This is a genomic window from Rhodococcus sp. ARC_M12, from assembly GCF_022810385.1.
GTDB lineage: Bacteria > Actinomycetota > Actinomycetes > Mycobacteriales > Mycobacteriaceae > Rhodococcoides > Rhodococcoides navarretei.
Genome location: NZ_JALGQI010000024.1, coordinates 1 through 56,840, shown reverse-complemented (window position 1 = coordinate 56,840; position 56,840 = coordinate 1). Strand labels below are relative to the sequence as shown.

Below are 56,840 nucleotides of genomic sequence, written 5' to 3'. Positions count from 1 at the left end.
CAGGAGAAACGGTGCGGAAGAGTTCGATTGTTGCGTTCATAACGGCTCTCGGTCTGCTACTTGCGGCATGTGATCCACCGGGATCGGGATCGGCAGGGGGTAGTTCTGACCCGTCTTCGCCCTCAATTCCAACCGCGGGCCCTCCTCCAACAACGATTTCGCCGGCACCGAGCACCCCCGCGGAACCTCTAGAGCCCGCTGGTGCGGAATGGGAGTCGCCGGTTGTTCGATGGGAAGTAGCTGAAGGCACGACGAAAACCGAAGACTTGGTCTTCACGCCAGCGGGACGCCCAACGGATTTTCGAGTCCAGGTTGATGGTGATCTATCGGCGGTCATCGAGGCTCAGCCGCAGAACCTTGGCAGCGCAGAGGGCGGGCGCCTGGCGGTACCCGTGAACATTATGCTGCCCGCGCTTTCAAATCCGGCCTATTTTGGCACAGTCACATTGTACGACGGTGCGGATGCAATCAGTGAAGCTCTAAGCGTCGAGCTATTTACGCGATTTGCTGACGACTATGTGATCCCCGATCAAGCCTCCTCGGCTAGCGAGGAGCGCGTCCATTCCAATCCAGGAAATGGAAGTTGGATTTCAGACGAGGTACTTGTGTCCATTACGGATAGTGTCGTCGATAAAGATGGCAAAATACGGGAAATCGCGGCTCAGACAGGCGCAGTCATTACCGACTCGGCACCTTTGATATCGACATACAAGTTGAGATATCGTGGTTCACGAAGCGAAGATTTAGAGACTATTCTGTCGGAGTTGAAGAGTGAGCCAACAGTGTCGTCGGCAACCAGGGTCTACGTAGCCGAGACGGCACGGACGGCCAATGATCCCGAGCAGAGCTCGGACGCATTCGCTCGAAGTAAATTGTACGAAGCATGGGACACAACGACTGGCCGTGGGGTGAAAACGGCCGTAATCGATGTCGGTTTTGACCGCAACCACGACGATCTCAAAAATAACGTGTCGACCTACAACGGACTCGACCAGCAACCGCCAGGTGAAGACCATGGTACCGGCGTAGCGAGTATTCTCTGTGGTGAAGGAGACAATAATACAGGTGTAACGGGCGTTGCCTGGGATTGTGAAATGGATCTGAGAGGACTTTCGGACACAACAGTACTGACTATAGTTCAGCAGATGGAGGCAGCGGCGGAAGCTGGAGCAAAAGTAGTAAATATCAGTATGAGTTGGAAGCTTTGGAAAGATGAAACGCCTACGGATCACAGTCGGATTTGCTCGACAGAGCAACAGCGAGTGCTCGACGAAGCGGTAACGCGACCTTTTAACAGCGCTATCCGTGAGATCGCCAAAACGCACGACGTGCTCTGGGTGATCGCATCTGGGAATGAGGCGGTAGATGCGCGTTGCGGTGCACCGTCCAATGCCGCGCTCGTCGACCCGACAATTAAAAACACTATAAGCGTCGCTGCTCTAGATACGGCGACAAATGAGTTCAACAGCGACTCGAATTACGGCACCAGTGTGGACATTGTTGCTCCTGGTTCTGGCATCAAACATGCTGCTGCGTGGCGGTGCAGTCAGTGGCGTTTATGGGAGGAATGCGGTTACAAATATGACGAAAGTAGTGGGACATCGAATGCCGCACCGTTTGTCGCGGGCGTGGCGGCATTGGCCTTAAGCCTCAATGGAGCTTTGCCGGCTGCCGATTTAAAGAGTTGCTTTTCAGTAGGCGAGGAAGATTTAGTACGAGATCCAGGAGGTGCTCTTAGGCCCGCCTTGAATGCGGTTCGTGTTCTGGAGTGCGCGGAAAAAGCCGTCAGTCCACCTGTGGGCCCAACTCCAACCACCACGCCGGGACCGTCTGAACCACCGACGCCGCCCACGCCCATCCTTGGAGGGCTTACCGCTATTTCCGAGTGCTGCGCACATGTAGATTTTGACGATTTCAGGAATAACTTCGCGGCATCAATCAGCGGTGATGGTAGTCGAGTCGCGTGGCAGACCTCCCAGTTGAGTTGGGACGATTCTGATGTAAGTCCTGATTATGGGTTGCGTAGCGATCGGATTGTCGTCGCCGACACTCGGACACGTGACGTAACTACAGTCTCAGTTGCTCCGAACGGTGAAGTTCCCGACAATGCAAGCAGAAATGCCAAGATTAGCAGAGACGGAAATTACGTGGCATTTGAGTCTGTTGCGTCAAACCTCGTTGAGAATGCAGAGGCTATTGGTAATGCAGTTTATATCGCGAATTTGAACAATGGGTCGATCAGGCTGGTGTCTGCTGATACGGCGGGTATTGCAGCGAACGGTGGAAGTTCAAACCCAAGCATTAGCGAGGATGGGAAATTTGTTGCATTTGAGTCAACCGGAACCAATCTGGGGGGAAGTAGTGAGGGCACTTCGCAAGTCTATGTAAAGGACCTAGTGAGTGGCGCTGTGCGATGGGTCAGCAAGGACCTGGCAGGGTTGGGACTCCCAGACACAGGGGGGAATGACGCGGAGATTAGCAGCGATGGTAGTCGTGTTGCGTTCGTCGCTGGCTCGCCATCCCAGGTAGTTCTGGTTGACCTCGAAACCGGCGGCGCGAGTCGTGCGAGTATCCCAACCGTGGGAGACGATCTGCCCAACGGGGGATCATTTACGCCCTCTGTAAGTAGGGATGGCAGATATGTAGCGTTTTCGTCCCTGGCGGATAATCTTGTTGCAGGCGACACAAACGGTCGCTCGGATATTTTCATCTTTGACAGCGTTGAGAGGATAACGACGATGGCGACTAGGGAAATAAACGGTCAACAAGCAAATAACAGATCCGTCAGCCCGTCGATAAGTGCCAATGGCCGCTTCGTGTCATATCAAAGCAGCGCCACGAACCTGACTTCGGTACAGTTCGATCCGAATCAAGACCACAGTAATATCTTTATTTTCGATTCTGTCGACTCGCAAATCGATTTGCTTACGCCAGCCTACGATGGGTCAGCTGTCTCCTACGGCTATAGCAGTGGTCCGAGTATTTCGGCGGACGGCTCGGTGGTCGCGTTCGATTCGTCTGGTGTTGATCTGTTTTCGATCGAGAGGGATGCAGTCTACGACATTTTTGTTACTCCCAACCCACAAAGATGAATATCTCTACTCGACCCGTTGGGTAGTGCAAGTGGGGCGCTTCCGCAAATGCAGTGCGGGTGAGCTTTGAGGTTCACCCCGGATGGTGGACACCAAGATAGCGGGACCGATGGCTTCGCTAGAAGGATGTCCTCATGTCCCGCAAAGCGCAGGTCGTCCACGACCGAGTACAAGGTTGAGGCCGCCCGTCGGGTGATCGGTTCCGGCCGCGCCATCGCCGAGGTTGCCCGCGAACTCTGCCCTCGCGCGGAGCTCTCCTGCGTGAGGTGCCGGCATTCAGTTTTCAGAAGCGCCAAGTATGCAGTTTGACAACCAGATTGGATCAACTCCGGCAATGAAGTGCCGATCTGGACACCGTGCTATTGCGATCGACCAGGAGTCGAAAGGCGTCTACAGGGCACCGCTCATCACCACCGAACTTCGTGATCGGGAGTGATGAGCACCGACAGACCGTTGGAAAGAACATCCGCTCGCTCGGTAGAGTTTGAAGCCAGTCAATGTACCTTCAGGATACGCACGGCCGTCGTCCATCCGTTCGATTGGTTCCCCGGTGACCTGGTGCAGCGCCGGTTCGATCAGGATCGCCTCCACGCGGTGCGGGCCTCCGAGATCACGTACCTGACCTGCGGCGGCGGCGATAAGGACGTATGCGCGATCAAGGACGAACATCGGAGAAGGCACTCGAGTGGGCTCGGGCTGACCGGATGCGACCCAAGCTGGTCCTCGCGGCTCTAATTTCGGCGGTCGCTGAACGCGGCAGTTATGTAGCGGGCACAATCATGCATTTGGGCAGAGGAACTCAATGCGCTGCTGGGATCGTGAAGCAGGCGTGCGACCGGTACGGGTTGCGCCGTTCGATGGTCGCAACCGGCATATGATGGGACGACACCGGTGCCGAGAGCTTGTGGTCGACGTTTAAGCAAAAGTACTACTGCCGCCACGTTTTCGTTGTCAACACTGCTTTAGTTGCTGCAGTTAATAACTGGATGGACTTCCACACCACTCCCCGTAGGCACTCCACGCTTGGGATGCTTAGCCCCCAAAGTTGCGAACAGTCACTGAACGCGCACTGCATGCGTAACTGTTGTCGACTTGTCGGAATGCACATTGTACGCACCCGTACCAAGGCTGGCGTCTCGATCGGCGGCGCGGTGATATTGGCAGGTGCTGGCCCAACTGGTTCGGGAGACGGCTTGGCGCAGATACGTCGAGATGGTCCTGATGCTCCGAGGGTCCCGCCCGAGAACTGGTACATAACATCAGCAATCGTGAACCTATCGGCGCGCGGTATCGAGCCCGCCGCCGATAGATATTTCATTCGACCGAATGACCATGAGTCGGTGACCGCGTTCCCGAGCGATCAGCACTGCGGAACGTCGATGCTCACTGTGGGCTCATCCACCAGAGGCTGCACAGGCACCGTCGCCTCACCCGGAGCGGAAGGCTCTTCCAGTTCCCACGTGACTGTCTGCGATTCACCTGGAGGAACGGTGAGGTACGCAGCCTGCACCGGTCGGCCCAGCTCGGTGCCGGCCTGAATGGAGAATCCCGTGATGCCGTTGACCTTCATCGACGTGATCTTCGCGCCCTGAGTGCCGTACAGGTAGACGATCGATTCGTTGGTGCCGTACTCCACCGTCGGCTGGAATGTGCTCGCCACGTACGACGTCAGACCCGCCGGATCCACGTTGTTGGTCAGGGTGGCCGTCACGGTCGACTTGCGCGTACCTGAGGTGCAGGACTCCGCCGAATACGTGATCTCGCGAGAGAGGTAGTAATCGAGCTTGTTGCCACCGGCGTTGTTGACCACCACGTTGGCGTACGGGGCCGGGCTGTCCGGCAACACGTGACCCACCTTGGTACCGGCCAGAATTGCCTGCTCGGCCGGGTCTGCACTCCATATCGAGATGCGGCCTTCGCTGCCGGCGCGGCCCACTGCGTCGAGCAAAGGTCTGGTGGGTGCCGCTCCCGTGGTCATCTTCTGCACCACGGCAGCGGCGATCTCCTGCAGATACGCCTTGCGGGCCAACTGGTCGTCGCCGAACCTGGAATAGGCAGTACTGAGCGTGATCTCGACGACGTTGTCAGCAGTGATCTGCTCGCCGTCGGCCAACGTGACCGGGCCGGTGGCACCGAGGATGTAGCTCAACGCAATCGGGTCGGTGGCGATGGCACCGTTGAGCGCCTCCCCGGTCTGTTCCGTCCACATGGACGACCAGATCTGGCCGGCATACGGAAAGTGCGGGCTCGCGTTCGAGTTGCGGAAGTCGGTGGTGGTGTTCCGGGGAGCCCACAGTGCGTTGTACTCGGGCCCCAGATCGATGGGCTGCTCCGCGAACTCGAGTTCGTTGTTGGCACCGAGAGTGTCGACGCGGGCCGTGCCGTTCTCGGCTCGAATGATGCCGTAGCCGCCGAGCAACCCGCCGGTGCCACGAGCTTCCGCATTGGTCTGGAACGCGAGGAAGTAACTGCGCGGGCCGTTGTCGCCGAGCATCGACGGCAGCAGTTCGCTGGCGATGCGGGTGTTGGTGAGCAGAGTCGCGAGATCGTGCGTCTGATCGATCAGCGACGTCCGGGCCTCGTCCACCACGCCGAGGAAGGCGGGCTCGTCCACCTGCTGGGCGCGCTCACTGAGCTCGTCGGCTGCTGCGGAGGTCTGCTGCAGTACCGGTTGCGCATCCCGTAGGGCCGCGGTGTCCACCTTGCCACCGCCCTCGACGAGGCTGCTCGGATTCAGGCTGGCACCCGCGGCCGACGCGGGGGCGAGTACGTCGACGGCCAATCCCTGCACCACATCGCTGATCTGCGCTACCGATTTCAGGGGACTACCGAGATAGGGAACCGCTTTGGCGATGGAGAACGGAATGGACGTCGTCGCCGAGACCGCATCGTCCGCGGATTCGGAGGCGCGCGCCGCGGCTGCCTCGGCTCCGGCCGAATCGCCGTCGAGCAAGGCGTCCTTGGCCTGCGTGGCCGAATCGCGAGTGGCCGTCAGACTCGACTGCGCGGAATAGGATTCGTAACCAAGCCAGACCACAAAAGCGATGACAATGACCAGAAATACCCCCACCGTGATGAGAATCGGCCGCTTTCTGCCCGATTTCCGACCACGGGTATCGGTGGAACTGGTTGCCATCGTCGGTGGCCTCTCGGTCGAGGAAATGTATTCGAGTGCACAGCCTAAGGGGGAGTAGTCGATCTGGCGTACCTGTAGTGCGATCCAGGTAGAGCATTCACCCCGTGTCGACTAGTTTGTAATGGGCGATGAAAGATCTACGTCGATGGTGGCGCGCCGGCCGAATCGAAGCCGTCAGGGCGCGTGCGTTGAGGAGGTCGGGGAGTGTCGCCAGAGGCGGATGAGCGGTTCGAGGATGGCCGCTTCCCTCTGTCGGCTGCTCAGATGAATATCTACCTCGCTCAGCAGCTGGCCCCGGATGTGCCGTTCACCATCGCTCAATACGTCGAGATCCACGGCGATATCGATCCGGCCGTGCTGATTCGTGCGACGGACATCGCCTGCCGACGGCTCGAATCGCCCGCAGTGCGAATCGGTGTGGACGACGGTCACCCGTACCAGTGGTCGGACCTCCGGGTGCCCTACGCGATGATCTACCGTGACTTCACCGACCGCGAGCATCCCATCGAGGATGCTCAGCGATACATGGACGAGCAGTACCGGCAACCCGTCGACCTGGTTCGCGATCAACTGATCGCCTCCGAGATCATCCAGGTGGGCCCGTGCCACTACTACTGGTACAGCCGGGCGCACCACATCGTCATGGACGGACTCGGCGCAATCTCGGTGCAGGAGCGCACCGCTGCGGTGTACACCGCGTTGATCTCGGGCACCGAGATCCCGAAGACCCGCGCGATCGGAGTGCGGGAGATCTACGACTACGAGGCCGCATACCCCGATTCCTCCCGCTACGAGACCGATCGCCAGTACTGGCTCGGTCGACTCGACGGCCACCTGGAGGCTCCCCGGCTGGCCGGTAGCCCGAGTGAACCAGCCGCTCCCAGCGGAGTGACGGTGAGTGTCGGTGCGGTGCTCGACGCAGACCTCACCGAAGCCGTTGCCGCAGTGGCACATCGGTACAACTCCTCCGACGTCCCCGTCGTGCTCGCCACGTTCGCGCTCTACCTCGCGCGCATGACCGACACCGAAGACGTCATGCTCAGCTTGCCGGTGTCGGGCCGAGCGACTACGAAACTGCGCGAATCGTCCGGCATGATGTCCAACGTCGTTCCGCTGCGCATCGGCGTCGAGCCGGGAGTCACCGTCGAGGAACTTCTTCGACGGATTCAGGTGGAACTCACCGGCGCACTTCGCCATCAGCGCTTCCGTGTCGAGGACATGCAGCGGGCGACCGGCGACGGTACCGGCAGTGCTGCCGCGGGCCGGGGAGTATTTGGCCCCACGGTGAATATCATGATGTACAACAGCACAATTCGGCTCGGTGACGTCATCGGCGAATACCGCGTGCTCTCCAGCGGCCCCATCGACGACATGATGGTCAACGTCTACCCCGGTGTCGCCGGCACCAGCACCCGCGTCGACTTCCTCGGTAACCCGGCCCTCTACAGCACCGACGAGCTCGCAGCCCACCATCGACGCTTCCTGGCACTCCTGCGCGAGATGGTCCATGCACCCGAGGGGCTCGCCGTGTCCGAGCTGGAGGTGCTCGACGTCGACGAGAAGGAAGCGTTGCTGAGCGCACGTCCCACGGCGACCGAGATCCCCGTACCGCTGCCCTCGCTCCTGAGAACCGGCACCGTGGTGCGTGCCACCGGAGTCGATCAGTCCAGTGAAGACTTCCTCCTGGTCGTCGAACACATTGCTGCGCAGCTTCTCTCACTGGGCGCGGCGAACGAGACGCGCATCGCCGTTGCCATCGAACGCTCCTACGAGTCCGTGCTCGCATCATGGTCTGTCTCCACTGCTGGCTCGTCGTTCGTTCCTCTGGACCCCACCGAACCCGCCGAGCGGCTGGCCGCAGTACTCGCCGACGCGAACGTCGCTTTCGGTGTCACCACCAGCGATGTGCTGGAACAGCTTCCGAGCACGATCGAATGGTTCGACATCGAAGACCTACTCGACGCGGACGCACGGCCGTTCACGCCGCCGACCGTGAGCGTGGACAACGAGGCCTACCTGATCCACACCTCGGGGTCGACCGGGAAACCCAAGGCCGTCAGCGTCACTCACCGCGGACTCGCACAACTCGCGGCCAACGTCGTCGAACGGTATGCCGTCACCCCCGACTCGCGCGTGCTGCACGCGGCCTCACCGGTGTTCGACGCGTCCCTCCAGGAAATTCTTGCCGCATTCGCTGCGGGTGCCACCCTGGTGATCGCCCCGGCCGACGTCTACGCAGGCCCTGCCTTCGCCCATGTGTTGGACAGCGAGAAGATCACGCATCTGATCACCTCGCCGACGGTGCTGGCCACCCTCGACCCCGACGACCTCGGCTCCATCGAGGTCTTCGACGTCGGGGGAGAGGAGTGCCCGCCCGCATTGCGTGACCGGTTCGTCTCCGCCGATGCGGCGATGCGCAACGCGTACGGGCCGACCGAGGCGACGGTGTTGGCCACGTTGTCCGACCCGATGCAGGCCGGCGAACGGGTGACCATCGGCGCTGCGCTGCCGGGCGTCCGCGCCCTGGTGCTCGACGCGCACCTGCGGCCTACGCCGTGCGGCGGCGTCGGCGAGCTCTATCTCGGCGGCGACGGACTCGCCCGCGGGTACAGCGGCCAGCCGGGCGTGACATCGACGCGCTTCGTCGCCGACCCCGGGGTTTCCGGAGCTCGGGTGTACCGCACCGGAGACATCGTCCGCCGGTCGTTCGACGGCTCCTCGCTCGAATACCTCGGCCGCAGCGATCAGCAGATCCAGCTGCACGGGCGTCGTCTCGAACTGGGCGAAGTGGAGTCCGCGGCCACGACCTGTGGGGGAGTGACTGCCGCAGTGGCCGTCGTTCGCGATGACCGACTCGTCCTGTATGTCACCGGAGAATCGGCGGCGCTGGACGATCATCTCCGAAACCGCTTGCCCGCTTGGATGGTTCCCAGTGCCGTCGTGGTTCTCGACGCCCTGCCGATGACGGTGAGCGGCAAGGTCGACCGTCGTGCGCTGCCAGCCCCCGTTGCGCTCGTCACCACCGAATACGTTGCGCCGCAGACCGATGCCGAACGTACCGTGGCGAAGGCATTCGCCGACGTCCTCGGCGTCGAGAAGGTGGGGCGCGAGCACTCGTTCTTCGAGCTCGGCGGTGACTCGCTCAGCGCTACCCGAGTTCTCGCACGCCTCGGTTCCTCGATCTCGTTGACCGTGTTGTTCGCCGACCCCACAGTCCGCGCAGTCGCCGCGGCCGTCGACGCATCCTCGGCGCGGGAGGTCTCGCTCGAGCTAGTCGATACCGTTCTGCCGTCACGTGTCCCGTTGTCCTACGCGCAGCAGCGGCTGTGGTTCCTCAACCAGTTCGATCCCGCATCGCCCGCGTACAACATGCCCGTGGTAATCCGAGCACGCGTCGGAGCCGGTGACGACCACTCGTTGGTTCTGACCGCTCTGCGCGACGTCATCGAGCGACACGAGGCCTTGCGTACGTACTACCCGGCCGACGACGACGGCCCGCGGCAGGTAGTGCGGCCCACCGATACCGTCCTCGTCGAGGTGCCCGAACGCACTGTCTCCGAGCGCGATCTGGACTCCGCTGTCGCAGCCGCCGCGGCCCAGGGATTCGATGTGACGGCCGAAGTACCCATCCGCGCAACGCTTCTACGAGTGGAAGAATCCGGCGACACCGTCGTCGTGGTCGTGGTGCACCACATCTCGATGGACGGATGGTCGGTCGACCCACTCGTACGCGACTTCGCGTTCGCCCACGCCTCACGTGGCGCAGGTCACGCACCCACCTGGCCACGCCTACGCGCGCAGTACGGCCAGTACGCGGCGTGGAACCGCGCAGTGGTGGATTCGGTTGCCGACGAACAACTCTCGTTCTGGGCTTCAGTTCTGGGTGATGCGGACACCGCGTCGGCGGAGCTGCCCGCGGACTTCCCCAGGCCCACCGTGCAATCGATGATCACGGACGCAGTGCCCTTCGAGATCGGGTCGACGCTGCACACGGGTATTCGTGAGCTGGCCCGATCGACGAACTCGACGACGTTCATGGTCGTCCATGCCGCCGTGGCTGCGGCCCTGAGTCGCTTCGGTACGTCGAACCGGGTGGTGGTCGGGTCTCCGACTGCAGGGCGAGGTCACGAAGCGCTCGACGAGATGGTGGGCATGTTCGTCGGAACCCTGCCTCTCGCAGTCACTGTGGACCCGTCGGAGAGTTTCGCGTTGTTGCTCGCTGCAGTCCGCACCGCAGACCTCGACGCCTTCTCGCATTCGGATGTCCCGTTCGAGCGCATCGTCGACGCCCTGGCGACCGACCGATCCCTGGACCGGCATCCGCTGTTCCAGGTGATGCTGGCCTTCGACAATGCGCCGCACCGATCGATCGAGGATCTGCCCGTCTCGGTGCTGGAGATACCCACCCGCACCTCCGAGTTCGATCTCACTCTTGTGCTGGCGGAAGAACCGGGTGATGCGGCGGTCATCACCGGCCAGATCGAGTACTCGATCGACCTGTACCAGCGGGCGACTGTCGAACAGTTCGCCTCGGTGATCCTGGCCTTCCTGAACGCGGCGGTCGCCGAGCCCGCTGTTGTCATCGGTGACCTGGCGCTGGCGGAGACTCCCGCACTGCCGTCCGCCATGTCCGGCGGCACGCTACTCGACGTGTTGGCCAGTGGCACAGCAACTTCCGGTGATGCTGTCGCCATCGACGGCCTGGACTCGGTGACGTACGCCGCGCTCGATTCTCGCTCGAACCGAATCGGGCGGCTGCTCGTCGCACACGGCGTCGGACCGGAAACTCTCGTCGCTCTGTCCCTCGAACGCTCGGCCGACTACATCGTGGCGTTGTGGGCCGTGGTGAAGGCAGGCGGCGCATTCGTCCCCGTGGACCCGCGCTACCCGGCCGTTCGCCGGGAACAGATGCTCGAGCACATCGAGATCGGCCTCGGCGGCGTAGAGCCGACGGTGACCTGGCTCGATGAGCATCAGGCCCAGCACTTCAGCGACCTGCCCCTGACCGACGCGGACCGCCTGGGATCGCTCACCCCTGCGCACCCCGCCTACGTGATCCACACGTCGGGGTCGACGGGAACACCCAAGCCCGTCGTGGCGACGCATCAGGGTGTCTATTCGCTTGCGCAGCAGGTAGTTCAGCGGTACGACGTGACATCGAGTTCGCGCGTGCTACATGGATATTCGGTGAACTTCGATGCCGCGGTACTCGAACTCGTGCTTGCGTTCGGGGCCGGGGCGACCATGGTGATCGCGCCACCCGACCTACTGGGTGGGGACGAGATGGCAGCCTTTCTCACTGCGCACCGCGTCACCCACTACCTGTCCACGCCCGCGGTGCTCGCCACCGTGCCGCCGACCCCCGGGGTCGAGACCGTCGCCGTCGGCGGAGACGTGTTGGGCCAGGGCGTCGTCGACGACTGGTCGGCGGGACGGTCGATGCTGAACGCCTACGGTCCCAGTGAGGCGACGGTGGTGGCCACGCTGGCCGAGTCGCTTCGCGCCGGAGAGCCGGTCACCATCGGTCGACCGTTGCCGCATGTGGGAGCGCTCGTGCTCGACGACCGGTTGCGGCCGGTGCCACTCGGGGGCATCGGAGAGCTTTACCTCGCAGGGTCGGGTGTGGCTCGCGGCTACCGCGCGGACCCGTCGTCGACCGCTGCGCGCTTCGTCGCGGCACCCGGCGGCACACGGATGTATCGGACCGGCGACCTCGTCCGGCAGCAGCTGTCGGGTGTACTCGACTACCGCGGTCGCCGGGACGACCAGGTGCAGATCAACGGTGTGCGGATCGAACTGGGCGAGATCGAGAGTGCCCTGACGGCGCACCCGGACGTCACTGCTGCAGTGGCGACGATGCGCGAGAACAGAATTCACGCGTGGGTGGTGGGACTCGACGCGCAGGACGCAGCCACGTGGCTTCTGGACAGGCTGCCGTTGTCGACGCAGCCGGCCGCAATCACCCGGATCGACGGTATTCCGCTGACCGGTAATGGCAAGGTGGATCTCGCAGCCCTGCCGTCCGAGACGCTGCCGGACGGCGATCCGGCGGCGGTACGCACCTTGGCGCAGGAGGTCGTTCTCGGAATCTTCGCCAACCTGCTGGGAATCGACAATCCTGCCGTCGACGACAATTTCTTCGTCCTCGGCGGGGACTCTCTCGTCGCGACGCGTGCTGCGACTCGCATCAGCGCGGCGCTCGGCACCCACGTTCCGGTTCGGACCATCTTCGAATCGCCCACCGCGGCACAGCTCGCGGCCTCGATCGAGTTGCTGTCCGAGAACTACACCCCACTACCCGCTCTGGTCCACAATCCGGACTCACGCTCCTACCCCGGTCTTGCCCCGGCCGAGCGACGAATCTGGCTGCAGAATCGCTACGACCCGACATCGGCCGCCTACAACATCGCCGTCGAGGTGCCGCTCCCGGCGGATCTCGATCTAGACGTTCTGCGCGCCGCGATAGTGGATGTGCTGGAACGGCATACACCGCTCCGCACGGTGTACCCGTCGGCCGGCGATGGTCCCGTCACCGTGGTTCTCGACCCGCAGATCGTGCTGTCGACGCTGGACGATGCCCATGCCGCCCATGACATTCCGGCTCTGCACGGCTTCGACCTGACCCTCGAGGCACCGCTGCGTCTGGCCCTGGTGAACCGAGGCGGCGAGCGGGTGCTGTCTGCCGTTGCACACCACATCGCGATCGACGGCCTCTCGCTCCGTCCACTGGCCCGAGACATCGAGATCGCTCTGCTGGCCCGACTGTCCGGATCCACACCGGAATTCGGACCGCTGGCCGTCGACTACTCGGACTACCGAGTGTGGCAGCGCGACGTTCTCGACGCGGTGGCGTCGGATCAGCTCGAATTCTGGCGTCGTACTTTGGCCGGCGTACCGGAGTTTCTCGACTTGCCGACCGGGACTCCCGACGCGTCGGTCGATGCGAGTCCGGTGGAGTTCGCCGTGGACTCGGAGACCCTCACTCGTCTGCGCACGCTCGCCCATGGGCTGGGCGCGACGGTGTTCGTCGTGGTCCACGCAGCGCTGGCCGCCGTGCTCTCCGAAGCCAGTGGCACCCAGGACATCGCCATCGGCACCCCGGTGGCGGGCCGCTCCGACCCGGCGCTGGACCACCTCGTCGGCATGTTCGTCGGTACCGTCGTCCTCAGGACGCAGGTCGATCCGTCGATGACGTTCGCGGACTTCGTGACCGCCGTGCGCGACCGCGATCTTGACGCATTTGCGAACTCGGACGTGCCGTTCGAGTGGGTGGTGGACGCCGTGCAACCCACTCGCGCGGTCGATACCCATCCGCTGTTCCAGGTGCTCCTGGCCTTCGGGGATATGGCAACTCCGACAATCGAACTCGGGTCTTCGCAGATCGCCCCGCGTCGCGTGGACATCACGGCCACGCAGTTCGACCTCGAGGTGGTGGTCGAGGAGTCCGAGTCCGGACTGCTCGGCCATCTCGGGTACTCGCCCGCCCGGTTCTCGCGCTCGGTGATTCTCGGACTCGCCGAGCGTCTGACCGAGGTGTTGACCCTGGTCGGGGCGCAGCCGAACACCCGGCTCGGCAGCGCGGACTTCGCGCACGCCCCGTCGGCCGTCGCCTCCAGCCGCGACAGCGCACCCGAACGCTGCACCCTGGCGGCGGTGTTCGAGCAGGCAGTGACGAGCTGGCCGGACAATGCCGCCGTGATCGACGACTCACGATCGTTGACCTACCGCGAGGTGGACCGACAATCGAATGCCCTGGCAGACAGTCTGATACGTGCAGGAGCTGGCCCCGGTGCGCTGGTGGCGATCGCCTACCCTCGCTCCGTCGAGTACCTCATCGCGATCTGGGCGGTGGCCAAGACCGGTGCCGGCTTCCTGTCCATCGACCCGTCTCAACCCGTGGCTCGGGTGCAGGAGATTCTCGATCGGGCAGCGCCGATCATGGGAGTTGCTGCTGCAGAATTTCATTCGATCGGCAGCGACTGGGTGAGCGTCACCGGCGACGAACTCGACCGCGTCGACGTGCGGGGCGCACCGTTGGACAGCGTGGCCTACGTCGTCTACACCTCCGGTTCGACCGGGGCACCCAAAGGTGTGCGGGTGACGCACCGCGGCATCGCGAATCTGGTGCAGAGCCAGCGAGACTTGTTCGACGTCGAGCCGGGATCGCGGGTGCTGCAGTTCGCATCCCCGAGCTTCGACGCGTCGATCTTCGAGACCCTGATGGCCGTCGGCGCGGGAGCCGCCGTGGTGATCGTTCCGTCCGAGGTGCACGGAGGACGCGAACTCGAAGCGCTCATCGATCGACATCAGGTGACCCACGCCTGCCTCACCCCGACCGTGCTGCAGGTGACCGACGCGGAGGCCGTGCCGTCGCTTCGGGTGATCGTGATGGCGGGTGAAGCCGCCAATTCTGCTCTGCTGCAGCGATGGTCCCGTGATCGTTCGGTGTTCAACGCCTACGGCCCCACCGAGGGGACCGTCATGAGTACCTGCACCAGTGACCAGCGTGAGTGGGGCCCGGCAAGCCCGGTGACCATCGGCGGACCGGTTCGCGGCTTCGACGCCGTGGTCCTCGACGCCCGGTTGCGCCCGGTGGCGAACAACGTCGTCGGGGAGCTCTACCTCGGCGGGGCCGGTCTTGCGGAAGGATACGTGGGGCAGAGCGGAACGACGGCGAGTAGCTTCGTTGCCGATCCCTTCGGCGACGGACGGCTCTACCGCACAGGTGATCTCGTGCGCTGGGTGGTGCGGGGCAGTGATCGCGAACTCGAGTATCTGGGCCGAGTGGATTCACAGGTGAAGATTCGCGGCCATCGCGTCGAGCTGTCCGAGGTGGAAGCAGCGTTGCTGCGTCACCGAAATGTGCGTCAGGCCAGCGTGATCGGTCGTGCGCACTCTCTGGCTGCCTACGTGGTGGGTGGCGTCGAACCGCGGGAGGCTCGCGAGTTCCTGGCGCGGACGCTCCCGGCGTACATGGTGCCCAGTACCGTGACCGTCGTCGAGGCACTGCCGATGACGTTGTCCGGCAAGGTCGATGCGAGCAGGCTGCCCGAGCCCTCGGTGATGTCGACCGAACGACGCGCCCCGGTCTCCGCTCACGAGGTGGTGGTGCACGCGGTGTTCTCCGACGTACTGCAGGTAGCAGGCGAGGACATCGGTGTGGACGACAACTTCTTCGATCTGGGCGGGCACTCCCTCTCGGTGGTGCAGGTGATGGATGCGCTGGGGGACCGGCTGGGCCGTCGGCTGCCCATCAGCCTGCTGCTGGTGCATCCGACGATCTCGGCCCTGGCCGCGCAACTCGATGCGGGCGAGCAGGGTGCGGACAGTGCTTTCGAGGTGGTGCTTCCGCTGCGGACCGAGGGCGTGGGCGCACCGCTGTTCTGTGTGCACCCGGCTATCGGAATCGCGTGGAGTTACTTCTCGCTGCTCGGGGAGACCGAACGTCCGCTGTACGGGTTGCAGGTGCCCGGTATCGCCGACGGTGACGCCGCACCGACCTCGATCGAGGAGTTCGCCGAGAGGTACGTGCGCGAGATCCGAGGCGTTCAGCCGCACGGCCCCTATCACCTGGTCGGGTGGTCGCTCGGCGGTGTGATCGCGCATGCTGTTGCCGCTCAACTGCAGTCGGAGGGTGAGGACGTCGCCCTGCTGGCGCTCGTCGACGCTCAGCTGTGGGCACCCGAGGGGGCTTCGGAGTTCGGCATCGACGATCTCGCTCTTCAGCTCGGGGTCGAGGGTGACTCGTTCGAGGACATCGTGGATCGATTGCGCGAGAACAGAAGTGAACTGGCGTTTCTCACCGAGGATCATCTGCAGCGAATGTATCGTCCCGTCGCGATGTCTCACACCTGGGTGGCGTCGTACGCGCCCGCTGTGTTCGCGGGTCCGGTGCACTACTTCGCCGCTCGTGGCTCGCACGGTGCGCACCATTGGACGGAATTCGTCGACGGTCGGATGTCGGTGCACCGGGTGGATGTGGAACACGAAGACATGCTGGGCGAGCTCGGTGCCCGTGCACTAGGCCGAGTGATCGGCACCGATGCGGTGGGGAAAGGTGTGGCGTGATGAGCGAACAACTGGAGCCGTACGTCGATGACGTGCGAGCGCATTACGACCTGTCGGACGAGTTCTTCGCTCTGTTCCTCGATCCGAGTATGACGTACAGCTGCGCCTACTTCGAGCGTGACGACATGACGCTGGAGGAGGCGCAGACGGCCAAGATCGACCTCGCCCTCGGCAAGCTCGACCTGAAGCCGGGCATGACGTTGCTCGACATCGGTTGCGGTTGGGGAGCTCTCGCCAAGCGGGCGGTGGAGAAGTACGACGTCAACGTCATCGGTCTGACGTTGAGCCGAAATCAGTACGAGCACGGTCGCGCCGTCGTGGCCGACCTGTCGAGTGAACGCACCGTCGACATTCGGCTGCAGGGGTGGGAGGAATTCGACGAGCCCGTCGACCGGATCGTCAGCATCGGCGCGTTCGAGCACTTCAGGCGCAATCGATACTCCGCATTCTTCGCGAAGTGCCGCTCGCTACTGTCGGCCGATGGTCGAATGTTGTTGCACACCATCGTCATCACGCCACCCGATCCGGCTTCCGGGGCGGGCGGACTCACTCGCGAGGATGCGCATTTCTCGCGCTTCATCCTGCGCGACATCTTTCCCGGCGGACAGTTGACGCTCGTCAAGGTGATCAAGTCCAAGGCGGCCGAGGCCGGCTTCGAGTTGCTTCGGGAGCATCCCCTGAGGCTGCACTACGCGAGGACACTCGATACCTGGGCCGAGAAACTGATTGCTTCCCGTGACGAGGCCATTGCCGTGTCTTCGGAGGCGACGTATGACAAATACGTTCAGTACCTCACCGGCTCGTCGGCTCGATTCAAGAGTTCACGCATCGACGTTGTGCAATTCACGCTGGCCGCTGCAGACATACCTGTGGAGTGACGTTGCGTCTGACGTTTGACTAGAGAGTTCGACTAAGTACTCTGGCTAACAACAGTGATCGTGGTCGTTGAACGCGGAGTCGGGGTGGAAGAGTTGAAGAGCATCCGGACTCCGTTGGGTGTGACCCTGCCGTCGGTCATATATGCAGCAGTGGTGTCGCTGGCCATCACCTTGGGTTCCGCGTTGACGATGGCAAGGCTCGGTTTGCCGTGGTGGGCGTGGGTTGTTCAATTCCTTCTCCTTCTGGGCGTTGCTTTCGGAATCACCGAAACCAGCGCCACCCCAGCAGGCGAAGGGGTTTTTACAGTTACCAACGCGCGAACATTTGCTCTGGCCGGTGGTGGCCTGGTGCTGTTCGTCGTCGTGGTCGCGATCATTCTCGTCCTCGGGTCCGAATGAGCCCTGCGGCGCCGCACGAGAACGGCGTGCCTGTGCCAGGATTGACCCGCGCATGTAGGCCCCGCTCCGTACGTTCGTCGACAAGGAATGCCCGTATGAAGAATGCCCGACTCGGTTGTGTCAGTGGACTGTTCGCCGCAGCGGTCCTGGCGGCCACTGTGTTCGCCCCAGGAACCGCTGCTGCAGCACCCCTTCCGGTCGTCGGGCCCGGCACTGGTTTCGTCACCACCGGCGGCATCGACGACCTCACCGCCTGCTCCATTGCGGCCGTCGGATACGACGACGCCGGCCGACTCGTTGCCCTGACCGCAGGCCACTGCATTCTGAGCACGGGTCTGCCCGTCACTCTCGTCGGATCGCCCGCGGCCCCGGTCGGCACTACGGCCGTCGGGCATTGGGGACCCGATTACGGCGTCATCGTCCTCGATCCCACCAAGGTCACGCCGGTGGCGAGTCTGGGCGGAATCACCGTGACGGACATCGGCATCGGATCGGTGGGGCAGCCGGTCTGCAAGAGCGGGCTCGGCAGCGGACTGACGTGCGGCACCATCGTCGAGACCCGGGGCAGCGATCTGATGTCCGATGCCGTCACTGTATGGGCCGACTCCGGTGCCCCACTCATGGCCGGCACCACGCTCGTCGGAATCGCCAGCCATGCCTCGGGCGCTCCGTTGCTCAGTCCCACCGCCTACGCGTCGGCGTCCGAATCGGTGCGCTTGCTGAGTGAGTCGGGGGCTCCGGGTGCGGGCTTCCGTCCGGTGTAGTCAGCCGGTACCGCGAATCTGCGCCTCCGTTCGAGCCTCGGCCTCTGCGTAGTCTCGTGCAGCTGCCTGCAGTTTTCGAGCAAGATCTTTCACCTCGGTGGACAGCGTCGAATCGGCTGTGTCCCACGCAGCCATGAGGGCGGAGTACGCCGTGCCTGCTGCTCCCGGCCAACACGCTGCACCCGTCGACATATCGCGTGCCACCACGGCCAGATCATCGGACGCCATCTCGATCGCAAGGTCGGTTCTGCCCGCTGCGTCGAGAAGCACGGCCACGTCGACGTCCAGACGATCCCCCATCACATTCCTCCCCCGAGGCTGTTGGTGCCTGTCACTAGGGTGAACGTAACACCCGGTGGGGCGGGCAGTGGGCTGGTACCTTGACCGCGTGGTTGACATCGGGGGAATCAACGACTGGGACACGGCGGGGCTTGAGCGGCTCAGCAGCTCGCTCGCCAGCAGAATCAGCACCCTGATCGAACTGGGTGATCAGCTCGATCGCCTCGGGGTCGTCGACGGCTGGGTAGGGGAGACCAGCGAGGAGGCCCGCCGCGCGTTCGATACCGTCGTAGACCACCTGACCGACTCGGCGGCGCAGGTCGGGGCCGTCAAGAAGCTCACCGACGACACCGAAGATGCTGTCACCGCACTGAAACGGGCGCTCGCCGACGTCTCGTCGCTGGCTTTCGCGAACGACTTCGCCGTGTGCAACGACAACACGCTCTGGGACAGATGGGCTTTCGAGCGACCGCCGAATCAGACCGACGCCGAAGCCGCGGATCGCCAGCGACTCAAAGTCGAGCTTCTCGACCGCGTCGGCGAAATCGTGCGTCAAGGAACGGAGATCGAAGAGAACGCGGCCGCAGTCATGAGTGCCGCGGCGCAGAATTCGATCACCGACCACGGCAGCACCGACGTACGCGAGGCAGCCGATTTCGGCGGTGATCAGGGATCGGTGAAGGCCCCGATGCCGCCAGAAGACGGCAAGCCCGCCGAGAACAACCAGTGGTGGGATTCGCTTACTGACGATCAGCGCGACTACGTCCGCGCGGAGCGCCCCTACTGGATCGGGGACCTCGACGGCATCCCCGCCGCCGAACGGTCGACGGCCAACCTGACGCAACTCGCTATCGACCGCAGCACCATCGACGGGCAGATCAACGAAGCGCGGGCTCGCTTCGAGCAGACCCAGAACGCGATGGACGAGAAGAGACTGCAACTCGCACTGGACAAGCGGGCATCTCTGGATGCCGTCGAACGCGCTATGTTCGAAGTGGGGCAGGACGGAAACGTGGCGCTGGATTCGGAAGGCAATCGAATCCCGTTCTCGGACAGGCAATTGCTGTCCTTCGACGCCTCGCCCGGCCAGACGCTGGCCACCGCAGTGGTCGCGGTGGGCGACGTGGACGCCGCCGATCACGTGTCCGTACACACCCCGGGCTTCACCAGTACCGTCGACGGCGGCTTGGCCAACCTGGTGCGCGACGCAGCGTCCGTGCGGGATCTGTCCGAGTGGCAACTCGACCATTACAGCACCGACACTGCCGGGCAGAGCGTCGCGTCGGTGGCCTTCATGGGATACGAGTCACCGCAGAATGTGGGGGTGCTGTCCGACGACATGGCACGGACCGGAGGTGACCGACTGGCGTCCTTCCTCGACGGCATCGATGCCTCGCGTTCGGACGATCCCCATCTGACGGCCGTCGGGCACTCCTATGGTTCTGTCACAACAGGATTCGCGTTGCAGGACGGTACCGGTGTGGACGACGCGGTGTTCATGGGTTCGCCCGGTGTGGGTACCGACAACCTCGGCGCACTGCACATCAACGGTGACGCGTACACCCTCGCGTCCGGGGGAGACGGTGTCGCTGCGTTGGCCCGGTTCGACGGTGATCCACGCGAGATCGCCGGAGTGCACGATCTGTCGACCCGAGCCGCCGACATCGTGATGCCCGACGGTACCGACGTCACGCTGATGTCCACCGATCGATTCACCGGCCCCCTCATCGACCGGATGGGAAGTCACAGTGACTATTACAAGCTGGACACCACCAGTCAGTTCAATCAAGCTGCCGTGATCGCCGGCATTCCCGATGTGGCGGTGGCCCGATGACGAGACCGCGACGTGCGTGCGCAGCCGTACTCGCTGCCGTATTCCTGGGAGGGTGCATGAGCAACACAGCGGAGCCGTACGAGGGGGACCAGCGTCCGCGGGGGAAGGCGGATTCGGAGATCAGGGCCGAGGAGACCGCCGCGCTGACCGAGGAGTTGAAGCAACGGCCGGGGCGGCAGAGCGTTGTCGAACCGAAGTTCGAGCAAATGCAGGAGGACATCAAGGCGGCCATTTCGGCACTCGTGCCGGGCCTGGAATGGTCCACCACCCGAGCGCGCAGCGAATCACCCTGCAGCGCCCCGTATTCGAACACGCCGGGGGTCGAGGTGAAACTGCTGCCGTACAGTTCCGATACTCCCATCCCGTCCGATCGATGGGCGGCAGTGCTCGAGGCTGTCGATAGCATCGCTGTGGCCAATGGTTTCGACGGAGTCGATCTCAACCGTGAAGATGGACAAAGTCGTTCGGTGAGTATGCGTGACCCCGACGGCGGCCGAATACTGCTGGGTGCAGGTGGACGCACCGCGCTGATGATCACCACGGGCTGTTACCTGCGGTGAGTCGCGCGTCTTACACCCTCGGCGCTGGGGTCCAGCCAATGGTTTGTCACCACTCGACCTCAATGTCCCACGCCAGATGCCCGTCGACGATTGCGTGCCGCCACCCTCCGTCGAACGGCCTTCCTGTCTCGAGACTGGTTGCAAGATCGTCGAGCAGAGCGCTGATGGAAAGCCATTGCGGCCCAGCATCGTCGGAGTTCACCTTGTCGAAGACGGTCACGCAGCCGTTCAACTCGCCCGGGCGGGTGTCGACGAACAGGGAGTAGCCGTCCATCCCCGCGATCGGGATGAATTCGTCGAGGAAGGTCCACGCGGCTTCGCCTGCGGTCGTGGAGATCACCCGGTCGGGATCGTTCTCGGCATCGCCGGTCTGCCAGATGTCGGTCATCATTGCACGGTCCTCGAGCATCGCGTCGAGACCGAACAGCTCGTATTTCGGAAACAGGACCATCCATGGCTCACGAGGAAGGCCGTCGACGCACCGGAAGAGTTCGATGAGCTCGCTCGGCCACTCCACTCCGGTTCGCCTCTGGGCATCGGCAATGCGCGTCTCGTCGGCACCCGTGACGACGTAGTTCGGAATATTGTTCTCGAGCCACGCGGCGATCCGATTCCATTGCTGCGTGACACTCGATGAGTGCGTCGAATATTTGACAGGCGGGCGTGACGAACGGGTAGAAAAAGCAGCGGCGCGCTCGACGGCAGAGCGCCGCTCACCCTCGATGCCGTCGAGAACCACCTGCGCGAGGTCCGACGTCGACAACGCTGGATCGCCGAAACCCCTGACCCAGGCGAACTCCGCACCCAACGCCACGAAGATCGGCGACAGCGGGCTCGCATCGGGTGTCTCGCTGTGCAACAGGTTCAGGCCGTTGTCGACGACCGCGCGCAACGCCTCGGCTCGATCGGCCCCGCTTCCGTTGACCATGACGGACGCGCCGGGTGCCGACGTGGGGCATGCGACTTCCCACCTTGTGACGTCGTCGGGGTCCGGGTGAGCGCGCTGGATTGTCTCGAAGCGCGCGGGTCGTCCTTGCGCGTCGAGAATCATCGCCGGTGTGAGTTCGAAGAGATGCTGCTCGAGGCCGGTGTCGTCCCGAAACTTTCGGAACATCCGATACGTCATCTCGGAGGGAAGGATGATCTGCGCAAAGTCGGGGAACTCGTCGTGAACGATGCCGTCCGGGGTCTCGACGCGCAACAGCGTTGCGGCAATGAAGGTCCCGGACGCTTCGAGGGTCCACCCCTTCGGAACATGATCGGTCGGAGGGCGGTACGCGTTTTCGATGGTCACCGAGACCTCACCGGGACGCGCAGCACTGACGTTGACGCCGAAATCCGACGCTGCCACAACCGATGTCGGACTCGGGACTGCGTGTACTTCGTGCCCGGTCGACACCAACGAGTACCAACCATCGGGGACCGCAATGTTCGCCGTGTTCACAATCTCCGAATCTACTGCGCGGCGATGCGTCGCGGGTCGTCCTCGGAAAGTGAGTCGAGGAGAATCCGGTGCGGATGCGACGCCGTCCCGGTGATCAGGTACTTCTGACCGGGCCGAACTCGGGCAGCCTCGGCGCGCACCTGTTCCGATGGGGAGTCGGTCTCACGCAGTGCGTCGGTGTCACGTAAAGCGTCGCTGACGACGCGGCGGGGGTCGTACTGCCGTAAGTCCATGGATTCCCACTCGCTGCGCCGCAGCGGAACACCCATCTCGTCTTCCGCTGCGCTGCGGGTCGATTCGACGAAATGGCGCACGGCACGCACGGCCCGTCCGAGTTGATGGGCGTATCCGGGGAGGCGTGCGGGGCCGAGGACGAACCCGGCGATGATCGCGACCAGGAACAGTTTCTCGAAGGTCAAGCCGAACATGATGAGAGCTCCGGTTTCGGTGGGGTGAGGGCGCGTCTGTCGTGTACGCCGGTGATCGCGATCGCTGCGCCGAACAGTGTTGCCATCGGTAGCGCGACGAGGAACATGGACAGGACATCGGCGGCGGGCGTGACCAGTGCGCTGAACAGGGCGATGGCGACGATGCTGATGCGCCAGCTGCTGCGTAGCCTGCGTGCGGAGAGGATTCCGAGGCAATTGAGCATCACGAGCAATGCCGGAAGGACGAAGGCGATACCGGTGGCCAGCACGATCTTCATGACGAAATCGACGTAGTACGAGGCGTTGAGGATGGTGCTGTCCTGGTCGGAGGAGAACCCGGCGAGCACACTGACCATGCGAGGGAAGATGGCGAATCCGAACAGACAGCCGGCGACGAAGAGTGGAGCGGCGGCCGCGGAGAATCCGTAGACGTACTTCTTCTCCCGACGCGTCATGCCGGGGGTCAGGTAGGCGAACAGCTCACGCAGCCACACCGGAGACGACACGATCACGCCGGTGAACAGGGCGATCTTCAGTTCGAGATCGAAAGCGCCGGTGACGGTCTCGAAATTGAGACTGGCCTGACGGGTGAGAGCCAGTTCTTCGACGGGCGCGCGGAGGATGTCGAGGATCTGATCGGAGAGGGTGAATCCGATGGCAATGCCGACGAGCAGGGACACCGCCGCGCGGACAGCGCGGCGACGGGCCTCGCGTATGTGCCCGGCAAGGGGCATTACGCCTCGCGCGGCGGTGGCCGTGGTCATGACGCGTGTCGGTACGGAACGGTGGCGTCGTCCGGCGTAGATGCTGCCTTGTCCACGCGCACTTCGTCTTTCAGGATGCGCATCGATTGGCCGACGCCCTTGGCGAGTGACGGCAACTTGGTCGAACCGAACACGAGCAGCAGGATGGCGAGAACGATGAGGGCGTGCCATCCGGTGAGGTTGTGCAACATGGGTTTTCCTTCGGTGGTTGGGGTGAGAGGGATCAGTTGGTGGAGGGAGTGCCGCCGCCCATCGGAGGCTGACCGCCACCTCCGCCGGGTGCTCCGCCGCCTCCTGCAGCGGGTTCGGTGGCGGTGTCGATGGCCACGGCCAACGATCCGACGTAGCCGGATGTGGGGTCGCCCGAGAACGTCCCCATCTCGAGGTCGTAGCCGTCGCCGAACACGTTGTCGTTGTCGAGGCTGCCGAGCTGGGCGAGGTTCTGCGCCGAGTTCGGGTAGGTGTCGAGTTGATAGATCGCGTCGAGCATGTCCTGAGGGAACGCGACCTGCGAGGTGGCAATGGCATTGTCCACGTTGGTCGCCGACGCCGCGTCGGGGTAGACCTCGAAGTGCATGTGGGTCCAGCGACCGGAATAGCAGCCGGGGACGATGGTCTCGAATGTGACTGTGCCGTCGGCACCGGCAGCCTGAATGCCACGCAGGTACGTCTCGTCCTCGACGCCCTCGGAGTACATCGAGTACTGGCCGTCCGCATCGCACTGCCACAGGTATACGGCCGCACCCTCGAACGGTCGATTGTCGTTCGCCATGTCGGTGAGACTGAAGGTGAACGAGAGCGGTGTGCCGTCGACCGTGGTGCCGCCGTCGAGGCTCGAGGTGATGTCGCTGCGCACGATCCCCGACTCTTCGAGAATGTTGACGCCGTTGGAGCCGTCGGCCGGGTAGGGGCCGTTGGTCTCCTGTGGAATCTCGGTCGTTGCGCTCGCCGTCATGGAAGCTGTTGTGGTGGTGACGCTTCCGGAACTCGATGTGGAGGAGCAGGCGGCCAGTGCCACCGCTCCGGCCCCTGCGCCGACGATGCTCAGCACGCGGCGGCGGGTGATCAGGGTGGTGATGTCGAACCCGGCACCCTGGTCGACGACCTCCTCGGTGGGGCGATCGAGCAGGCGTCCCTCGTAGGTGGGTCCGGCAGAAGTGTTGGTGGGCTCTGGGATTGGGGTCATCGTGGGTTCTCCTCTGAGATGGCATCGGTTCGTTTCGGTAGTGCCAATACTCTGGGGTGTTCCGGTGAGGACGCTGAACCCTCGCTGCGAGGTTGCTGTGAGCGGTGGGGCTGGATTTCCATGAGGGTGTAGCTAAGGCTAACCTCAGTGGCAATGCCGCCAACCCACAGGACCGTGATGACTCTTCGTGTAACCACCCGCTTCGCTGCAGTGTTCACCGCTATGGCCGCCGCATCCATCGCAGTGGTCGGCTGCAGCACTTCCGATAGTGCCGAGACTCCGGCCGCAGAGTCGTCCACCGGCTCGTTCCCGCTGACCGTGCCGCACATGTACGGCGAGACGACGCTCGACGCCGTGCCCGAGCGGGTTGCGACATGGGGATTCGGCACCACGGACGCGGTACTCGCGCTCGGCGTCGTACCCGTGGCCATGCCCTCGGCCGAATACGGCGGAGGTGATGATCTGACCTACCCGTGGATCTCCGATGCGATCGACGCGAGCGGCGAGCCGGCACCGATTCTGCTCGACAACGTCACCGATGCGCTGACGGTCGAGAAGGTGCTCGCCGCCGATCCCGATGTACTGCTTGCTCCGCACTCCGGCCTGACGCAGGCGGAATACGACGCGGTGACCGCTGCCGGCGTACCTGTCATCGCCCCGCCCGAGGAGCTGTGGTCGACGCCGTGGCGCGATGTCATCACCACCACCGGAGATGTTCTGGGCGTGCAGGACAGGGCACGTGATCTTGTTGCCGATCTCGATCGTCAGGTTCAGGACGCAGGTGCTGCGCATCCCGAATTCGAGGGCCGCACAATTGCTTACGTGTCCGAGGCTGCGGATGTCTACTACCTGCTGTTGCCGTCGGACCCACGGGTGGAGCTGCTCGAGAATCTCGGCTTCGTCTCGCCTGCCTCGGTGACCGACCTCGCGACCGACGATGCCACCTACTCGACCACGGTCTCGGCGGAGAACATCTCGAAGATCGACGCCGATGTGGTGTTCACTCAGGTCGACACCGACGATGCCTTGCAGCAGTTCCTGGATTCGTCTGTCTCGCGCCAGATTCCGGCGGTTGCCGCGGGTGCAGTGGCAGGATTCGTCGGGCAGGAAGCCGGAGCGGCAGTGGGCCCGACGGCACTGTCGATTCCGTACTTCCTGCCGACTCTGGTCGAAGGACTGGCCGCCGCTGTCAGCAACGCCGGCTGAGGGCTACCGAGGAGCGGGCTTCGTCCCGGCGGGTGCCACCCGGGTGACGCGAACCACCGCGTCACGCAACGTCTTCGAGTGCAGACCTGTACCGCCGACGGTCCTGGAACGCTCGGTTGCGGTGTCGATGCGCCACGAGGAGGCGTCGAACAGGGCGGTGATATCTTTCGCGGTGACGGTGGCCTCGTGCGGCGGCGTGCCCTCGTGTGAATCATGTTGCGCGCCATCGTGCAGGTGCCCGACGATGAGTAGCGAACCGCCCGGCGCCACCCACTGCGCGATGTGTCGGTAGAACTCCAACTGCGGAATCGACGGATGCGCGTAGTGGGTCATGACCAGATCCCATTGTTCTGCTGGATCCCATGACGTCAGGTCGGCTTCGATCCAGGTGACGTCGACTCCTGCATGTTGTGCCTGCTGTGCGGCGGTGGTGAGGGCTGCGGCCGAGATGTCGGCACCGGTGACCCGCCAACCCCGTTCGGCGAGCCAGATCGCTTCCGCTCCCGCACCGCAGCCTGCGTCCAGCGCGGTACCGGGCGTCGATCCGGCTGTCTCCTCCACGAGATACGGATTCGCTGCGACGGTATGGGATGTTCTGTCATCCCAATGGTGCTCCCAATAATCCTTGTCGAATGTATGCGTCATTCCATGGCCTTTCGCGGTGGCGTTGCAGATGCCAGAGTGGCAGCGCGGCATGGTTGCGGCAAGTATTTTTGCAGTATCGGCAAATTTGAACTGTGTCAGTGCGGTGCGTCGGTGACCATTCGATTGCGGCCTGCGCGCTTCGCCTGGAACATCAGAGCGTCGGCTCTGTCGAGTGTGTGGCGAAGACCTTCGTTCGGTCGCTGGAGTGTGTATCCGGCCGAGAACGTGACACCCGATGGCCGGGTGGCGGCTGCCAGTTTCTCGAGTGATCGAAGAGCTTCGCGACGATCGCAGTTGCGCAGAGTGATCACGAATTCCTCTCCGCCCCAACGTGCGAGGAGTCCGTCGACGCCGATGCAGTCGCGGGCCGTCGACGCGAAGTCGCGGAGCAACTTGTCGCCGGCAGCGTGGCCGAAGGTGTCGTTGAACTGTTTGAAATGGTCCAGATCGAGAACCGCGACGACTGTGTCGACCGAGTTGTCGTCGACGACGGACACCGCGTAGTCCGACCAGCCGCGACGATTGAGCGCTCCGGTCAGTTGATCGGTTCGAGACGCGAGCAGGATGCCGTCCTCGACTTCCTTTCGTTCGGTGATATCGAGAGCGGCGGCGAGCGTCCATTCGGCATCGGCCGGACCGGTGAAAGGAACCAGAGTCAGCAGAACCCAGCGAATCTCGTCGTTCGGGCGAACGACCCGCACCTCGACCTTCACGGATCTTTCCGCGGCCACCCCCGCGGCCATCAGATCCTCGACGCTGCCGTGGAGTGCGAGGTCGTCCGGGTGAGTGTGCACCGTCGCGGATCGACCAATCAGTTCAGAGGAAGGCAAGCCCACGAGTTCGCAGTAGGCGGCATTGACTTCGACGAACAATCCGTCGGCGTCGGAGAGAGCCTGCGCCACGGGGCTGGAGGCGAACATGCGCCGGTACCGTTGTTCCTCCACGACGCAACGACCCGCTCTCTCCCCTTCCTGCATCGAGAGTCTAGTTCAGGTCGGTCCCGCCGACCGTTGCGGGAAGTGTCGCCGGCAGACGTGTGTGTCGACATCGCGGCCGAGCGAATCACCGAGAACTGGGGACTTCAGCCGGTGGCCGTCGTCAACGACTGCTCCGGCCGGCAGCGGGTGCTCGCGGGGCAGTAGTCGGAGGGAGGCGGATCGACGAACAGGTCGATATGCGAGCGACTCGTTCACGATCTGCGCGCCGTCTCAGGGGATGCGCGGTCCTTTGCCATCGTGTCCGACGTGACCGGCGAGGAGGCGTCGGGCACATATCTCGAGGTTCTGCTCGAGCACCGTGACTACGCGATGCGGATACTCGTCCCATACTTGATGCCCGACGCTGCGACCTTCGATCTGGGGCCGACGAAAGCGTCTGTGGGGCAGCGGCTTCTGTGGGGCTGATTTTTCCGCGGACGCGCCCATCGCCCTCGTCCAGGGGATTGGCACTCTCGACCGGCGAGTGCCAAAATGGAGGCACACTCTTAGCCGAAAGGAGCCCACAGTGACCGTCACCTCTCCCCGCTTCGATGCCCGTGACTCGGACGACGACATGCCACCGAAGTGGTGGAATCGGCACATTCGCACCCGAGCTCAGGTGACCGAATACGCCGTGATGTTCGGTGCGCTGTCGATCGTCTCGTTCTGGGCCGCGGGCCTCGGTATCGCGGCAGGTCTGATCGCCGTCGCCTCTGCGCTGTGGGCCGATCGAACCCCCGACCTGGCCGGGGAGCGTGCCGAACGCTCCGACGCGGCGCTGGCCATCGGCACCGGAGTAATCGGCATCGTCATCGGCGTGGGCTTCCTGGCGATGGTGCTGTAGAGCGACGTCGTCGCACGTGAGCGGAACTTCGTAGTCTGCTACGAATTTCTGTTCACGTGCGACAGCGCTGAACTGGGTTCGCGAGGCCGGTCGACCGCACTGCGGTCGACCGGTTTCGTCGTTTCGAAGCAGATTTCTCAGATATCTGCGACGGTCCGTTGCACTAACCGGTTTTATGTGTGACGCTGTGTTGCGTACACATTCTTCGTACATATTGTTCGGACGCGGGCGGAAGGACCATCATGACTGCAGTCGACGACGCACGATCGCTATACCGAGACAGGCTGCATGCACTGTCGACGGCTTCGGTGCATCAGCACTTCGACGCTTTCCTCGACATCCCCTGGGACGAACCCGAGTACGCGATCGTTCCCAACGATCCGCGCTGGGTGCTCCCGGATGCGGACCCGCTCGGCCACACCGACTGGTACAAGTCACTTCCCCTGGACCGGCAGATTCACATCGGTATGTATCGCCAGGCCAGCATGGTCAAGGTCGGACTGCAGTTCGAGCAGATCCTCATCAGCGGGCTCATGCAGTACGCCCTCACGCTCCCGAACGATTCACCCGAATTCCGGTACTCGACGCACGAGGCAACCGAAGAGTGCCACCACACCCAGATGTTCCAGGAACTGGTGAACCGCATCGGCATCGACGTGCCGGGTGGGCCCGCATGGTTCCGCAAGATCGTGCCCGTGCTCACGGTGTTCGCCGCCCGATCGGCACCGTTCGGATTCTTCGTCGGTGTCCTCGCAGGAGAAGAGCCGATCGACCACATGCAGAAGGGCGTGCTGCGCGCCGGTAGTGTCGGGCACCCCTTGGTCCAGCGCGTGATGCAGATTCACATCGCCGAGGAAGCCCGTCACATCGGCTTCGCGCACCAGTATCTCGAGCACAAGGCCCCGCGGCTCGGCCCCTTCGAGAAGGCGTCGATCTCGATCCTGACGCCCGTCATCATGCGATTGCTGTGCGATGTGATCATGAAGCCGAGCAAGCAGATGCGACGCGAGCTCGACATTCCCGACGAGGTTGTGGACGCCGTCTGGTGGGACAGCGACTCCTCACGAAAGGCATTGCGCGACACCTTCGGTGACGTTCGCATGCTCGCCGGTGAACTGGGACTGATGAACCGAGTCTCGAAGCGAGTGTGGCGTGCTCTCGGTATCGACGGACGGCCTTCGCGCTACCGCAGTGAGCCGTCGTTCGGCTGAGCTGATCGTTGGGGGATCGAGCGTTTGCCGATGGTGAGGCTGAGTGCGTCGAGTTCGGCCAGCACAGCAGTGGCAGCCCAGATCTGGTTGCGCTTGCTGGCTGTCAGTACCTCGAGCACGCCTGCCTCGGTCAGCCGAGCAAGGGCGCGATAGGTGCTCGCATCGGTAGTGCCGGTGATCTGGCCGGCCGTGTCCGCGTTCAGGATCGGGATGTCGAGCAGAGCGTCGATTATCTTTGCGTCCGCCGAGTTGGTCCGAGGTCGCGCAGTGACGCGCCAGTGTTCGGGAAGGTCGGCCAAGGCCTTGGCCGAGTCCTGGGCGGCGTAGCTGGACACTGTTGCCGCGTGCGCGACGTACTCCACGAATCCATCTGCGTCGCCGGCGCGGTAGTCGGTCAGTCTGTCGAAGTAGCGGCCTGTGTCCGCGAGCATCACCGACGCCAGAGGGACTGTCACCCGTCCGGTCAACCCGCGTCGACGCAGGATCGCGCTGATCAGAGCTCGGCCGATGCGGCCGTTGCCGTCGGTGAACGGGTGGATGGACTCGAACTGGGCGTGCGCGATCGCGGCCTGAGCGAGTATGGGCAAGTCTGTTCGATTCGCAAATATGAGCAGATCCGTCATCAATTCGGGGACGAATTCCGGCGGAGGTGGCACGTACAGGGCGTCGATCGGGGTGTAATCGCTGCCCCCGATCCAGTTCTGCACGTCGCGAACGGTGCCCGAATCGCGCGCGGTGTAGAAATCCGGTGCCATCAACAATCTGTGCGCGGTTGCAAGACTGTCGCCTGTAATCGGACCTTTGCCGGCGGCGTCAACCATGGCCGCCAACGCATGCACGGCCGCAAGCTGAGATTTGGCCTCCGCGTTGGATTTACCTCCCGCGAACGCCTTGCCGAACGCTCGCCAGCCGGCGTCGATGTGCTCGATCTTCGACGAGGCGACAGACTCGCTTCGGAGTAGAAAGTCTGACAGAGGAGCGAGGTGCTCGCCGAAACCCGCCTCCAGTCGTGCGACAGCAATGATCGCCTCTTCGTGAGCCATGGCAACCGAGCCGGACACATCGCAGTGCGCTTCGCCGATCATGGGCGGAATGGACACTTCGATGTGTTGCAGCGTGCGATCGGCCCGCGAACCTTGACGCCGACTGGGCTTCCATGCCCGCGACTCGACGCGGTGTGGCGACCAGATCATTGCTGCCTCCCGATCGCCAGAAAACGTGACTAGTTCGGACTTAAGTATACTTTGATACTCCGAAAGTATTCTATGTGGCCGAATGGTCGCGTTTTCCGACGCTTTCGGGGCTACTGCAGTGAGCCGTCGATCGGCTTGGTCTCGTCGACGACGCTCTCCAGGGGCACCTGCGGGATCGCGATCCCACGGGATGCGCCAAGGCCTTTGACTTGCAGCCAGATGGTGTCGGCCAGGAACGTGGCGAAATGATCGAGGCCGGTGCGTGATTCGGTCTGCCCGCTCCAACTGCGCACCGCGCCCATGCAATACGAGACCAACCCGGCTACCCACGGCCGCACCAGCGACCAGTCGTCTGCCGTGAGATCCGCGTGCACCAGAGCGAGGAATCCGGCGACGCTGACTTCGAGTTGTTCGGCGAGTAGAGCATTGGTCTCTTCGAGTGGCGTCGGCGACTGATCGCTGACGTCCTGCTCGACGAACCGCGTCCACGCGGGATGCTCGGCCACCCAGCGTACATAGGTGCTCACCACCCGATGCACCACATCGCGGGGAGTGCCGGTCAACTCGAACGAGGTGACCAATGTGGCCGTCAACTCCGAGCAGATGGCCCGCTGAATGGTGGTGTCGAGATCGGTGCGATCGTTGAAATGCCGATACAGACCAGTGCGATGCACGCCGGCTTCGGCGGAAATTTGAGCAGTGGTGAGTCGCTCACCGGGAGCGATATCGCGAGCCAGCACAGTCATGGCGGCGTCGATGATATGACGTCGACGATCGGTGTTGTGCTGTTCCCAACGCCGCTTACGGCCATCGGCCTTGGGGCGTGACCCACCGTCGCTCATGCTGCATGGTCTCACGTCCGCACTGGTCGAGGCCGTCAATGGGTGCGTTTACGCAGCGCGAACAGCACACCTGCTGCTCCGACCACGGCCACGACCGCCCCGATGGGCCAGAGTGGGAAGCCGTTGTCTTCTTCTGGCTGGGGAGCGGGTAGGGCCTCGTTGGTGAAGTCGAGGTCTGTCGCCGGCGGGGTGGGTGTGCCCTGGGTCAGTTGGAACGGGATGCTGCCGGTGATCGGATGCCCGTCGGCCGAGACCACTCGATAGCCGATGGTGTACTCGCCTGCCGCGCCGAGTCCGTCGAGATCGACGGTCACCGTGCTGCCGTCGACGACGGGTTCCGATGCCGCCCATTGGCTTTGGTCGGACCCGACGACGGTGACGGTGGCGAAGTTCGACTGCACGTTCTGATTGAACGTCAAGGTCACCGCGTCCGGCGCGGCGTCGAGCACGGCATTTTCGGCAGGGTTGCTGGACTGCAGAGTCGCATGCGCCGATGCCGGGGCGATCGACAGTGCCGTCGCGGTGAGGATGGTGGCGGCGATCAGGGCCAGGCGTTTCATCGGATGCTTTCTCGGTTGGGTTATTCGTGCGGGGGTTCGCCGGTGACCTTGTGGTCGGCGAAGTTCAGACCCTCACGCACGAGTCGGGCGAGGTGACCGTCGGCCAGGCGGTAGATGACGTTGCGGCCGTCGCGTCGGGTCTCGACGAGTCCGGTGAAGCGGAGCTTGGCCAGATGCTGGCTGACGGCGGTGCGCGAGGTTCCGGTGGCCGTGGTGAGTGCGCTGACGTCCGCTGGGCCGCGGTCGAGCAGCCACAGGATGTGGAGTCGGGTGGGATCGGACAGCATCCGAAAGGTGTCGCTTGCAGTGGCCAGGCGTGCGGAGTCCGGTTCGACGGCATGGTCGAGACTGATGCGCGGTTCCTTCTTCGGTGGCATCGAACGTCGTCTCCCTACGCGGAGGCGACCACCGACATTCGGGTGCGACTCCACAGGCGTGCTGCGGACAGTGCCGCAAGTGTAGCCAAGCCCGTGAGCACCAGCGCCGCGGTGAACAGTCCGAACTGTGCGCCGACCCATCCCGCTACCGGATAGGTGAGCAGAAATGCCGCGTGCGACAGCGAGAACTGCGCGGTGAAGATCGAGTTCCGGGTGCTCTCGTCGGATTCACGACGCAGGATTCTCGCCGACGGTGTGTTGATCATCGACGTCCCGATGCCCAGGACCGCCCACGTGGTGGCCAGTGCAACCCACGCGGCCGATCCTCCGTGCAGGGTCGCCACCAATGTTGCTGCGGCCGTGCCTGTCACGGCCACGACGGCTCCGGTGAGCATGAGGATGTGATCGGTCGTAGCTCTGAGTACGCGCGGGATGAACAGTGCTGCGACCATGGAACCGCAGCCGTAGAAACCGAGAGCGATTGCCAGCTGGCTGCTCGATCCGCCGAAAAGATCGCGGACATAGACCACGGTGTTGACCACCACGAGCGCCGTCGCTGCGGCGACCACCGTGTTCAGCGCGAGCAGTCCCTGCAGTTCGGGATTTCTGACGAACGTCGTGATGCCTGTTGTCGGTCGTTGGGTCTTGGTTGCGACGTATCGCGGTAAGGCGGTACCAACCACCATCACCGCGGAGACGACGAACCCCAGAACTGTTCCGACGAACAACGTGTGGAAGCCGATGACTGTCAACAGAGCTGCGGCGATCAGAGGGCTGACCAGGGATTCGAGGTCGTAGGCGAGCCTGGATAGCGTCAGTGCGCGGGTGTACTGCTGTGTGTCCGGGACGATCGTCGGGATGACGGCTTGGAAGGTGGGGGTGAAGGTGGCCGATGCTGCCTGCAGAACGAATATCAGGACGTAGACCTGCCACACCTGATCGACGAAGGGCAGCGCCAGCGCGGTGAGTGCCCGCACGACGTCAGCGGTGACGAGAACGAGCTTGCGGGGGAGCGTGCTCGCCAACGACGAAACAACCGGAGCGACAAACACATACGCGATCATCTTGATCGCGAGGGCGGTGCCGAGCACGGCCCCGGCGGCGCTGCCGGCGATGTCGTAGGCAAGCAACCCCAGCGCGACCGTCAACAGTCCGGTGCCCAGCAACGCGACGACCTGTGCGGTGAAGAGTCGTCGAAAAGCGAGATTGTCGAGCAGCATGGCTTCAACATACACACGTGTGCGCAAGTGCGCACTCATAACCTGGATGGATTTGGGCCGCACGCGGTCGAAACGCGAGATACTTCGGTATCGTTCAGCAGTCGGCATTGCAAGTGGGGTGATTCATGGCGGTAACTCGCAACACGTCGAACGAGGTGATGCATCGAGCTGTCGATCGATTGCCGTCGATGATCGGGTACTGGGACAGCTCGCTCCGGAACGTCTTCGCCAACCGGGTGTATGCGGACTATTTCGGAATCGATCCGCGGGATCTGGTCGGTAAGCACATCAGTGAACTGCTCGGCGAGGTGCTGTATCAGTTGAACCTGCCGTACATCACCGGCGTCCTCGCCGGCGAGCAGCAGCAGTTCGATCGCACGCTCATCGATGTCAACGGTGCTGTGCGCGTCACTCAGACCACCTACGTCCCCGATGTCGTCGACGCTACCGTCCTCGGGTTCACCGTGATGGCCGTCGATGTCAGTGCCCGCGCCGAAGCGGAACGACAGCGCGACCGCGCTGTGCGGTTGTTTCAGATCGCCATGGAGAACGCCCCGATCGGCAAAGCCGTCCTGACCGTGGACGGCCGCTGGCTGCAGGTGAACAAGGCGCTGTGCGAGCTGTTGGGGTATACCTCGGAAGAGCTACAGCAGAAGACATTTCGCGATCTCACCCACCCCGACGATATCCCCCTCGCGGACGAGCATCTACGAGGGTTGGCCGACGGAACTCTGACCAACGTCGCGTCGGAGAAGCGATATATCCGCAAGGACGGTGCCACCATCTGGGTGCAGCGCAACGCCACCCTGGTGCGCGACGCCGAGGCCGGTGACGTGGTCATCGCGCAGATCCAGGACATCACCGCGCGCAAAGACGCCGAGATGACACTCGAACGCCAGGCGCTGATCGACGACCTCACCTTGCTGGGGAATCGTCGACGATTGATGGCCGAGCTGAACAGTCTCAAGGAAAAGTCCAGCGATCGGCCGGTCGGAATGTTGTTCGTGGACGTCGACGACTTCAAATCCATCAACGATCGCTTCGGTCATGCAGTGGGCGATCGCGTACTCGCCGCCATCGGACGTCGCGTTCTCGACAACGTGCGCGCAGCCGATGTTGCCTGCCGCATCGGAGGGGACGAATTTGTCGCTCTATTGCTGTCGGCCAGATCGGCCGAGGGAGTCGAGCGCCTCGCAGACCGAGTACGAGGCTTCCTCGCCGGCCCCTACGACATCGGAGGCATAGACGTCCCGGTATCGGTCAGCGTCGGATGGAGTTGGGAGCCGACCACTGACCCGGACACCCTGTTACGCATCGCAGACGAGCGAATGTATTCGTCCAAGCGGGCCTGAGACCCGGATCAATGTGGGATTCAGTCGGTCGGAATGCAAGAGAGTCGCATTGATCCGCCGGGTTGGGGGTGCGGGTGGTCATGGGGCGATCGGCTACGCGATGACGACCTCGATGCCTTTACCCTCGAAGGCGTCGATCTGGGCCCGAGTTGCTTCGGAATCGGTGATGAGAGTGGTGCCCGGCGGGATGGGAGCCCAGGCGTGGAAGGGCTTCTGGCCGAGTTTGGCCGAGTGCGCCAGGATGTAGGTCTGCACTGCGCGCTCCATCATCAACTCTTTGAGCTGGGTTTGCTCGTAACCCGCCTCGCAGATACCGAAGTCGGCGGTGACGGCATCGGCTCCTAGGAACGCTCGATCGAACGAGACCCGCCGCAGGGATGCCTCGGCAAGTGGACCGACGAATCCCTGGCTCACGTGGCGCAAGGTCCCGCCTATGCATTCCACGTGTACCTCGTCGGCGTCGACGAGTGCTTCGAGCGCAGTCAACCCCGCGGCGATGACGGTGAGATCCACCGCTTCGCGCAGGAACTCCGCCATTGCGCCGACTGTGGTGCCGGCGTCCAACAGAACCGTCTCACCGGGCTGGATGTACTCGGCGGCCTTTGCTGCGATGAGCCGCTTGGCGTCGTATCCCTCGAGGGACCGCTGCTTCACCGACGCCTCGTGTCGGCCGCCGATGGCAATGGCACCACCGTAGGTACGGGCCAGCAGCCCCTGTTTGGTGAGGTGGTCGAGATCGCGTCGGATGGTCGAGGCGGTCACCTTGAACAACGCCGACAACTCCTCGACGCTGGTCAGACCGCCGGACTTCGCCAGGCGCACTATCTCACCGCGTCGGGCCTCCGATACTCGCACCACCCAACCCCTGTCAGCTCAGTAGCGCTGGGCTGGTGGCCAATTCGGCAGCCTGCCGCAGAGCTTCGATCATGCTACCGGCCTCGGCAATGCCCTTGCCTGCGATATCGAATGCGGTGCCGTGATCGACGGACGTGCGGATCACCGGCAGGCCGACCGTGATGTTGACTCCCGCCTCGATTCCGAGCACTTTGACCGGTCCGTGGCCCTGGTCGTGGTACATGGCCACGATGAGGTCGTAGTCTCCTCGGCCGGCCAGGAAGAAGGCGGTGTCGGCGGGCAGCGGACCGACAGCGTCGATACCCTCGGCCTTCAACTTCTCGACGGCCGGGACGATCTTGAGATCCTCCTCGCCGTAGCCGAACAAGCCGTTCTCGCCCGCATGAGGGTTGATGCCGCAGACACCGATTTTCGGGTTCGCGGTGCCGGAGCGCACCAACGCTTCGTGTCCGCGCCGAATGGTGCGCTCGACCAACCCCGGTTCGATCTTCGCCACCGCGTCGAGCAATCCGATGTGGGTCGTCACGTGAATGACCTTGAGCTTGGGCGTCGACAGCATCATCGAGACCTCTTCGGTGCCGGTCAGGTGTGCCAACAGCTCGGTGTGTCCGGGAAAGATATGACCGGCCGCGTGCAGCGCTTCCTTGTTCAGCGGTGCGGTGCAGATCGCCTGAACCTCACCGCGCACGGCGAGTTCGCTTGCGACACGGATGTAATGGAATGCGGCATCGCCCGCAGCAGCGGACAGCTCGCCCCACTGGAGGTCCGCAGGGAGCAGATCGAGGTCGATGACGTTGATCCGACCCGGTGTGAACTCGGCGTCCTCGACACGCTCGACGGTGACAATCTCCACGTCGGTGCCGAGCACCTGCGCTGCCAGTCGCAGCCGTGACGCGTCGCCGATCACGACCGGCCTGCACCGCTCGAGGGTGGCGGGGTCGATCATGGCGGGCACGATCACCTCGGGACCGATCCCGGCGCCGTCGCCCATGGTGACCGCGATGTAGGGCTGAACTGTTGTAGTCATGCCAATGCCTCACTGTTAGAGAAAGAAGGTGTGCTTTCGACACCTCGCAGGTACGCGGTCATCGCGACGAGACTGTCCGGTCCACCGAAGCTGCCGGGCCGAGTGGCGACGTATCCGCCTGCAGCCGTGCGGGACACGACTGCGCCGTGATGGATTTCGGTGATCGGATGAAGAGTGTTGACGCCCAGGGCGTCGAGCACGCGGCGTGCGGTTTCGCCTCCGGTGAGGACGAGTCCCACGGTCTTATCGCTGATTGCCTGGGCGACCAACTCGGCCAACGCGGTCGCGATCGCGCTCGAGCGAGCGGGATCGACCGGGCCGGTCACCGTCAGGATCGCCGCGCCACCGTCGACGGCGTTGCGCACCGGAGTGGGGTCTGTGCCGGCCAGCAAGTGGTCCACATGGATCCGGACGTGCGTGGCACCGGAGCGCTCGAGCTCTGATACCTGCTGTGCGGCAACAGCTTCTGCGGTGCCGACCACGACGAGAGTGGGTACGGGTTCGATGGGCAGGGTACCGAGCTCGTTCGGCCGCAGGGTTCTGGCGACCGCGGCAGCCAGCGCCGCGGTGCCGACGAGGCGGACGCCGGGAAGGAGTGCCGACAGATCGACGATGGCGTCGAGGTCCGCGTCCGATCGCACATCGAACACCGCCACCGCGCCGGAATCGACTGCAGCGCTGAGCCCGTCGATGCCGTCCTCCAGTGCGACGGAGATCGTGCGAACGTGGCCGAACAGGTCCGCTATCGAGGCGGGGGCCTCGGTTGTCTCCAGTGCCCATCGGCCGCTCCGATCGAGGGGCACCCCGTCGATGTGTGGCACACCGTTCTCGACGGTGCGGCCGAGGGCAGGAAGGCCGGCGGCGAAGACGATCGGTCCGGTGCCCAGCAGGCTCTCGACCTCGGCAGCGATGTTGCCGCGCAACATCGAATCGATCTTCTTGATCACCCGAACCTGGGGTGGGAGATCACGCACCGCAGCGTGCACCCGGTCGGCGGCCTCGGGGCCGGACATGGCACGGGTACCGAGATCGATCACACGCACGTCGCTGTCGCCGTGAACCGCGCCGATGTCGATCCCGAGGCTGACGTCGCGATCGAGAAACAGTGCTGCAGTTTCGGCGGCTCCCGACAGATCGTCCGCGAGTATCAGGATGCGAGGGCGCTGCGTGCTGCTCATCGTGCCTCACCGTCCGTATCTGCGCTATGTGCGCACCTAAAGGTAGCAGTATTGCGCGTTTCACGCACTATTGTCATAGAGATGTTCCGCCGCACTGGACGATGGTTTGGCCGGTGATGCTGCGTCCGTGCGGCGACAGCAGGAACGCGACGGTCTCGGCAACCTCGTCGGGATCGATGAAATGCCCGAGCGGAGGGGTGATCGGCGGGGTCGCGACCCGCCCCGGATCGTGCAGCATCGGAGTGTCCGTCGGACCGGGAGCAACCACGTTGACGGTTATTCCACGGCTCACCAACTCCATGGCCCACGACCGCGCCATGCCCACCAACGCCGACTTGGTGGCCACGTACTGACTCTTGCCCGCCACTCCGGTCATCGTCCTGCTGCCGATCAACACCACCCGGCCGCCGTCGGCCATGCGCGAGGCCAACCCATCGACCAGAACCTCGGCGGCCGCGACATGTATCCGCCACATCTGCTCACTGTGGGCAGGATCGAGAGTCCCGAGCCGGCCCGAACGCTGGACTCCGGCAGCATGGACGATCGAGTGCGGATCGGGGAGCTCGTCGACGAGATCCGAGACGGCCTGGGTATCGGCGAGATCGACGCCGATCCAGCGATGCGGTCCGCCGTCTTCGAAACCGTGCTCGGGACGGGTCCGACTCAATCCGGTGACGTGCCAGCCACGACCGGACAGCGTCCGCGCGATCGATGCCCCGATTCCGCTGCTGACTCCGGTGACCACGGCATGCGGCGTCGAACTCATGCGCCGACGACCCGGTCCGACTCGAGTTGGACGTATTTGATGGCCTGGCGAAAGTAGGTGTACGCGATATGAAGTCGACCGTCGGAACCCTCGACGATCGACGGGTACGAGAACTCGCGGTTGGAGCCGTCCCGAGAATTGTTGGTCAGGCAGTATCCGTCGCCGACATCGAGATCCCGACGGACGGGCCACGTCAACCCGCCGTCGGACGAGATGGCCAGTGTCATGGGCGCTCTGGGCGCTCCCCAGAATGCTGCGCGGGCATCACCGTCGTCGAGGGGAGACTCGGCGGCATCGGTGCCGTCGGCCAGGCCGTCGTCGTCGATCTCGTCGTACAACGAGACGCGTCGCGCGGTGGCATCGAGCGCGGACGACTGGTTGTAGACCAGGGCCAGTGTTCCGTCTCCGCGGGCGACGACCTGAACGGACGAGTTGTTGTTCGGGAGTTCGGTGGGGACCGGGGCGCTCCAGGAGTCTCCGTCGTCGGTGGAGACGCTGCGGTAGATGTGATCCGCCCACCGACTGCGGTACAGAGCGACGAGCGAACCGTCCTGCTGCACAACAATGTTCATATGAACGCAGCCGACGCTGTTCGGCACCACCACCTCGCGCCACGTCGTGCCGTCGTCGTCGGAGATCATGGCACCGCTGTAGTCGCGATCGCCGACCCATTTGCGGCCGTCGATCTTGACGCAGTGGAACACCGGCAGCAGCAGCCGCCCCGAGTCGAGTCGAATCACGGGCTGACGCACGAAGACGCCGCCCGCATCGGTCTCGGGAAGCAACACGTGCGCCTCGCCCCACGTGAGCCCACCGTCGGGGGAGATACGACGCAGCACCCGCGCGGTGTCCTGGTTGCCTGCATGCTGCGAGGTCCACAGCAACCACACCTCGCCCGAATCGCGGACGAACAGAACAGGATTCTGCTCCGAGCGCGTCGGATCGTCGGACAGCTGGACGGGAGTACTCCACTGCTGTTCCCCGGCCTCGAGGCGGGAGAACCACACGCTGATGTCGGGAACGCCCTCCTGCGTGCCCGCGAACCACACGCACGCCAACGCGCCGTCGGGCAGGATCGCCAGGTTAGCAGCGTGGTTCTGCACCTGAGGGGCAGGCAGGAATGCGTCGGAGCGCCCCGGCTCGGCGGTCTCTCGCACAGCACCGTCGGCGAGAAGATCGCCCGGTGTGAGGAAGCTGGTGTTGCTCATGTTCTACCTTCTTTTCTGCTCAGGAGGAGAGCGTGACCGCAGCCATGTCGTAGGAGTTCGTGGGGCGCAGGTCGATTCCGGCGATGCGGTTGCGTCGAGCGATGACGGTCTTGGGCACGAACGACCACAGGCACGGCCAGGTCTCCCAGATCTGACGCTGGGCCTGGGCGAGTGTCTCGTTTCGAGTGGTGGCGTCGGCGTCCTCGGATGCTGTGGCGATGAGGGAGGCGATCTCGGGAAAGATGTACCCGTGGTAGGTGTCTCGGGTCTCTTCCTTGGCGGCGGTGCCCGCGTACATGCCCTGCATGATGGTCACGGCCAGGCCGGTGGGGCTGGGGTAACCGTTGCCGAGGATGTCCCAGTCGCCTGCCTTGCCCTGACGCCAGGTCGCGATGTCGCCGCCCGGCTCGAACTGCTGCAGCGTCGCCCGAACACCGACGGCCGAGAGCATCTGCAGCACCGACTCCATGATGTCGGTATCGGCCGCGAATTCACCGGTCTCCCAGATGATCTTGACTTCCAGATCGCGAACACCGAGCGCCTCGAGTTCCTGCCTGGCCCGCTGTGGGTCGTAGACGTACTCGCCGGTCTCGATGGCTCCGGCCAGAATGCCCGGTACGACACCGCGTGACGGAGTTGCCGCGCCCTGCATCACCTGGTCGATCAGTGCATTGCCGTTGATGGCATAGCTCAGTGCTCTTCGGACGCGAGGATCGGCCAGGGGATGCCCGGCCGGCTTGCGGAAGTTGTAGAAGAGCTGATTGAGCCGGACTCCGTCGGTGCGTTCGACGGTGACACCGGCCAGGCCGGCGAGCTGATCCGCCGCATCGGGAGTGATGGCATCGATGACGTCGACCTCGCCGCTGCGCAGGGAGACGACGCGGTTGGATTCGTCGGGTACGAACCGAACGCTGACCGACTCGGCCGATGCCGCAGTTCCCCAATAGCTTTGATTTCTCGCCAGCGAATAGTTACCGGTGCCGCGATCGGACGAGGTCACCACGAACGGGCCGGTGCCGACGCCATCCTGCAGATCCTCGGGAACATTGTCCTCGGCGGGGGTGATCAGGATGTTCGACATCAAGTAGTCGAGCACGGGGATGGGCCGCTCGGTGTCGAGCGTGAACGTCGAGTCGTCGATCTTGCCGACCGTGGGCCACTCGGGGAAGAACGTGCCGACGAACGAACCGGTGACCTGGCTGTACATGCGCAGTGCGGTGTCGACGTCCTCGACCCGAACCGGCCTGCCGTCGGAGTAGGTGACACCGGGGCGCAGATGGACCAGCCACCGCGTCGGCGCGACGAGCTCGAAGCTGTCGGCCAGGACGAGCTGTACCTTCAGTGACGGAGTGATTGTGGTCAGCGCCTCGCGGACTGCGCGCTGCACGGTCAAGGCCGCGTCGAACTGGAGGAGCTTGTTGTCCAGGCTCACCATCGATCGATTCATCGCCAGGCTGACGGTGTCCGGTCCGGGCCGGCCGGTGGGCGTCGCGCATGCAGTCATCGCGCCACCGAGGGTCAGTCCCGCGCCGAGAATCAGACTCGACCGGAACAGTGAACGCCGTGAAAAGCGCTGGTTGACAAAGCTTTCGGTCATCATTGACCTCTCGTGACTGACACATCGAAATGTGGATGTCGGTTCAGGTCTCGCGGACCTCCGTCGACGAAAGTGATCGTGGACACAGGGTGACTGTACTACGAAATGCATGAAGTGCGCAGAAAAATATTCAAGGTTGCGCAAACCGCGCATCGGTGCCATTGTGAGCTGAGTTACAACGAGGCAGTGTTATCGAAAGGTCGACGATGACCCAGGCAATATCAGCAGCGCAGGTGGGGCGATGACCCAGCTCACCGCCAGTCCACCCAGCGTGCCCGCGGCCACGTCCGCCACCAGCTCCAAGCTGCCCGCGTTCCTCACCGCGCCGATGGCTCGCTACGTGGTGCGTCGGCTCGGGCAGAGCGTGCTCACCATCTTCTTGACGCTCACCACGGTCTTCGTGTTGATTCGGATGGCCCCGGGTGACCCGGCCTACTCGATGGCGGGCCCGCTGGCCAGCACCGAGGACCTGGCGCAGATCCGCACCAACCTGGGCCTCGACCAGTCGATCTTCACTCAGTACGCGCTGTATCTGAAGGGCCTGTGCACCCTGGACCTCGGTACCTCGTACTCGTTCCAGGCACCCGCGCTCGACGTCGTCCTGCAACGCATTCCGTACACGGTCACGCTGGCCTTCGCGGCAATCCTGCTGACGACCGTGGTGTCGATTCCCCTCGGCATCTGGATGGCCCGTCGCGCCGACACCCGCCGTGAGCTCGGTGCGAACGTCGTCACCATCGCAGGCCAGTCGATGCCGGACTTCTGGACCGGCTTGATGCTGTTGACCTTCTTCGCCGTTCTGGTTCCGGTGCTCCCGGCCGCCGGCTTCACCAGTTGGTCGTCGCTCATCCTGCCCGCGGTCACCGTGGCCATCCTGCAGATCGCCCTCATCTCCCGCATGGTGCGACGCGAGATGGTCAACGCGTACGCCTCGCCCTACGTCACCGTCGCTCGTTCGAGGGGCGTCACCGAACGAGAGATCACCTGGCGTTATGCGCTGCGTAACTCCTCGATCCCGGTCGTCACCGCGCTCGGCACTCGATTCGCCTCGATGCTCAACGGGGTCGTGGTGGTCGAGGTGGTCTTCGCCTGGCCCGGCGTCGGCTCGCTGGTGGTACGCGCCCTCGAAACCCGCGACTACCCGTTGATCCAAGCAACGGTTCTGGTCACCGCAGTGCTCGCCGTCCTCGTGCAATTGGCCGTCGACCTCTGCTACCCACTCCTCGACCCCCGCGTCCGCCTCGGGAAGGCAGCAAGCTGATGACAGTCGTCGACAAGCCCTCGGACACAGCACGTCCCAGCGCCGTCACCACCAAGGACTTCGCCTCGGCCGGAGCCACGCGCAGGAGACGAGACAGCCGCGTCAAGATCTGGATCGGCACCGTGTGCGCGCTGGCCGTGATCATTCCGGTCGCCTTCGCTCGCGTCCTGCCACTCGCCTCGCCCGACGCCACCGATCTCGCCCAACGGCGACTCGCACCGTTGACCGACGGGCATCTCTTCGGAACCGATCAGCTCGGCCGCGACCTCCTGGCCCGCGTGCTTTACGGCGGGCAGGTCTCGCTCACCGTCGGAATCCTCGCCGTCATCGTCTCGGGCCTCATCGGACTCACCCTCGGATCGCTCGCCGGCTTCTTCGGCGGCTGGGTCGACGCCGTCGTCTCCCGTCTGCTCGAAGCGCAACTGTCCCTGCCGCTGCTGATGATGTTGCTGCTGGTCGTCGCACTGTTCGGCCCGTCGATCCCGGTCATCACGTTCGTCATCGCCATCGCCCAGTGGCCCGAGATCGCCCGTCTGACACGATCACTCGTCCTGGTCGAACGCGAGAAGCCGTACATCGCCGCTGCCCGGGTGCTCGGGCTCGGACGCATCGCGATCCTGCTGCGCCACGTGGTCCCCAACATCATCAAGCAGGCATCACTGGTCGTGTTGCTGCTCCTCGCACAGGCCGTGCTGCTCGAAAGTGCACTGAGCTACCTCGGTGCCGGACCGCAACGTCCGTTCGCCACCTGGGGACGCATCATCTCCGACGGTCAGGACTACATCACCACCTCGTGGTGGCTCGTCACCCTGCCCGGCCTGGTCATCGTGCTGCTGGTGGTCGGTGTCAACCTGCTCGGTGACGGCCTGCGCGACCGTCCGGCCGGATCGAGTCTGCGACGAATGTTCTCCCGCTCCACAGAGAAAGGGCGTGCCTGAGTCATGGGCAACCTACTGAAGGTCGACGAACTGCAGATCGAGTTGGTCACCGACAAAGGCCTCATCAGGGCCGTCGACGGCGTGTCCTTCTGCATCGAGGCAGGTGAAACCGTCACCATCATCGGTGAATCCGGATCCGGCAAGTCCACGACAGCGATGGGCATCCTCGGCCTGCTGCCCGCCGATCTGGCGGTGCTCTCCGGGTCCGTGACGTTCAAGGACACCGAGATACTCGGAAACGACAAGGAGCTGTGCGGCATTCGCGGTAAGCACATCGCGCTCATCCCGCAGGATCCGATGACGGCACTGAGTCCGGTGCACACCATCGGTAGCCAGCTGCGAGAAGCCGTCCGGCACAGCGGCGTCACCGGCCGATCCGCGCAGACCGCGCGATGCATCGAACTGCTCGAACAGGTCCGTATCCCCGATCCCGCAGGCCAGTTGAACAAGTACCCGCATCAGCTCTCGGGCGGCATGCTTCAACGTGTTCTCATCGCAGGCGCACTCGCGGCAGGCCCCGAACTGATCGTCGCCGACGAGCCGACCAGCGCCCTCGACGTCACCGTGCAGGCCAGCATCCTCGACCTGCTTCTGGAACTGCAGGAGCGCACCGGAATCGGACTGCTCGTCATCACCCACGACCTCGGCGTCGCGCGCTTGATGTCCGATCGCATCTACGTGATGAAGAGTGGCGTGTTCGTCGAGAACGGTGGTGCCGAAGAGCTCGTCAATGCTCCGAAGAATCCGTACACGAAGAACTTGCTCGACTCGATCCCGCAACTGGGACCGTGGGACGAAGCAGTCGAGAAGGTCGAGGCCACGGTATGAGTGCACCACTTCTGTCGGTCGAGGGCCTCGTCGTCGAATACCCGGTTGCCGCCGGCACATTCCGCGCGGTCGACACGGTGAGCTTCTCGGTGGACAAGGGCAAGACCATCGCCATCGTCGGTGAATCCGGTTGCGGCAAATCCACCATCGCCAAGTCCATCGTGCGGCTGCTCACCCCCACCTCGGGACGCATCGTCGTCGACGGCACCGACATCGCGCAGATGTCCGAGAAAGCACTGCGGCCGTTCCGTTCTCGTGTGCAGATGGTGTTCCAGGATCCCTACGGATCACTCGATCCGCACCTGACGGCTGTCGACATCGTCGGAGAGCCGCTGCGGCTCAGAGGCATTCGCAGTAAGTCCGAGCGCGCGAAGAAGGCCGCCGAACTCATCGACCGGGTCGGTCTGCCGACCACAGCCCTCGGGCGTAGACCGGCGGAGTTCTCCGGTGGACAGCGCCAACGAATCGGCATCGCCCGTGCTCTCGCGTCGGGGCCGGAGATCCTGGTGTGCGACGAGGCCACCAGCGCACTGGATGTGTCGGTGCAGGCGCAGGTGCTCGAGCTGCTGCGCGAAATTCAACAGCAGACCGGATTGACCTACGTCTTCATCTCGCACAACCTCGGTGTCGTCCGCGAGATCAGCGAGACGGTCATCGTGATGTCGAAGGGCCGCGTGGTCGAAGGCGGCGAGACCGAGGAAGTGCTCGCGCGACCCAAGGAGCCGTACACTCGGGCACTGCGCGCAGCGGCTCTCGACCCCGCAGCCATGACAGGAATCAAACCGCGACATGTCGTTTCGCGTCTCACGAAAAGCCCGGCAGGAGTCTCCGCATGACCTCGCTCGACATTTCTCCCCTCGTTCTCGGGACCATGACGTTCGGTGACACCGTCGACGAATCCGGTGCCGCCAAGATGCTCGACGCCGCGCTCGACGCGGGAATCACCCACATCGACACGGCCAACGGCTACGCAGGCGGGGAATCCGAGCGGATCCTCGCCGCCCTGCTCGCAACCCGTCGCGACCGAGTAACCCTGGCAACCAAAGCGGGCATGCCTCATCCCGACGCAGGCGACAACAGTCCTCTGTCTCCGAAAGGGTTGCGGCTCAGCGTCGATGCCAGCCTCACGCGGTTGAACACCGACTACGTCGACCTGTTCTACCTGCACCAACCCGATCGCGCGACTCCTCTGGTCGACACTCTCGCAGTAGTGGGCGAGTTGGTGGCGGAAGGAAAGATCAGGGCCCTCGGCGTCTCGAACTTCGCGGCCTGGCAAATCGGGGAGGTCAACCGCGTCGCAGACGAGGTGGGTGCCCCGCGGCCGATCGTCGCGCAGCAGCTCTACAACCTGCTCGCCCGCAGGATCGAGGAGGAGTACGTCGAGTTCGCGGCGTCGACGGGACTGACCACCATGGTCTACAACCCACTCGGCGGCGGACTGCTCACCGGAAAGCATTCGGCGGGAATCGAACCCACCGACGGCCGGTTCGGCGACTCGCGCCTGGCCACGATGTACCGCGAACGATACTGGAACACGGCGATATTCGACGCCATCACCCAGCTGGGCACCGTTGCCGACGGTGCCGGGATGCCGCTCACCGAGCTCGCCCTACGATGGCTGGTATCCAAGCCCGCCACCGGGCCGGTGCTGCTGGGTGGCTCCAAGGTGGAGCACCTCGAGTCGAACATCGCTGCTCTCGGCCGCGGGCCACTGGACGCGGACGTCGTCGCCTCGTGCGACGAAGTCGGTGCCGCGCTCCGTGGACCGATGCCGAACTACAACCGCTGAAGGGGTTTTCAATGTCTGCACAGGAATTCGCGGCCCGTGTTCGTAACCGCGAGCGCATCCTCGGCTACTGGTCGGTGATCGACAGTCCGGTCTCCACCGAATGGCTCGCGCACGTGGGTTGGGACTACATCGCCCTCGACCTCCAGCACGGCCTGATCGGATACTCCGGCATGCTCGCCGGGATCACGGCCATCGACGCCGCCCACGGACCCGCCGCCCTCGTTCGCGTCGAGGCCAACAACGCCACCGTCATCGGCCGCGCACTCGACGCCGGTGCGGCCGGTGTCATCGTTCCACTCGTCGACACCGCTGCCGATGCCGCCGCCGCGGTATCCGCAGCGACCTACCCGCCGGCAGGCATCCGCTCCTATGGACCGATGCGCTCACAACTACGCATCGGGCCCGATCCCGCCGCCGCCAACCGCGATACCGTCGTGCTGGCGATGATCGAAACTCCACAAGGTTTGGCCAACGTCGAAGAGATCTGCGCTGTGCCCGGACTCGACGGCGTCTACGTAGGGCCCTCGGATCTGCGATTGGCCGTCGGCGGATCCTCGCCCGCGGACCGCTCCGTCGATGCGGAATTCGACGCGGCCCTGGTGCGAGTGCAGAAGGCCGCTGCCGCAGCGGGCATCACTGCGGGAATTCACACTGCTTCGGGAAGTATTGCTGCGCAGCGACTGTCCGAGGGATTCACCCTGGCGACCGTGGCATCGGATTTGACGCACCTCAAAGCCGTGTCGGCCGAGCACCTAGCGGCGGCGCAGGGGTAGGCCCGCGTTTCTTGCGCACATCGACCCGGTACGCGAGGTAGAGATACAGCAAGCCTGTGATGGCACCGCCCACGCACCCGGCTGCAGTATCGAGTGCTGTGGAGCCCGAGTCGATCATCAAGTGCACCAACAGGAAACCGACACCGACTGCCGGGGCGAGTGCCAGCGCATTGATGTAGTCCGCTCGGGTTGCACCGCATCTCTTGCTCAGGGCCCCGGTCATGACCCACTCACGGAACGGCTTCTGCATCTCGGCCTCCGACCTCGTGTGGTCCGCTGTGCCCGTTCTCACCACGGTACCGGATAGTTCGCGGCGCTGACTATGTCATGGGAGGGTGCAAGTTATGCGTGCTCTGGTGTTTCTTGCGGTCCTTGCGCTCGTGTACAAGTGGCCGTTGTTCGGCGACAGCCCCGGCGAGTGGTCGGCTCTCTCGCAGGGCGTCATGCTCGGCGCGATCGTCAGCACCGCGGTCACGCCCGCAGGATGGAAGGCGATTCGACGCATCAGAGGTCGACTCGATGGGTCGTACAGTCCGCCCGAGTCCTCGCGTCGGTGAAAATCGGGTGCAACTGACCGCGCTCAGCGCGGCTGGCTGCACCGGATTCGATCAACCGTCGAGGTAATTTCCGCGATCACGTGGTCCATCCGCTCGGTGAGGTCGAACCAGGTGTAGCGGAGGATCGTCCAATTCGGAGTGATGTCGTTCTGTCGGCTTCGATCCCGTTGGAATGCGTCGTGATCGGAGTGATACGCCCAACCGTCGATTTCGATCGCGACCATCTCTGCAGCGAACGCGATGTCGAGTTCGTATCCGCCCCATCGAAAGTTGGCCACCCAGCCGCGGATATCGCGGGACCGGAATTCGCCGATCAGCAGGCGCTCACCCTCCGAGCGGGCGCCATGCGCCGCGACCTTCAGCAGACGCTTCGCTTCGGAGGCTCCGGCGCGGCCTGGGTTTCGGGCATCGGCCTGCCGCAGTCCCTCCAGATTCGTGTGTCGCTGAAGTGCGCGATCCATGATGTGAGCCTTGCCGATCGACGCTTCGAGAACAGTGAGGTCGAGCGACGTGACCCGAATCCCGCGGCGTTCGACGATGTCCTTGCTGTGAATGTCGCGTCGGCGAAGCCGGCATCCCTCCGCGCGGCTTCGCCCCTTGCGTGGGGTGGTGACCTCGATGATGATCGGTGCCTCGGAATCACACGGTGCCAGAACGCCGCGGCTTCCCCGCTGAGCACGGCGTTCGTTCCCGCACCCCACACGGCGCATCGAATACGCGCATCTGCGGTGAAGGGGCGGTCTGCAACGAAATACACCCCGCGGTGAATCGTCTGCCATGTGCCTTTGCGTACCAAACGGTCGACGGCATCACCGCTCAGGCCACAGATCGCCGCCTGGGCACGGGTGATCACGCCGTCGTGCTGCGACAACCAATGATCGAGCATGTCCATTTGGACGTTCACTGCGTCGAAGCGGTTCCACGAACAAAATCGGGTGCAGCTGACCGCGCTCAGCGCGGCTGGCTGCACCAGATTCTGTCGATGGTCGGTGCTAGGCGTGGTGGCCGTTGCAGGTGAGGCCCTTCACGCGCAGGCGTCGCGTCCATCGAATGCGCCGACGGTTCTGCAGGCGAAGGCGCGAGAGACTTTCCACTCGTTCTCGAACCGCACGAAGGGGATGGGACCGACCGAGTAGGAGTCGAGGCCGCGGAACGACCCCTTGCCGCTCGCATCGACGGTGTCCGGGCCGGTGACCTCGACCGACGTGAACTCGATGTGTTGCGGGTCGGGCTGCGCACCCCATGCGCGCGCGAGCGATACGTTGCGTTCGGTGGGCCCGTCGAACAGTCGGGCCCGATCCTCTTCCCGCACGGAGTAGTTCACGCTGGCGGCGAGCAGCGCGGTCAACTGCTCGCCGCTGGGAACCGGATCGGTTACCGGCGGCGGGGGAGCAGCGAACTGCGTCGATCGAACCGATGCGGTCGGTAGCCGGGGTTCGTCGACAGGTGCGCAAGCGCAGCCGAAGACAATCAAGATAATTGCTCCCAATCCGACTCTTCTCACCGGGACAGTATTGCCCGATGCGCGCGTGGCAAGGTGCTTTCGACAGTGGCCGAAACATGCTCGTTTCGATCGAATCGAGCGGCTGACCTTTCTTCAGTGATGGGAGCGAGGTGCAGGAGACTCACCGTCCCGGGGCCGGAGGCGTCGATTGTGGGCCAAGGTTATGGCGATGACTGGAATGGCAACTGGTGCAATCAGTGTCGTAGCAGCGGCAATGGTCGAAGGCCAGGGTGCGGTGTAGTTCCACGTCGCGTTCAAGACAATCAGCGTTGCGAGTAGGGCTGCAGTCTGAGCTCCCACTCGAAGCGCTGTGGCCGCGAACGGGGGGGCGGACCGCAAACCTTCCGATGATCATGGGTAGACGGTGGCCTTCGTTGACGCGCGACAGTTGTTTCGTCGCGACGGTCATCATCCACGCACCGAGCGCGGCGACCACAAAACCGACAAACAACATGCTCGGTGCGATACGCGACCGAGGGTTCCGAGCTGCCAGGATGACTGAGGCCCGCGATCCGCAGCGCCACACAGCTCCGTCCTGATCATGCGAGACGGCCAGACGCGGGTATCGAGCGATGCTCTGCAAACGTTCGTCGGCCGCGTGTACTTCACACCGTCCCAGTCCACGGAGCCGACGCTGCCCGAGTGATCACGATCAGAATTCGAGATCTCGCTTCCGGCGCTCGCGCTCGAGTCGACGTTGCTCCTCAGCACGCTCTCGGCACTGCCGAAGGAATTCCGCGTCGGCATCAGGATTCTGTGCGGCCTGACGACCAGGTCGCGTCTCGTACTCCGGAAACGCAGAAGTGCTCACCCGCCGGGTGCCGCCGCCGGCACCTCCCCAGATTCCGCCACCTATCGGACGTCCGGCGAAAAGCCATGCCAGCGAGCCGGCGAGCGGGAGAAACACCACCAGCAAGAGCCACACGATCTTCGGGAGAAATCGCACTCCGCCGTCGTCGGCCGTGATCACGTCGATCAGGCAGAACACCCACAGCAACATCACCAGCAGACCGAAATACGGCATGTGATCCTCCATGTTCAAGACCGTTCGGTCTGATGTACCGAGCATCGTAGCGGGGTTGTCGAGAATCCGACAGGCCAAATTCAGTGCTGCGGTCGTTTCGGTGCCGAGAGTTTCGACGGGTCCAGGGGGCTCTGTTCCGGGAAGCACTGCCGGGTAGGTGAACTGGACCGCTGCCTCGAACACGGACGATCCCTCGAACATGAAGAATCCGATTGGGTCAACGGAACAATCGTCTCTATCCGCCGATGACAGCGCGTGCCGTCTCCGTATCGAATGTGCTGGTTCGATGGAGAACTCGACGAGCAGATCATTCCGTTTGCCGACACCGTCCACAGTCTCGAGTCGGGGTTGTTGTTGCGGGCCGTGGTGTTCGATTACTCAGCCCGACTACGTCGGTCGCGGCGGACGCGTCGGGACGAACTGCCCGGCTATCGAACCGACGAGTGCGATGACGAAGCCCGCGCATTGCAGTGCTGTCATGTTCTGTCCCAACACGATCCAGCCGACTGCGGCCGCGGTCAGTGGACTGAGGATGCCGAGAAGGGAGATGCTCGCAGAGGGCAGCGCGCGGGCACCTCGGAACCAGAGCGCGTACGCCATCGCGCCGCCGATCACCGACAACCATGTGTAGCCGAGTGCAGCCTTCGCATCGATGGCCCACGGACCGTCGTCGACGATCGGAATCAACGGGCAGATCACCATCCCGCCGATAAGTAGTTGCCAGGCAGTGGAATTGAGCGGACTCGTGTTCTGCTGTACGCCCCAGCGCTTGGTGAGGACGATGCCGGTCGCCATGCTGGCGGTACCCATGGCAGCGGCGGCGAGTCCGATCGCGTCGAGACGAACGGCGCTCGTCATCGTCGTCAGCGCGACTCCGGCGACCGCGACGAGGGCGCATCCGATCTGCACGGGACGCGTGCGTCCCCACCCGAGTGCCGTGGACATCGCGATGATGACGAGGGGTTGCGCAGAACCGACTACTGCAGCGACCCTGCCGGGTAGTCGGTAGGCCGCCACGAACAACATCGGAAAGAACAATCCGATGTTCAGCACGCCGAGGATCGTGGTCTTCAGTCGCCAACCTCGGCCGGGAATGCCCGGTGCGATGAGTAGTAGCAGTAGCCCGGCGGGAACAGCGCGAAGGACACTGGCGGTCATGGGTCGGTCCGGCGGAAGAAGCTCGGACGTCACCACATATGTTGTGCCCCAAACAATCGGAGCCAGAGCGGCCGCGGCTGTGATTCCGAGGGGCGAGGACGCGCCCTGGAGCTCGCCAGGGTGGCTCGACCGTGTCCTGGTGCGTGACGCCCACATCTCGACTCCCGATGGGTTGATCTCTTAACGTTGAACTATCTAGTGTTGAAACGTAGGCGTATGCTGGTCCGAAGTCAACGGTTCGGCAGTGAGGGGTTCGTCGGTGTCGGAGGAGGCGCACGATGCAGTGGATGCGATCCTGCAACAGTGGAAGGCCGAGCGACCCGATGTGGATGTCAGCCCTATGGCGGTCATCGGGCGTATCGGCCGAGCGGCATCGGTACTGGACAAGCGCATTCACGCGGTGTTGGCCGAATTCGGTTTGCAACCAGGAGAATTCGATCTGATCGCGACGCTCCGGCGTACCGGCGCCCCGCATCGCCTCACTGTCGGACAGTTGTTGGACAGTGCAATGGTGACGTCCGGCGCTATCACGCATCGTTTGAACCGATTGACCGACAAAGGACTGATCGAACGAGAAATCGATCCGACGAATCGTCGGGTGATCATCGTGCAATTGACACCGGCCGGACTCGACGTTGTGGATGCCGCGCTACCCGCGCACGTGGCCAACGAGGAGGCTCTGCTGAGGGCGCTGAATCCGGATGAGCGAAGCCAGCTTGCCGGCCTGTTGAAGCGACTTCTCTCCGATCTTCGGTAGATGTGTGTCGATCGGCCACTCGCACAGGCCCTTCCGTATGTCGATGAACTGTGGTACTTGTTGAACCATGAACAGATTCGACACGTCGAAAGGCGCATGAGCGCCCGCAGTCATTCCACCTTCGGTGCTATTGGCCCGAGGTGCAGATCATGAAGCTTGCCGAGGCCCTCGCAGAACGAGGCGAACTGATCAAGCGCGCCGAGCATGTGAAAGCTCGAATTCTGGCGAATGCCCGCCACCAGGATGGTGAATCACCGGCAGAGAATGCGGTCGGTCTGTTGTCGGAGTACATGATTGCTCTCGACCGCCTCGAAGTTCTCATCCGTCGGATAAACCGGACGAACAGCGCGGCGACAGTGCGAGACGGAACCATCACGGACGCGCTCGCATCCCGTGACGTACTACGTATGCGCCACAAAGCGGTCTCCGCCGCGGCGGATGCGGCGTCGGGGCGCGATCAGGAGCGTCGATACGGACCGCGCCAACTGCGATCGGAGTTGGTGTACGTGGCAGCTCTTCCTGTTGCCGAGTTGCGTTCTACTGCCGATGATATCGCCAAGCGTATTCGGCTCGTGGACTTGGAAATTCAACGCGTCAACTGGGAATTCGACCTGATCGACGAGTGAGCCGGACGCCGGGTTGTAGGTAGTTTTCGTTCGAGGCGAGCACGTACCGTGGCCGGCGGTCTTCCGGCCTCTCTCCCGCGTGGTGAGCAGCGTTTCGGGTATTCGCCCGGTCACAGTGCAGCTCAGTACAACTCACGCAGGACGGTGCACCGCGCACATCGCACTACCGTGTGCTGATCGAACGGGAACGAGGGTGGGTAAGGGGCCACCCGGCGATATGGTCAGGATGAAGGTTGGCGGATAGCCTGCATGGTATGAATTCCGTACCGACCGATCTCGATCGACCCGCACTGATCGTCATCGATGTGCAGTCCGGGTTCGATGATTCCGAGTTCTGGGGTCCGCGTGACAACCCATTGTGCGAAAGCAATATTGCAGTGCTACTACGATTGTGGAGATCGAAGGCGTGGCCGATCGTGTTCGTTCGACATGACTCCGAGAACCCGCAGTCTCCATTGTCGCCGACTGGTGCGGGGCATTCCTTCAAGAAGATCCTCGACGGGACACCTGATCTCTTGATCAGCAAGCGGGTCAACTCGAGTTTCTACGGCACGCCGGATCTCGACGCCTGGCTTCGAGGTGAGGGTATCTATCAGGTGGTGATCTGCGGGATCACCACCAACCACTGCTGTGAGACAACGGCACGCATGGCCGGCAACCTCGGCTACGACACGTACTTCGTCATCGACGCCACACACACATTCGATCGGCTGGGTCCTGATGGAACCACCGTTCCGGCAGCGACATTGTCGACCATCACCGCGACGAATCTGCACGGCGAGTTCGCGACGGTCGTGACAACAGAGGAATTTCTCACGGACTGAGAAAGGCGCGCAATGAAAGTGACAGGCCGACTGTCCCCTGATGAGTTCTGGGAACACATGAGTGAGCTCGAGAGCCGAGTGCTTTCGGAAGCTCGGCAGGTTCGTGTGTTCGGACTGGCGGAGTGGATCGGCCCCATCATGATCGGGCACTGGGGATGGGTGGACGACCGACTCTCGTCCGCCGGACTCGTGCACGGCATTCCTGACGGTGACGTGTCTGTGCAGATCGACACCGTGGTCGGAGATTCTCGATGGGCGGTGGTTCACGCGATCGAACGTGCGACCGGAATTTCCCCGAGGGAGCCCGACTACCGGAGCCGACACAGATTGGTCCGGGACGCTCCCGGGATCGCCGTGTCGATTCCCTGCAACGGTGTAGCGTGGAGTTCCAGAAGTGGGGTGGACTCCAGCGATGGTGGGCGGCCGGCGAGATCGACGGCGTCTCGATCGTCATCGAAAACCGGAACTGCCCGGTCGAAGACATCGCTCTGATCGAGATCGATGATCTGCAGCCCTATTTGGAGGGATGGAGAGAGTACGTGCGGATCGTTCGTGGGGGAATGTAGTCACTCGAAAACCGACCGAACGGCGACAGTAGTCGTGGCGCACTTGATCGACGTCGATTTGATACCGTGCGGTATGGACGATCGGATGAGCGCGGGTGTCTTGCTGTATCTGGGTTCATACGTTTCGGTTCCGATGTCACCGACATGAGATCGGCACCGTCGTGAACACTGCACTCGCCCTGGGGCTGATCGTGGGAATCGTCGCGTTCGGCTTCGGTTCGTCAGTGGGGCTACGCGGCAAAGTTCTCTATCCGGACTACTACGGCAGTGACGTACCGGACCGGGTGAAGACCACGCCGCACCTACGTGCACGGGCGAACAGGCTGTTCGTAGTGTGCGGCGTCGCTGCAGCCATTCTGCTGCTGGCTCCGTTGTTGTGGATATTCTCCGACTTCCAGCGAGAGAGAACAACGTGGGAGTTGGCAGGGCTGGCAGCTTATGTGTTCGTCGCTGTGGTTATCGGTGGCTACCCGTTCGCCAAGATCAAGACCTTGTGAACCTGCGCTACGGAGCGCAGGGTGGAAATGGTCGACCGAAATTGCCTGTTTCCCAGTACGGTACGACGCGTCAGGACTCATAGTCGAATATTCGGATCTCGCCACGCGTGTCAGTAGCGTTCACGGTGATATCCAGTGGCCGGGTGCTTTGATCGTTGAGCCGGTGTACACCAGGCTGGGGTCAGGGGCGGCGATGGGATGAGGTGAGCATCATGGGTGAGGTCGGTGTGACGGTTCGGCGGGCATGTATGGGCGACGTGAACGCACTCGTCGAATTGCGCGCCGAAATGTTTCGATCGATGGGCAGTGCCCCTGACGACCAACTTTGGCGCGCACATGCATTCGACTGGTTCGTCGACCGATTGGACGATGCGAACTACCGCATTGTCGTCGTCGAACACAACGGCGTGGTCGTAGCCTGCGCCATGGGTGCCGTTCGAGACGCTGCACCCTCGCCTCTCTCACCGGATGGACGTGATGTCCTGATCAGCAATGTGTGCACCGCACCCGAAGCTCGAGGTCAGGGGTTCGGCGGCAGAGCGTTCGCTGCGGTGATGGACTGGGCTCGGGAAACCGGCATTGCACGAGCGGAGCTGATGGCGACGCCCTCAGGACAGGGCATGTACGAGCGAAACGGTTTCGCTGCCAGCGCCTTTCCTGCTATGCGGGCGCAGTTGTGATAATCAGATGTACGCCGTCGCGACCATCGCGACACCGACAACCGCGGTAGTACAGAGCGCCGTGCCGATCGCGTTGTACGCAGCGAGACCGTAGCGACGCCGTTCGAGCAGGCGAACGGTCTCCACACTTGCGGTGCTGAAAGTGGTGTAGCCGCCGCAGAATCCGACGCCGACGATGGCCTGCACCTGTTCCGGTGCCGAGTGGAACGCCACCAGCCCTGCTACGACGCCGAGTACGGCCGATCCGGTGACGTTGATCAGCACTGTGGCGTAGGGAAACTCGGTTTTCAGTCGTGACCGAATGACGCCGTCGAGGACGAATCTGCTGACTGCACCGGCACTTCCGGCGAGCACGACCCACAGGGCGATCATCGCTTCTCCTCCGCGCGGGTGCCGAACCGTTGCGCGCAGACGATGCCCGCCCCGGCCGCCAACGTACCGATGACCACGCTGACGGTCATGTACACCGCGGCAGCCACGACGCGATGATCTCGCAACAGCTCCACGGTCTCGAGGGCGAACGAGCTGTAGGTGGTGTACGAGCCGAGTACCCCGGTGCCGATACACAGCCGTATCCGTCGTCGCCGGCCACTGTCCGGTCCGGACAAGGCAAGCCGTTCGAGCAACATCCCGAGGATGAACGTGCCGGTGATGTTGATGACGAGAGTGGTGAAAGGGAACGAACCGGATACGAACGGGAAGGCCGACTCCGCGCCGTAGCGAATGCCGGTGCCCACCAGACCGCCGAGAGCAACTGCGGCAATTGCCGCCGGCTGTACGTGTAGAGGACGCGCCGTGTCGACGCCGTCCGGGTCCACAGGCAGGGCCCGATCGGCCGCGGTATCGCTCTGTTCGTCGTCGAAATCGTTCATCAACCTGCTCCCTATCTGCGGACATACGAGTGCCGAGACAGGGACTGTTGTCGGCGCGAAGACCGAGGTTCGGTTACGGCGAGCCCCACCGCCGCTGCACACCGAGGTGCGTTTCCATCATGGCATACCGCGGTGCGGCTTCGCCGCAGTGGAGCGGTTAAGTGCCCTGGGGGGGCTGTCGCATTTTGAGTGAGCGGTAGTTCGACGTTGCGAAGGGGTGGCTCGGGTTCGATGCCCGGGTCACCTCTTTTTTGGCGTTGGGGTGCTCTGTTCCGCTGGGTCAGGCCAGCGCTGCG

General features: G+C 63.5%; 54 protein-coding genes and 1 pseudogene. 27 read left to right on the top strand and 28 right to left on the bottom strand.

Annotation, left to right across the window (positions count from 1 at the left end):
• Positions 1-266: 266 nt before the first annotated feature.
• On the top strand, positions 267-3,092 hold the full coding sequence (locus MTX35_RS24260) for a S8 family serine peptidase (protein WP_243597369.1): 2,826 nt from the start codon (positions 267-269) through the stop codon (positions 3,090-3,092).
• A 1,360-nt stretch (positions 3,093-4,452) separates the two neighbouring features.
• Here the strand turns inward: MTX35_RS24260 and MTX35_RS24255 are convergent.
• On the bottom strand, positions 4,453-6,228 hold the full coding sequence (locus tag MTX35_RS24255; protein WP_243597368.1) for a DUF4012 domain-containing protein: 1,776 nt from the start codon (positions 6,226-6,228) through the stop codon (positions 4,453-4,455).
• Positions 6,229-6,492: 264 nt separating this feature from the next.
• Here MTX35_RS24255 and MTX35_RS24250 point away from each other — a divergent pair, with 264 nt between their 5' ends.
• The 4 genes from MTX35_RS24250 (at position 6,493) to MTX35_RS24235 (ending at position 18,337) form a co-directional block, all read left to right on the top strand.
• Complete coding sequence (locus MTX35_RS24250; RefSeq protein ID WP_243597367.1) at positions 6,493-16,296, top strand: non-ribosomal peptide synthetase; 9,804 nt, start codon at positions 6,493-6,495, stop codon at positions 16,294-16,296.
• On the top strand, positions 16,296-17,174 hold the full coding sequence (locus MTX35_RS24245) for a cyclopropane mycolic acid synthase family methyltransferase (protein ID WP_243597366.1): 879 nt from the start codon (positions 16,296-16,298) through the stop codon (positions 17,172-17,174). Before MTX35_RS24250 ends, MTX35_RS24245 begins: the two co-directional genes overlap by 1 nt.
• Positions 17,175-17,258: 84 nt before the next feature.
• A complete protein-coding gene (locus MTX35_RS24240; RefSeq protein WP_243597365.1) occupies positions 17,259-17,573 on the top strand; it encodes a hypothetical protein in 315 nt (104 codons plus the stop codon).
• Between the two features lie 95 nt (positions 17,574-17,668).
• On the top strand, positions 17,669-18,337 hold the full coding sequence (locus MTX35_RS24235) for a S1 family peptidase (RefSeq protein WP_243597364.1): 669 nt from the start codon (positions 17,669-17,671) through the stop codon (positions 18,335-18,337).
• Here MTX35_RS24235 and MTX35_RS24230 read toward each other — a convergent pair whose 3' ends face one another.
• Positions 18,338-18,637 (bottom strand): WXG100 family type VII secretion target, encoded by a 300-nt coding sequence (locus MTX35_RS24230; protein ID WP_243597363.1) that lies wholly within the window; start codon positions 18,635-18,637, stop codon positions 18,338-18,340.
• 88 nt (positions 18,638-18,725) lie between these two features.
• Between MTX35_RS24230 and MTX35_RS26150 the strand changes: the two genes are divergently transcribed.
• Complete coding sequence (locus MTX35_RS26150) at positions 18,726-20,450, top strand: alpha/beta hydrolase (RefSeq protein WP_243597362.1); 1,725 nt, start codon at positions 18,726-18,728, stop codon at positions 20,448-20,450.
• Positions 20,451-20,506: 56 nt separating this feature from the next.
• Positions 20,507-21,010 carry an LppA family lipoprotein gene (locus MTX35_RS24220; protein WP_243597361.1) on the top strand — a complete coding sequence of 168 codons (504 nt, stop codon included), beginning with the start codon at positions 20,507-20,509 and terminating at the stop codon, positions 21,008-21,010.
• Between the two features lie 46 nt (positions 21,011-21,056).
• Here the strand turns inward: MTX35_RS24220 and MTX35_RS26145 are convergent, their stop codons facing one another.
• From MTX35_RS26145 to MTX35_RS24195, 5 genes are read right to left on the bottom strand one after another with little or no spacing between them, the layout of a single operon-like run.
• Positions 21,057-22,454, bottom strand: a complete 1,398-nt coding sequence (locus MTX35_RS26145; protein WP_243597360.1) for an SMI1/KNR4 family protein — start codon at positions 22,452-22,454, stop codon at positions 21,057-21,059.
• 11 nt (positions 22,455-22,465) lie between these two features.
• Positions 22,466-22,882: a preprotein translocase gene (locus MTX35_RS24210; protein WP_243597359.1), complete on the bottom strand. Its 417-nt coding sequence runs from the start codon at positions 22,880-22,882 to the stop codon at positions 22,466-22,468.
• Entirely contained in the window at positions 22,870-23,646 is a 777-nt protein-coding gene (gene tatC, locus MTX35_RS24205; protein ID WP_243597358.1) for a twin-arginine translocase subunit TatC, read from the bottom strand. The genes MTX35_RS24210 and tatC overlap by 13 nt, the downstream gene beginning before the upstream one ends.
• Positions 23,643-23,837, bottom strand: coding sequence for a twin-arginine translocase TatA/TatE family subunit (locus MTX35_RS24200; protein ID WP_243597357.1), 195 nt, complete (start codon positions 23,835-23,837; stop codon positions 23,643-23,645). Before MTX35_RS24200 ends, tatC begins: the two co-directional genes overlap by 4 nt.
• 32 nt (positions 23,838-23,869) lie before the next feature.
• Entirely contained in the window at positions 23,870-24,832 is a 963-nt protein-coding gene (locus MTX35_RS24195) for a 3,4-dioxygenase subunit beta (RefSeq protein ID WP_243597356.1), read from the bottom strand.
• 177 nt (positions 24,833-25,009) lie between these two features.
• On the opposite strand from MTX35_RS24195, the gene MTX35_RS24190 reads away from it, so the two are divergent.
• Positions 25,010-26,038 carry an ABC transporter substrate-binding protein gene (locus MTX35_RS24190; RefSeq protein ID WP_243597355.1) on the top strand — a complete coding sequence of 343 codons (1,029 nt, stop codon included), beginning with the start codon at positions 25,010-25,012 and terminating at the stop codon, positions 26,036-26,038.
• A 3-nt stretch (positions 26,039-26,041) separates the two neighbouring features.
• Here the strand turns inward: MTX35_RS24190 and MTX35_RS24185 are convergent, their stop codons facing one another.
• Both MTX35_RS24185 and MTX35_RS24180 read right to left on the bottom strand, forming a co-directional pair.
• A complete protein-coding gene (locus tag MTX35_RS24185; protein ID WP_243597354.1) occupies positions 26,042-26,683 on the bottom strand; it encodes a bifunctional 2-polyprenyl-6-hydroxyphenol methylase/3-demethylubiquinol 3-O-methyltransferase UbiG in 642 nt (213 codons plus the stop codon).
• A 95-nt stretch (positions 26,684-26,778) separates the two neighbouring features.
• Positions 26,779-27,660 (bottom strand): sensor domain-containing diguanylate cyclase, encoded by an 882-nt coding sequence (locus MTX35_RS24180; RefSeq protein ID WP_279393025.1) that lies wholly within the window; start codon positions 27,658-27,660, stop codon positions 26,779-26,781.
• A 42-nt stretch (positions 27,661-27,702) separates the two neighbouring features.
• Between MTX35_RS24180 and MTX35_RS25850 the strand changes: the two genes are divergently transcribed.
• The 4 genes from MTX35_RS25850 (at position 27,703) to MTX35_RS24165 (ending at position 29,715) form a co-directional block, all read left to right on the top strand.
• On the top strand, positions 27,703-27,825 hold the full coding sequence (locus MTX35_RS25850) for a hypothetical protein (RefSeq protein WP_279393024.1): 123 nt from the start codon (positions 27,703-27,705) through the stop codon (positions 27,823-27,825).
• Between the two features lie 93 nt (positions 27,826-27,918).
• Positions 27,919-28,086: a hypothetical protein gene (locus MTX35_RS24175; protein ID WP_243597352.1), complete on the top strand. Its 168-nt coding sequence runs from the start codon at positions 27,919-27,921 to the stop codon at positions 28,084-28,086.
• Positions 28,087-28,186: 100 nt separating this feature from the next.
• Complete coding sequence (locus MTX35_RS24170) at positions 28,187-28,504, top strand: hypothetical protein (RefSeq protein WP_243597351.1); 318 nt, start codon at positions 28,187-28,189, stop codon at positions 28,502-28,504.
• A gap of 242 nt (positions 28,505-28,746) precedes the next feature.
• Entirely contained in the window at positions 28,747-29,715 is a 969-nt protein-coding gene (locus MTX35_RS24165; RefSeq protein ID WP_243597350.1) for a diiron oxygenase, read from the top strand.
• On the opposite strand, the gene MTX35_RS24160 is transcribed toward MTX35_RS24165, so the two are convergent.
• The 5 genes from MTX35_RS24160 to MTX35_RS24140 all read right to left on the bottom strand — a co-directional run bounded on the left by MTX35_RS24160 (position 29,688) and on the right by MTX35_RS24140 (position 33,907).
• A complete protein-coding gene (locus MTX35_RS24160; RefSeq protein ID WP_243597349.1) occupies positions 29,688-30,908 on the bottom strand; it encodes a Fic family protein in 1,221 nt (406 codons plus the stop codon). The two genes, MTX35_RS24165 and MTX35_RS24160, sit on opposite strands and share 28 nt — an antisense overlap.
• 110 nt (positions 30,909-31,018) lie before the next feature.
• Entirely contained in the window at positions 31,019-31,750 is a 732-nt protein-coding gene (locus MTX35_RS24155) for a TetR/AcrR family transcriptional regulator (RefSeq protein WP_243597348.1), read from the bottom strand.
• Positions 31,751-31,785: 35 nt separating this feature from the next.
• Positions 31,786-32,310 carry a copper resistance CopC family protein gene (locus tag MTX35_RS24150; RefSeq protein ID WP_243597347.1) on the bottom strand — a complete coding sequence of 175 codons (525 nt, stop codon included), beginning with the start codon at positions 32,308-32,310 and terminating at the stop codon, positions 31,786-31,788.
• A 20-nt stretch (positions 32,311-32,330) separates the two neighbouring features.
• A complete protein-coding gene (locus MTX35_RS24145; RefSeq protein ID WP_032396178.1) occupies positions 32,331-32,687 on the bottom strand; it encodes a metalloregulator ArsR/SmtB family transcription factor in 357 nt (118 codons plus the stop codon).
• A 14-nt stretch (positions 32,688-32,701) separates the two neighbouring features.
• The gene (locus tag MTX35_RS24140; RefSeq protein ID WP_243597346.1) at positions 32,702-33,907 is read right to left on the bottom strand and encodes an MFS transporter; all 1,206 of its coding nucleotides are present in this window, start codon (positions 33,905-33,907) and stop codon (positions 32,702-32,704) included.
• 125 nt (positions 33,908-34,032) lie between these two features.
• On the opposite strand from MTX35_RS24140, the gene MTX35_RS24135 reads away from it, so the two are divergent.
• Positions 34,033-35,259 carry a GGDEF domain-containing protein gene (locus MTX35_RS24135; RefSeq protein ID WP_243597345.1) on the top strand — a complete coding sequence of 409 codons (1,227 nt, stop codon included), beginning with the start codon at positions 34,033-34,035 and terminating at the stop codon, positions 35,257-35,259.
• A 93-nt stretch (positions 35,260-35,352) separates the two neighbouring features.
• On the opposite strand, the gene MTX35_RS24130 is transcribed toward MTX35_RS24135, so the two are convergent.
• The 6 genes from MTX35_RS24130 to MTX35_RS24105 all read right to left on the bottom strand — a co-directional run bounded on the left by MTX35_RS24130 (position 35,353) and on the right by MTX35_RS24105 (position 41,890).
• Positions 35,353-36,114: a DeoR/GlpR family DNA-binding transcription regulator gene (locus tag MTX35_RS24130; protein ID WP_243597344.1), complete on the bottom strand. Its 762-nt coding sequence runs from the start codon at positions 36,112-36,114 to the stop codon at positions 35,353-35,355.
• Positions 36,115-36,127: 13 nt separating this feature from the next.
• Positions 36,128-37,141 carry a 4-hydroxythreonine-4-phosphate dehydrogenase PdxA gene (gene pdxA, locus MTX35_RS24125; protein ID WP_243597343.1) on the bottom strand — a complete coding sequence of 338 codons (1,014 nt, stop codon included), beginning with the start codon at positions 37,139-37,141 and terminating at the stop codon, positions 36,128-36,130.
• The gene (locus MTX35_RS24120) at positions 37,138-38,319 is read right to left on the bottom strand and encodes a four-carbon acid sugar kinase family protein (protein ID WP_243597342.1); all 1,182 of its coding nucleotides are present in this window, start codon (positions 38,317-38,319) and stop codon (positions 37,138-37,140) included. The genes pdxA and MTX35_RS24120 overlap by 4 nt, the downstream gene beginning before the upstream one ends.
• A 73-nt stretch (positions 38,320-38,392) precedes the next feature.
• The gene (locus MTX35_RS24115) at positions 38,393-39,085 is read right to left on the bottom strand and encodes an SDR family NAD(P)-dependent oxidoreductase (protein ID WP_243597341.1); all 693 of its coding nucleotides are present in this window, start codon (positions 39,083-39,085) and stop codon (positions 38,393-38,395) included.
• A complete protein-coding gene (locus MTX35_RS24110) occupies positions 39,082-40,293 on the bottom strand; it encodes an exo-alpha-sialidase (RefSeq protein ID WP_243597340.1) in 1,212 nt (403 codons plus the stop codon). The genes MTX35_RS24115 and MTX35_RS24110 overlap by 4 nt, the downstream gene beginning before the upstream one ends.
• 19 nt (positions 40,294-40,312) lie before the next feature.
• Positions 40,313-41,890, bottom strand: a complete 1,578-nt coding sequence (locus tag MTX35_RS24105; RefSeq protein WP_243597339.1) for an ABC transporter substrate-binding protein — start codon at positions 41,888-41,890, stop codon at positions 40,313-40,315.
• Between the two features lie 328 nt (positions 41,891-42,218).
• Between MTX35_RS24105 and MTX35_RS24100 the strand changes: the two genes are divergently transcribed.
• Genes MTX35_RS24100 through MTX35_RS24075 form a run of 6 tightly spaced genes read left to right on the top strand, consistent with a single transcriptional unit; the run spans position 42,219 to position 47,479 of the window.
• Positions 42,219-43,151 (top strand): ABC transporter permease, encoded by a 933-nt coding sequence (locus tag MTX35_RS24100; protein WP_308198165.1) that lies wholly within the window; start codon positions 42,219-42,221, stop codon positions 43,149-43,151.
• The gene (locus tag MTX35_RS24095; RefSeq protein WP_243597337.1) at positions 43,151-44,089 is read left to right on the top strand and encodes an ABC transporter permease; all 939 of its coding nucleotides are present in this window, start codon (positions 43,151-43,153) and stop codon (positions 44,087-44,089) included. The genes MTX35_RS24100 and MTX35_RS24095 overlap by 1 nt, the downstream gene beginning before the upstream one ends.
• Before the next feature lie 3 nt (positions 44,090-44,092).
• Positions 44,093-44,917, top strand: a complete 825-nt coding sequence (locus MTX35_RS24090; protein WP_243597336.1) for an ABC transporter ATP-binding protein — start codon at positions 44,093-44,095, stop codon at positions 44,915-44,917.
• A complete protein-coding gene (locus MTX35_RS24085) occupies positions 44,914-45,753 on the top strand; it encodes an ATP-binding cassette domain-containing protein (RefSeq protein ID WP_243597335.1) in 840 nt (279 codons plus the stop codon). Before MTX35_RS24090 ends, MTX35_RS24085 begins: the two co-directional genes overlap by 4 nt.
• A complete protein-coding gene (locus MTX35_RS24080) occupies positions 45,750-46,706 on the top strand; it encodes an aldo/keto reductase (protein ID WP_243597334.1) in 957 nt (318 codons plus the stop codon). Before MTX35_RS24085 ends, MTX35_RS24080 begins: the two co-directional genes overlap by 4 nt.
• 11 nt (positions 46,707-46,717) lie before the next feature.
• Entirely contained in the window at positions 46,718-47,479 is a 762-nt protein-coding gene (locus MTX35_RS24075; RefSeq protein WP_243597333.1) for an HpcH/HpaI aldolase/citrate lyase family protein, read from the top strand.
• On the opposite strand, the gene MTX35_RS24070 is transcribed toward MTX35_RS24075, so the two are convergent.
• Positions 47,436-47,729: a hypothetical protein gene (locus MTX35_RS24070; protein ID WP_243597332.1), complete on the bottom strand. Its 294-nt coding sequence runs from the start codon at positions 47,727-47,729 to the stop codon at positions 47,436-47,438. The genes MTX35_RS24075 and MTX35_RS24070 overlap by 44 nt on opposite strands.
• Positions 47,730-47,823: 94 nt before the next feature.
• On the opposite strand from MTX35_RS24070, the gene MTX35_RS24065 reads away from it, so the two are divergent.
• A complete protein-coding gene (locus tag MTX35_RS24065) occupies positions 47,824-48,036 on the top strand; it encodes a hypothetical protein (protein WP_243597331.1) in 213 nt (70 codons plus the stop codon).
• 23 nt (positions 48,037-48,059) lie between these two features.
• Here the strand turns inward: MTX35_RS24065 and MTX35_RS24060 are convergent, their stop codons facing one another.
• The 5 genes and pseudogenes from MTX35_RS24060 to MTX35_RS24045 all read right to left on the bottom strand — a co-directional run bounded on the left by MTX35_RS24060 (position 48,060) and on the right by MTX35_RS24045 (position 51,878).
• Entirely contained in the window at positions 48,060-48,746 is a 687-nt protein-coding gene (locus MTX35_RS24060; protein ID WP_308198167.1) for a hypothetical protein, read from the bottom strand.
• Between the two features lie 101 nt (positions 48,747-48,847).
• A pseudogene (locus MTX35_RS26140) lies at positions 48,848-48,922 on the bottom strand (hypothetical protein); the annotation flags it as partial.
• A gap of 138 nt (positions 48,923-49,060) precedes the next feature.
• A complete protein-coding gene (locus MTX35_RS24055) occupies positions 49,061-49,525 on the bottom strand; it encodes a hypothetical protein (RefSeq protein ID WP_243597330.1) in 465 nt (154 codons plus the stop codon).
• A gap of 667 nt (positions 49,526-50,192) precedes the next feature.
• The gene (locus tag MTX35_RS24050; RefSeq protein ID WP_243597371.1) at positions 50,193-50,564 is read right to left on the bottom strand and encodes a PLD nuclease N-terminal domain-containing protein; all 372 of its coding nucleotides are present in this window, start codon (positions 50,562-50,564) and stop codon (positions 50,193-50,195) included.
• A gap of 387 nt (positions 50,565-50,951) precedes the next feature.
• Positions 50,952-51,878: an EamA family transporter gene (locus MTX35_RS24045; RefSeq protein WP_243597329.1), complete on the bottom strand. Its 927-nt coding sequence runs from the start codon at positions 51,876-51,878 to the stop codon at positions 50,952-50,954.
• A gap of 88 nt (positions 51,879-51,966) precedes the next feature.
• Here MTX35_RS24045 and MTX35_RS24040 point away from each other — a divergent pair, with 88 nt between their 5' ends.
• The 6 genes from MTX35_RS24040 (at position 51,967) to MTX35_RS24015 (ending at position 55,672) form a co-directional block, all read left to right on the top strand.
• Positions 51,967-52,479: a MarR family winged helix-turn-helix transcriptional regulator gene (locus MTX35_RS24040; RefSeq protein WP_243597328.1), complete on the top strand. Its 513-nt coding sequence runs from the start codon at positions 51,967-51,969 to the stop codon at positions 52,477-52,479.
• A gap of 149 nt (positions 52,480-52,628) precedes the next feature.
• Entirely contained in the window at positions 52,629-53,105 is a 477-nt protein-coding gene (locus tag MTX35_RS24035; protein ID WP_243597327.1) for a DIP1984 family protein, read from the top strand.
• Positions 53,106-53,359: 254 nt separating this feature from the next.
• Complete coding sequence (locus MTX35_RS24030) at positions 53,360-53,929, top strand: cysteine hydrolase family protein (protein ID WP_243597326.1); 570 nt, start codon at positions 53,360-53,362, stop codon at positions 53,927-53,929.
• 380 nt (positions 53,930-54,309) lie between these two features.
• A complete protein-coding gene (locus MTX35_RS24025) occupies positions 54,310-54,495 on the top strand; it encodes a hypothetical protein (protein ID WP_243597325.1) in 186 nt (61 codons plus the stop codon).
• Between the two features lie 161 nt (positions 54,496-54,656).
• Positions 54,657-54,992, top strand: a complete 336-nt coding sequence (locus tag MTX35_RS24020) for a hypothetical protein (protein ID WP_243597324.1) — start codon at positions 54,657-54,659, stop codon at positions 54,990-54,992.
• Positions 54,993-55,204: 212 nt separating this feature from the next.
• A complete protein-coding gene (locus MTX35_RS24015) occupies positions 55,205-55,672 on the top strand; it encodes a GNAT family N-acetyltransferase (RefSeq protein WP_243597323.1) in 468 nt (155 codons plus the stop codon).
• A gap of 3 nt (positions 55,673-55,675) precedes the next feature.
• Here MTX35_RS24015 and crcB read toward each other — a convergent pair whose 3' ends face one another.
• Positions 55,676-56,044 carry a fluoride efflux transporter CrcB gene (gene crcB, locus MTX35_RS24010; RefSeq protein WP_243597322.1) on the bottom strand — a complete coding sequence of 123 codons (369 nt, stop codon included), beginning with the start codon at positions 56,042-56,044 and terminating at the stop codon, positions 55,676-55,678.
• Positions 56,041-56,544: a CrcB family protein gene (locus MTX35_RS24005; protein ID WP_243597321.1), complete on the bottom strand. Its 504-nt coding sequence runs from the start codon at positions 56,542-56,544 to the stop codon at positions 56,041-56,043. Before MTX35_RS24005 ends, crcB begins: the two co-directional genes overlap by 4 nt.
• On the opposite strand from MTX35_RS24005, the gene MTX35_RS26320 reads away from it, so the two are divergent.
• Positions 56,468-56,737: a hypothetical protein gene (locus MTX35_RS26320; RefSeq protein ID WP_374230351.1), complete on the top strand. Its 270-nt coding sequence runs from the start codon at positions 56,468-56,470 to the stop codon at positions 56,735-56,737. The genes MTX35_RS24005 and MTX35_RS26320 overlap by 77 nt on opposite strands.
• Positions 56,738-56,840: the final 103 nt, after the last annotated feature.

What these genes read in the sequence shown, in the direction of transcription:
- MTX35_RS24255 (WP_243597368.1), bottom strand. Translation starts at nt 6,228, where the DNA reads ATGGCAACCAGTTCCACCGATACCCGTGGTCGGAAATCGGGCAGAAAG.
- MTX35_RS24250 (WP_243597367.1), top strand. Translation starts at nt 6,493, where the DNA reads ATGAATATCTACCTCGCTCAGCAGCTGGCCCCGGATGTGCCGTTCACC.
- MTX35_RS24245 (WP_243597366.1), top strand. Translation starts at nt 16,296, where the DNA reads ATGAGCGAACAACTGGAGCCGTACGTCGATGACGTGCGAGCGCATTAC.
- MTX35_RS24235 (WP_243597364.1), top strand. Translation starts at nt 17,669, where the DNA reads ATGAAGAATGCCCGACTCGGTTGTGTCAGTGGACTGTTCGCCGCAGCG.
- MTX35_RS24230 (WP_243597363.1), bottom strand. Translation starts at nt 18,637, where the DNA reads ATGGGGGATCGTCTGGACGTCGACGTGGCCGTGCTTCTCGACGCAGCG.
- MTX35_RS24220 (WP_243597361.1), top strand. Translation starts at nt 20,507, where the DNA reads ATGAGCAACACAGCGGAGCCGTACGAGGGGGACCAGCGTCCGCGGGGG.
- MTX35_RS24210 (WP_243597359.1), bottom strand. Translation starts at nt 22,882, where the DNA reads ATGTTCGGCTTGACCTTCGAGAAACTGTTCCTGGTCGCGATCATCGCC.
- tatC (WP_243597358.1), bottom strand. Translation starts at nt 23,646, where the DNA reads ATGACCACGGCCACCGCCGCGCGAGGCGTAATGCCCCTTGCCGGGCAC.
- MTX35_RS24200 (WP_243597357.1), bottom strand. Translation starts at nt 23,837, where the DNA reads ATGTTGCACAACCTCACCGGATGGCACGCCCTCATCGTTCTCGCCATC.
- MTX35_RS24195 (WP_243597356.1), bottom strand. Translation starts at nt 24,832, where the DNA reads ATGACCCCAATCCCAGAGCCCACCAACACTTCTGCCGGACCCACCTAC.
- MTX35_RS24190 (WP_243597355.1), top strand. Translation starts at nt 25,010, where the DNA reads ATGACTCTTCGTGTAACCACCCGCTTCGCTGCAGTGTTCACCGCTATG.
- MTX35_RS24185 (WP_243597354.1), bottom strand. Translation starts at nt 26,683, where the DNA reads ATGACGCATACATTCGACAAGGATTATTGGGAGCACCATTGGGATGAC.
- MTX35_RS24180 (WP_279393025.1), bottom strand. Translation starts at nt 27,660, where the DNA reads ATGCAGGAAGGGGAGAGAGCGGGTCGTTGCGTCGTGGAGGAACAACGG.
- MTX35_RS24165 (WP_243597350.1), top strand. Translation starts at nt 28,747, where the DNA reads ATGACTGCAGTCGACGACGCACGATCGCTATACCGAGACAGGCTGCAT.
- MTX35_RS24160 (WP_243597349.1), bottom strand. Translation starts at nt 30,908, where the DNA reads ATGATCTGGTCGCCACACCGCGTCGAGTCGCGGGCATGGAAGCCCAGT.
- MTX35_RS24155 (WP_243597348.1), bottom strand. Translation starts at nt 31,750, where the DNA reads ATGAGCGACGGTGGGTCACGCCCCAAGGCCGATGGCCGTAAGCGGCGT.
- MTX35_RS24150 (WP_243597347.1), bottom strand. Translation starts at nt 32,310, where the DNA reads ATGAAACGCCTGGCCCTGATCGCCGCCACCATCCTCACCGCGACGGCA.
- MTX35_RS24145 (WP_032396178.1), bottom strand. Translation starts at nt 32,687, where the DNA reads ATGCCACCGAAGAAGGAACCGCGCATCAGTCTCGACCATGCCGTCGAA.
- MTX35_RS24140 (WP_243597346.1), bottom strand. Translation starts at nt 33,907, where the DNA reads ATGCTGCTCGACAATCTCGCTTTTCGACGACTCTTCACCGCACAGGTC.
- MTX35_RS24135 (WP_243597345.1), top strand. Translation starts at nt 34,033, where the DNA reads ATGGCGGTAACTCGCAACACGTCGAACGAGGTGATGCATCGAGCTGTC.
- pdxA (WP_243597343.1), bottom strand. Translation starts at nt 37,141, where the DNA reads ATGACTACAACAGTTCAGCCCTACATCGCGGTCACCATGGGCGACGGC.
- MTX35_RS24120 (WP_243597342.1), bottom strand. Translation starts at nt 38,319, where the DNA reads ATGAGCAGCACGCAGCGCCCTCGCATCCTGATACTCGCGGACGATCTG.
- MTX35_RS24115 (WP_243597341.1), bottom strand. Translation starts at nt 39,085, where the DNA reads ATGAGTTCGACGCCGCATGCCGTGGTCACCGGAGTCAGCAGCGGAATC.
- MTX35_RS24110 (WP_243597340.1), bottom strand. Translation starts at nt 40,293, where the DNA reads ATGAGCAACACCAGCTTCCTCACACCGGGCGATCTTCTCGCCGACGGT.
- MTX35_RS24105 (WP_243597339.1), bottom strand. Translation starts at nt 41,890, where the DNA reads ATGACCGAAAGCTTTGTCAACCAGCGCTTTTCACGGCGTTCACTGTTC.
- MTX35_RS24100 (WP_308198165.1), top strand. Translation starts at nt 42,219, where the DNA reads ATGGCTCGCTACGTGGTGCGTCGGCTCGGGCAGAGCGTGCTCACCATC.
- MTX35_RS24095 (WP_243597337.1), top strand. Translation starts at nt 43,151, where the DNA reads ATGACAGTCGTCGACAAGCCCTCGGACACAGCACGTCCCAGCGCCGTC.
- MTX35_RS24090 (WP_243597336.1), top strand. Translation starts at nt 44,093, where the DNA reads ATGGGCAACCTACTGAAGGTCGACGAACTGCAGATCGAGTTGGTCACC.
- MTX35_RS24085 (WP_243597335.1), top strand. Translation starts at nt 44,914, where the DNA reads ATGAGTGCACCACTTCTGTCGGTCGAGGGCCTCGTCGTCGAATACCCG.
- MTX35_RS24080 (WP_243597334.1), top strand. Translation starts at nt 45,750, where the DNA reads ATGACCTCGCTCGACATTTCTCCCCTCGTTCTCGGGACCATGACGTTC.
- MTX35_RS24075 (WP_243597333.1), top strand. Translation starts at nt 46,718, where the DNA reads ATGTCTGCACAGGAATTCGCGGCCCGTGTTCGTAACCGCGAGCGCATC.
- MTX35_RS24070 (WP_243597332.1), bottom strand. Translation starts at nt 47,729, where the DNA reads ATGCAGAAGCCGTTCCGTGAGTGGGTCATGACCGGGGCCCTGAGCAAG.
- MTX35_RS24065 (WP_243597331.1), top strand. Translation starts at nt 47,824, where the DNA reads ATGCGTGCTCTGGTGTTTCTTGCGGTCCTTGCGCTCGTGTACAAGTGG.
- MTX35_RS24060 (WP_308198167.1), bottom strand. Translation starts at nt 48,746, where the DNA reads ATGCGCCGTGTGGGGTGCGGGAACGAACGCCGTGCTCAGCGGGGAAGC.
- MTX35_RS24050 (WP_243597371.1), bottom strand. Translation starts at nt 50,564, where the DNA reads ATGCCGTATTTCGGTCTGCTGGTGATGTTGCTGTGGGTGTTCTGCCTG.
- MTX35_RS24045 (WP_243597329.1), bottom strand. Translation starts at nt 51,878, where the DNA reads ATGTGGGCGTCACGCACCAGGACACGGTCGAGCCACCCTGGCGAGCTC.
- MTX35_RS24035 (WP_243597327.1), top strand. Translation starts at nt 52,629, where the DNA reads ATGAAGCTTGCCGAGGCCCTCGCAGAACGAGGCGAACTGATCAAGCGC.
- MTX35_RS24030 (WP_243597326.1), top strand. Translation starts at nt 53,360, where the DNA reads ATGAATTCCGTACCGACCGATCTCGATCGACCCGCACTGATCGTCATC.
- MTX35_RS24015 (WP_243597323.1), top strand. Translation starts at nt 55,205, where the DNA reads ATGGGTGAGGTCGGTGTGACGGTTCGGCGGGCATGTATGGGCGACGTG.
- crcB (WP_243597322.1), bottom strand. Translation starts at nt 56,044, where the DNA reads ATGATCGCCCTGTGGGTCGTGCTCGCCGGAAGTGCCGGTGCAGTCAGC.
- MTX35_RS24005 (WP_243597321.1), bottom strand. Translation starts at nt 56,544, where the DNA reads ATGAACGATTTCGACGACGAACAGAGCGATACCGCGGCCGATCGGGCC.